55 protein-coding genes, 1 other RNA gene and 4 pseudogenes (1 of these 60 cut by a window edge) are annotated in these 57,443 nt (G+C 42.1%); 36 read left to right on the top strand and 24 right to left on the bottom strand.

Annotated elements, in window-relative coordinates:
* Positions 1–248 precede the first annotated feature (248 nt).
* The gene (locus IGI71_RS02710) at positions 249–992 is read right to left on the bottom strand and encodes an EAL domain-containing protein (protein ID WP_218212312.1); all 744 of its coding nucleotides are present in this window, start codon (positions 990–992) and stop codon (positions 249–251) included.
* 134 nt (positions 993–1,126) lie between these two features.
* Here IGI71_RS02710 and IGI71_RS02715 point away from each other — a divergent pair, with 134 nt between their 5' ends.
* The 3 genes from IGI71_RS02715 to IGI71_RS02725 all read left to right on the top strand — a co-directional run bounded on the left by IGI71_RS02715 (position 1,127) and on the right by IGI71_RS02725 (position 3,618).
* A complete protein-coding gene (locus IGI71_RS02715) occupies positions 1,127–2,251 on the top strand; it encodes a GGDEF domain-containing protein (protein ID WP_231473252.1) in 1,125 nt (374 codons plus the stop codon).
* Between the two features lie 448 nt (positions 2,252–2,699).
* Positions 2,700–3,017: a hypothetical protein gene (locus IGI71_RS02720; RefSeq protein WP_231473251.1), complete on the top strand. Its 318-nt coding sequence runs from the start codon at positions 2,700–2,702 to the stop codon at positions 3,015–3,017.
* Positions 3,018–3,075: 58 nt separating this feature from the next.
* Complete coding sequence (locus tag IGI71_RS02725; protein WP_128489111.1) at positions 3,076–3,618, top strand: DUF3267 domain-containing protein; 543 nt, start codon at positions 3,076–3,078, stop codon at positions 3,616–3,618.
* Between the two features lie 193 nt (positions 3,619–3,811).
* Here IGI71_RS02725 and IGI71_RS02730 read toward each other — a convergent pair whose 3' ends face one another.
* On the bottom strand, positions 3,812–4,231 hold the full coding sequence (locus IGI71_RS02730; RefSeq protein WP_005232083.1) for a DUF2000 domain-containing protein: 420 nt from the start codon (positions 4,229–4,231) through the stop codon (positions 3,812–3,814).
* Positions 4,224–5,057, bottom strand: coding sequence for an AraC family transcriptional regulator (locus IGI71_RS02735; protein WP_231473250.1), 834 nt, complete (start codon positions 5,055–5,057; stop codon positions 4,224–4,226). The genes IGI71_RS02730 and IGI71_RS02735 overlap by 8 nt, the downstream gene beginning before the upstream one ends.
* Positions 5,058–5,424: 367 nt before the next feature.
* Here IGI71_RS02735 and IGI71_RS02740 point away from each other — a divergent pair, with 367 nt between their 5' ends.
* Positions 5,425–5,529, top strand: a complete 105-nt coding sequence (locus IGI71_RS02740) for a putative holin-like toxin (RefSeq protein ID WP_411798430.1) — start codon at positions 5,425–5,427, stop codon at positions 5,527–5,529.
* A 159-nt stretch (positions 5,530–5,688) separates the two neighbouring features.
* On the opposite strand, the gene IGI71_RS02745 is transcribed toward IGI71_RS02740, so the two are convergent.
* On the bottom strand, positions 5,689–7,080 hold the full coding sequence (locus IGI71_RS02745) for a PLP-dependent aminotransferase family protein (RefSeq protein ID WP_231473249.1): 1,392 nt from the start codon (positions 7,078–7,080) through the stop codon (positions 5,689–5,691).
* A 90-nt stretch (positions 7,081–7,170) separates the two neighbouring features.
* Between IGI71_RS02745 and IGI71_RS02750 the strand changes: the two genes are divergently transcribed.
* The 7 genes and pseudogenes from IGI71_RS02750 (at position 7,171) to IGI71_RS02780 (ending at position 14,744) form a co-directional block, all read left to right on the top strand.
* Positions 7,171–8,139, top strand: coding sequence for an ornithine cyclodeaminase family protein (locus tag IGI71_RS02750; protein ID WP_231473248.1), 969 nt, complete (start codon positions 7,171–7,173; stop codon positions 8,137–8,139).
* Positions 8,136–8,921, top strand: a complete 786-nt coding sequence (locus tag IGI71_RS02755) for a PhzF family phenazine biosynthesis protein (RefSeq protein ID WP_231473247.1) — start codon at positions 8,136–8,138, stop codon at positions 8,919–8,921. Before IGI71_RS02750 ends, IGI71_RS02755 begins: the two co-directional genes overlap by 4 nt.
* A 278-nt stretch (positions 8,922–9,199) precedes the next feature.
* Positions 9,200–11,239, top strand: a complete 2,040-nt coding sequence (locus IGI71_RS02760) for a BglG family transcription antiterminator (RefSeq protein WP_270287015.1) — start codon at positions 9,200–9,202, stop codon at positions 11,237–11,239.
* Positions 11,236–11,517, top strand: coding sequence for a PTS sugar transporter subunit IIB (locus tag IGI71_RS02765; protein ID WP_005227537.1), 282 nt, complete (start codon positions 11,236–11,238; stop codon positions 11,515–11,517). The genes IGI71_RS02760 and IGI71_RS02765 overlap by 4 nt, the downstream gene beginning before the upstream one ends.
* Positions 11,518–11,533: 16 nt before the next feature.
* Positions 11,534–12,898 (top strand): annotated as a pseudogene (locus tag IGI71_RS02770) (PTS ascorbate transporter subunit IIC).
* A gap of 22 nt (positions 12,899–12,920) precedes the next feature.
* Positions 12,921–13,778 carry a transketolase gene (locus IGI71_RS02775; RefSeq protein WP_368264401.1) on the top strand — a complete coding sequence of 286 codons (858 nt, stop codon included), beginning with the start codon at positions 12,921–12,923 and terminating at the stop codon, positions 13,776–13,778.
* Between the two features lie 3 nt (positions 13,779–13,781).
* Entirely contained in the window at positions 13,782–14,744 is a 963-nt protein-coding gene (locus IGI71_RS02780) for a transketolase family protein (protein ID WP_430616171.1), read from the top strand.
* 117 nt (positions 14,745–14,861) lie between these two features.
* Here the strand turns inward: IGI71_RS02780 and IGI71_RS02785 are convergent, their stop codons facing one another.
* From IGI71_RS02785 to IGI71_RS02810, 6 genes and pseudogenes are all read right to left on the bottom strand, one after another.
* A complete protein-coding gene (locus tag IGI71_RS02785; RefSeq protein WP_231473243.1) occupies positions 14,862–16,328 on the bottom strand; it encodes a PH domain-containing protein in 1,467 nt (488 codons plus the stop codon).
* Positions 16,318–16,809, bottom strand: coding sequence for a PH domain-containing protein (locus tag IGI71_RS02790; protein ID WP_118215562.1), 492 nt, complete (start codon positions 16,807–16,809; stop codon positions 16,318–16,320). The genes IGI71_RS02785 and IGI71_RS02790 overlap by 11 nt, the downstream gene beginning before the upstream one ends.
* Positions 16,810–17,124: 315 nt before the next feature.
* Complete coding sequence (locus tag IGI71_RS02795; RefSeq protein ID WP_074536588.1) at positions 17,125–17,478, bottom strand: DUF3784 domain-containing protein; 354 nt, start codon at positions 17,476–17,478, stop codon at positions 17,125–17,127.
* Between the two features lie 61 nt (positions 17,479–17,539).
* Positions 17,540–18,001: a GNAT family N-acetyltransferase gene (locus IGI71_RS02800; protein ID WP_060792756.1), complete on the bottom strand. Its 462-nt coding sequence runs from the start codon at positions 17,999–18,001 to the stop codon at positions 17,540–17,542.
* A 99-nt stretch (positions 18,002–18,100) separates the two neighbouring features.
* A pseudogene (locus tag IGI71_RS02805) lies at positions 18,101–18,664 on the bottom strand (helicase).
* Entirely contained in the window at positions 18,661–19,569 is a 909-nt protein-coding gene (locus IGI71_RS02810; protein ID WP_118215560.1) for a helix-turn-helix transcriptional regulator, read from the bottom strand. The pseudogene IGI71_RS02805 and the gene IGI71_RS02810 overlap by 4 nt, the downstream one beginning before the upstream one ends.
* 93 nt (positions 19,570–19,662) lie before the next feature.
* Here IGI71_RS02810 and IGI71_RS02815 point away from each other — a divergent pair.
* The 4 genes and pseudogenes from IGI71_RS02815 to IGI71_RS02830 all read left to right on the top strand — a co-directional run.
* Positions 19,663–20,109: pseudogene (locus IGI71_RS02815) on the top strand (effector binding domain-containing protein); the annotation flags it as partial.
* Between the two features lie 18 nt (positions 20,110–20,127).
* A complete protein-coding gene (locus IGI71_RS02820) occupies positions 20,128–20,640 on the top strand; it encodes a ClbS/DfsB family four-helix bundle protein (RefSeq protein ID WP_086293992.1) in 513 nt (170 codons plus the stop codon).
* A 421-nt stretch (positions 20,641–21,061) separates the two neighbouring features.
* Complete coding sequence (locus IGI71_RS02825; RefSeq protein WP_430616172.1) at positions 21,062–23,425, top strand: HAD-IC family P-type ATPase; 2,364 nt, start codon at positions 21,062–21,064, stop codon at positions 23,423–23,425.
* A gap of 230 nt (positions 23,426–23,655) precedes the next feature.
* Positions 23,656–24,582: a LacI family DNA-binding transcriptional regulator gene (locus tag IGI71_RS02830; RefSeq protein ID WP_164890369.1), complete on the top strand. Its 927-nt coding sequence runs from the start codon at positions 23,656–23,658 to the stop codon at positions 24,580–24,582.
* Positions 24,583–24,996: 414 nt separating this feature from the next.
* Here the strand turns inward: IGI71_RS02830 and IGI71_RS02835 are convergent, their stop codons facing one another.
* Positions 24,997–25,185 carry a hypothetical protein gene (locus tag IGI71_RS02835; protein WP_005227564.1) on the bottom strand — a complete coding sequence of 63 codons (189 nt, stop codon included), beginning with the start codon at positions 25,183–25,185 and terminating at the stop codon, positions 24,997–24,999.
* Between the two features lie 957 nt (positions 25,186–26,142).
* Between IGI71_RS02835 and IGI71_RS02840 the strand changes: the two genes are divergently transcribed.
* The 4 genes and pseudogenes from IGI71_RS02840 (at position 26,143) to IGI71_RS02855 (ending at position 29,221) form a co-directional block, all read left to right on the top strand.
* Positions 26,143–26,601, top strand: a complete 459-nt coding sequence (locus IGI71_RS02840) for a hypothetical protein (RefSeq protein ID WP_128488306.1) — start codon at positions 26,143–26,145, stop codon at positions 26,599–26,601.
* A gap of 323 nt (positions 26,602–26,924) precedes the next feature.
* Positions 26,925–28,233: pseudogene (locus tag IGI71_RS02845) on the top strand (DUF3440 domain-containing protein).
* 36 nt (positions 28,234–28,269) lie between these two features.
* The gene (locus tag IGI71_RS02850; protein WP_118215556.1) at positions 28,270–28,761 is read left to right on the top strand and encodes a hypothetical protein; all 492 of its coding nucleotides are present in this window, start codon (positions 28,270–28,272) and stop codon (positions 28,759–28,761) included.
* Positions 28,688–29,221 (top strand): IbrB-like domain-containing protein, encoded by a 534-nt coding sequence (locus IGI71_RS02855; protein ID WP_005227576.1) that lies wholly within the window; start codon positions 28,688–28,690, stop codon positions 29,219–29,221. The genes IGI71_RS02850 and IGI71_RS02855 overlap by 74 nt, the downstream gene beginning before the upstream one ends.
* Positions 29,222–29,272: 51 nt before the next feature.
* Here the strand turns inward: IGI71_RS02855 and IGI71_RS02860 are convergent, their stop codons facing one another.
* The 3 genes from IGI71_RS02860 to IGI71_RS02870 all read right to left on the bottom strand — a co-directional run bounded on the left by IGI71_RS02860 (position 29,273) and on the right by IGI71_RS02870 (position 32,755).
* Positions 29,273–29,425 (bottom strand): hypothetical protein, encoded by a 153-nt coding sequence (locus tag IGI71_RS02860; protein WP_010748814.1) that lies wholly within the window; start codon positions 29,423–29,425, stop codon positions 29,273–29,275.
* Between the two features lie 490 nt (positions 29,426–29,915).
* A complete protein-coding gene (locus tag IGI71_RS02865; RefSeq protein WP_118215555.1) occupies positions 29,916–30,791 on the bottom strand; it encodes a LysR family transcriptional regulator in 876 nt (291 codons plus the stop codon).
* Between the two features lie 458 nt (positions 30,792–31,249).
* The gene (locus IGI71_RS02870; protein WP_118215790.1) at positions 31,250–32,755 is read right to left on the bottom strand and encodes a helix-turn-helix domain-containing protein; all 1,506 of its coding nucleotides are present in this window, start codon (positions 32,753–32,755) and stop codon (positions 31,250–31,252) included.
* A 267-nt stretch (positions 32,756–33,022) separates the two neighbouring features.
* Here IGI71_RS02870 and IGI71_RS02875 point away from each other — a divergent pair, with 267 nt between their 5' ends.
* Both IGI71_RS02875 and IGI71_RS02880 read left to right on the top strand, forming a co-directional pair.
* Entirely contained in the window at positions 33,023–33,184 is a 162-nt protein-coding gene (locus IGI71_RS02875; RefSeq protein WP_225582123.1) for a hypothetical protein, read from the top strand.
* On the top strand, positions 33,181–33,291 hold the full coding sequence (locus tag IGI71_RS02880) for an LPXTG cell wall anchor domain-containing protein (RefSeq protein WP_225582124.1): 111 nt from the start codon (positions 33,181–33,183) through the stop codon (positions 33,289–33,291). Before IGI71_RS02875 ends, IGI71_RS02880 begins: the two co-directional genes overlap by 4 nt.
* Positions 33,292–33,458: 167 nt before the next feature.
* Here IGI71_RS02880 and IGI71_RS02885 read toward each other — a convergent pair whose 3' ends face one another.
* Entirely contained in the window at positions 33,459–34,034 is a 576-nt protein-coding gene (locus tag IGI71_RS02885; protein ID WP_213337025.1) for a recombinase family protein, read from the bottom strand.
* Positions 34,035–34,212: 178 nt separating this feature from the next.
* Here IGI71_RS02885 and IGI71_RS02890 point away from each other — a divergent pair, with 178 nt between their 5' ends.
* The gene (locus tag IGI71_RS02890; RefSeq protein ID WP_368264397.1) at positions 34,213–35,703 is read left to right on the top strand and encodes a helix-turn-helix domain-containing protein; all 1,491 of its coding nucleotides are present in this window, start codon (positions 34,213–34,215) and stop codon (positions 35,701–35,703) included.
* Positions 35,704–35,899: 196 nt separating this feature from the next.
* Here IGI71_RS02890 and IGI71_RS02895 read toward each other — a convergent pair whose 3' ends face one another.
* On the bottom strand, positions 35,900–36,103 hold the full coding sequence (locus tag IGI71_RS02895; protein WP_368264396.1) for a hypothetical protein: 204 nt from the start codon (positions 36,101–36,103) through the stop codon (positions 35,900–35,902).
* 880 nt (positions 36,104–36,983) lie between these two features.
* On the opposite strand from IGI71_RS02895, the gene IGI71_RS02900 reads away from it, so the two are divergent.
* Complete coding sequence (locus IGI71_RS02900) at positions 36,984–38,525, top strand: Ig-like domain-containing protein (RefSeq protein ID WP_270287023.1); 1,542 nt, start codon at positions 36,984–36,986, stop codon at positions 38,523–38,525.
* Positions 38,526–38,615: 90 nt separating this feature from the next.
* Here the strand turns inward: IGI71_RS02900 and IGI71_RS02905 are convergent, their stop codons facing one another.
* The 3 genes from IGI71_RS02905 to IGI71_RS02915 form a co-directional block, all read right to left on the bottom strand.
* Positions 38,616–40,115 carry a helix-turn-helix domain-containing protein gene (locus IGI71_RS02905; protein ID WP_213337021.1) on the bottom strand — a complete coding sequence of 500 codons (1,500 nt, stop codon included), beginning with the start codon at positions 40,113–40,115 and terminating at the stop codon, positions 38,616–38,618.
* A gap of 206 nt (positions 40,116–40,321) precedes the next feature.
* On the bottom strand, positions 40,322–42,106 hold the full coding sequence (locus tag IGI71_RS02910) for an ABC transporter ATP-binding protein (protein WP_213337018.1): 1,785 nt from the start codon (positions 42,104–42,106) through the stop codon (positions 40,322–40,324).
* Positions 42,099–43,832, bottom strand: coding sequence for an ABC transporter ATP-binding protein (locus IGI71_RS02915; protein WP_375856865.1), 1,734 nt, complete (start codon positions 43,830–43,832; stop codon positions 42,099–42,101). The genes IGI71_RS02910 and IGI71_RS02915 overlap by 8 nt, the downstream gene beginning before the upstream one ends.
* Before the next feature lie 106 nt (positions 43,833–43,938).
* Between IGI71_RS02915 and IGI71_RS02920 the strand changes: the two genes are divergently transcribed.
* The 6 genes from IGI71_RS02920 to ffs all read left to right on the top strand — a co-directional run bounded on the left by IGI71_RS02920 (position 43,939) and on the right by ffs (position 48,256).
* Complete coding sequence (locus IGI71_RS02920; protein ID WP_231473238.1) at positions 43,939–44,742, top strand: MerR family transcriptional regulator; 804 nt, start codon at positions 43,939–43,941, stop codon at positions 44,740–44,742.
* Between the two features lie 99 nt (positions 44,743–44,841).
* A complete protein-coding gene (locus IGI71_RS02925; RefSeq protein ID WP_270287025.1) occupies positions 44,842–45,591 on the top strand; it encodes a YczE/YyaS/YitT family protein in 750 nt (249 codons plus the stop codon).
* Between the two features lie 139 nt (positions 45,592–45,730).
* Entirely contained in the window at positions 45,731–47,098 is a 1,368-nt protein-coding gene (locus IGI71_RS02930; protein ID WP_270287026.1) for an RsmB/NOP family class I SAM-dependent RNA methyltransferase, read from the top strand.
* Between the two features lie 68 nt (positions 47,099–47,166).
* Positions 47,167–47,502, top strand: coding sequence for a hypothetical protein (locus IGI71_RS02935; RefSeq protein WP_005227636.1), 336 nt, complete (start codon positions 47,167–47,169; stop codon positions 47,500–47,502).
* 131 nt (positions 47,503–47,633) lie between these two features.
* Positions 47,634–48,140 carry a tRNA adenosine(34) deaminase TadA gene (tadA, locus tag IGI71_RS02940; protein WP_015509027.1) on the top strand — a complete coding sequence of 169 codons (507 nt, stop codon included), beginning with the start codon at positions 47,634–47,636 and terminating at the stop codon, positions 48,138–48,140.
* Between the two features lie 29 nt (positions 48,141–48,169).
* Positions 48,170–48,256, top strand: an RNA gene (gene ffs / locus IGI71_RS02945) — signal recognition particle sRNA small type.
* A gap of 212 nt (positions 48,257–48,468) precedes the next feature.
* Here the strand turns inward: ffs and IGI71_RS02950 are convergent.
* Positions 48,469–48,876, bottom strand: a complete 408-nt coding sequence (locus IGI71_RS02950) for a type II toxin-antitoxin system death-on-curing family toxin (RefSeq protein WP_005227640.1) — start codon at positions 48,874–48,876, stop codon at positions 48,469–48,471.
* Entirely contained in the window at positions 48,873–49,115 is a 243-nt protein-coding gene (locus IGI71_RS02955) for an addiction module antitoxin (RefSeq protein WP_005227642.1), read from the bottom strand. Before IGI71_RS02955 ends, IGI71_RS02950 begins: the two co-directional genes overlap by 4 nt.
* Before the next feature lie 326 nt (positions 49,116–49,441).
* Here IGI71_RS02955 and IGI71_RS02960 point away from each other — a divergent pair, with 326 nt between their 5' ends.
* From IGI71_RS02960 to IGI71_RS02985, 6 genes are all read left to right on the top strand, one after another.
* The gene (locus IGI71_RS02960; protein ID WP_081116960.1) at positions 49,442–50,824 is read left to right on the top strand and encodes a bifunctional metallophosphatase/5'-nucleotidase; all 1,383 of its coding nucleotides are present in this window, start codon (positions 49,442–49,444) and stop codon (positions 50,822–50,824) included.
* A 90-nt stretch (positions 50,825–50,914) separates the two neighbouring features.
* A complete protein-coding gene (locus tag IGI71_RS02965) occupies positions 50,915–51,535 on the top strand; it encodes a YutD family protein (RefSeq protein WP_015509029.1) in 621 nt (206 codons plus the stop codon).
* A gap of 1 nt (position 51,536) precedes the next feature.
* Positions 51,537–52,307 carry a TIGR01457 family HAD-type hydrolase gene (locus tag IGI71_RS02970; protein ID WP_231473236.1) on the top strand — a complete coding sequence of 257 codons (771 nt, stop codon included), beginning with the start codon at positions 51,537–51,539 and terminating at the stop codon, positions 52,305–52,307.
* On the top strand, positions 52,304–52,942 hold the full coding sequence (locus IGI71_RS02975) for a TIGR01906 family membrane protein (protein WP_015509030.1): 639 nt from the start codon (positions 52,304–52,306) through the stop codon (positions 52,940–52,942). The genes IGI71_RS02970 and IGI71_RS02975 overlap by 4 nt, the downstream gene beginning before the upstream one ends.
* 87 nt (positions 52,943–53,029) lie before the next feature.
* On the top strand, positions 53,030–53,596 hold the full coding sequence (locus IGI71_RS02980; protein WP_016249835.1) for a helix-turn-helix domain-containing protein: 567 nt from the start codon (positions 53,030–53,032) through the stop codon (positions 53,594–53,596).
* Positions 53,566–54,441 (top strand): IS3 family transposase, encoded by an 876-nt coding sequence (locus IGI71_RS02985; protein WP_317726542.1) that lies wholly within the window; start codon positions 53,566–53,568, stop codon positions 54,439–54,441. The genes IGI71_RS02980 and IGI71_RS02985 overlap by 31 nt, the downstream gene beginning before the upstream one ends.
* 105 nt (positions 54,442–54,546) lie before the next feature.
* Here the strand turns inward: IGI71_RS02985 and IGI71_RS02990 are convergent, their stop codons facing one another.
* The 3 genes from IGI71_RS02990 to IGI71_RS03000 form a co-directional block, all read right to left on the bottom strand.
* Positions 54,547–55,056, bottom strand: a complete 510-nt coding sequence (locus tag IGI71_RS02990; protein WP_005227653.1) for a phosphatidylglycerophosphatase A family protein — start codon at positions 55,054–55,056, stop codon at positions 54,547–54,549.
* Positions 55,057–55,164: 108 nt separating this feature from the next.
* A complete protein-coding gene (gene yqeK / locus IGI71_RS02995; protein WP_375856864.1) occupies positions 55,165–55,806 on the bottom strand; it encodes a bis(5'-nucleosyl)-tetraphosphatase (symmetrical) YqeK in 642 nt (213 codons plus the stop codon).
* A 5-nt stretch (positions 55,807–55,811) separates the two neighbouring features.
* Positions 55,812–56,789: an NAD(P)/FAD-dependent oxidoreductase gene (locus tag IGI71_RS03000; RefSeq protein ID WP_010748839.1), complete on the bottom strand. Its 978-nt coding sequence runs from the start codon at positions 56,787–56,789 to the stop codon at positions 55,812–55,814.
* 140 nt (positions 56,790–56,929) lie between these two features.
* Here IGI71_RS03000 and IGI71_RS03005 point away from each other — a divergent pair, with 140 nt between their 5' ends.
* Positions 56,930–57,443 carry the 5' portion of a peptidylprolyl isomerase gene (locus IGI71_RS03005; protein WP_005227659.1) on the top strand. The gene runs 74 nt beyond the window's last position, so the window shows 514 of its 588 coding nt (coding positions 1–514); it begins with the start codon at positions 56,930–56,932; its stop codon lies off the right edge, out of view.

Genomic DNA, 57,443 nt, shown 5'->3' on the forward strand with positions numbered 1-57,443 from the left:
AGAATGAATAGACAAAAAGCATTCAGGAATTGACTTCTTGAATGCTTTTTGTCTATTCACCTATCAAAAAAAGGTCTTTTCTTTGATTTCTACTTTCTCTCATGTGAAATCACCGTTAAAACGATGCCGAATCAGCAAAAATTCTGCAAATAAAATTATTTGTGTTATATTTGAAGGGCATCTGTTCATTTTTTTAATAATCGTTTATTTTTGATCGCGTATAGTGAGAAAAATAAACGATGCGATGGCTATTTTTTTCGCTTTAATTGATCAGCTGGGGCAGGTTTGTCCAAATAAAACCCTTGTTGAAGAAAAATCTCTTCTTCAAGTAGGTACTCATGGATATCCGAGGTTTCGACCCCTTCGACAATAAATTGGATTTTACGATTGCTGGCGATATTTCGCCAGAAGTCGATCAAAAAGAAAATCTCTTTTTGGGACAGGACTCGCAACGAGATAGGCGAAAATTTGATCACATCGATTTTATCCAGCATCGGTGCAATATTTGTCAGTGAATGAATGCCTGTCCCTACATCATCCAATGCGACAGAAAAGCGCATCTTTTTTATTTGGTTGATTTTGTTCATAAGATAGGACTTGGGATCACAGGCGATAGAAGGTTCTGTATCGTCTTCGGTGATCTCGATCAAAATACGATCATGGTAGGGAGCTAAATCAGCTAACATCAAAAAGGTTTCTGGGTAGCTGAGTTGTTGCGGGTGGATATTGAGACTGATTTTTGTTTCTTCGTTCGGATGAAGCAAGCTGAAAATTTCATTTCGATACCACTGCAGTAAACGAGTATGTAATTTTTTGTATTTGATCACTTGCTGGAAGAAGGAAAGGGGAAACCTATTTCTTTCGGTACTTCTCAATAATAATTCGTAGCCAATCACTTTCTGACTATCTGCTTTCATTTGAAAGATAGGCTGAGCATCAAAATATAATTGGGGAAATATCGATAAGAGTTCTTGTTCTATTTTCTCAGACATTGGTTTCTGCTCCTTTCTGGGGTCGCTTTATTTTTGGTTTCATGAAGTGCAGGAAAAAAGCTTATCTCGTGCGCTGCATCGTTAAAGAATCGAGCCTTTCAAAATCATGGGCGAACGATTTTAAAGAAAAATCTATGAAAGAAAGAAGGAGTAGTGTGTTTGTCCATCTGATTTATGCTGCGATCTATTCTGTGTTAGTCGTGAGCTTGCTCATTTCGTATGATTTGTTTATCAAGAACTTCAAAGAATTGAATTTACGCCTGTCGTTTAAAATTCTTATTGGTATTGTTTTGTTTATTTCGCAAGTCTACTTTATTATATCATTTTCTTTGAACAGTATCGGTTATGTTGCGTATGAATATACGATTCCAATCTTTATTTATTATTTTGGCATTCTCAAAGAAAAAATCTATCTGGTTGGGTTAGTACCCGTCATTTTGCTGACCTTTTTTGCATTGATCAATAAATTTGAATGGGAAGCCATGCTCTTTATTATCGGATTAAATTACATCATTTTAATCGTTACGGGCTTATTAAAGAAAAGATTTTATGGACAACCAAATCACACGGCATTTTACCTATTTTCGATTTTCGTTACGGTTGTCTCGCCGATGCTCAACGCCTTGCTTTTTTATCGCCGCGAAATTAGCGTTTGGGATGTAGTGTCTTTAGGCATTGGATCTGTGGGGATCGTTTCTTTATGGAAGTATTATTTGCAGAATCAAAAAAATTTCCTGGAAAAAATTAACACAAAAATCATTGAACGCAATTATGATGAGTTGACCAAGGTGAAAAATTTCCGCAGTCTGAACGAGGATATTTCAAAGCTGGCGCTACCTGAGAAGGACCAGCTCGTCGTGGTGATGATGGATTTAGATCATTTTAAGCGCATCAATGATCACCATGGACATCAAATCGGCAATCAAGCCCTATCCTTCTTTTCGGAAAAACTGATGACGTTTCTCTACCAGAAAAGTCCTTCCCATTTAGTCGAAGTCTATCGATATGGCGGCGAAGAATTTTTAGTCCTATTTAAAGAGAATACTTCTGATGCTGTGAAAAAAATTATTGAAGAATTCCATTTGTTTTTAAGCAATGAACAGTTGAAATTAGAAACCGCCCAACTGACCCTTTACTTTTCGGCAGGGATTTCAGAAGCAGCCTCTGCGTTAGACATTTCAGAAACCTTTTACCAAGCAGATCAAGCATTGTACGAAGCCAAAAGGAAGGGCAGAAACCGCACGATTATTTTTTCTTGAGACGTTTGCTTTTCTAAAGAAGGTTTCACAGTCTTTTCTCAAGTAGATCAGGTGTTGTAAAAAACCAAAAGGAAAGACAAGGTCGTATGATTTTTTTAGACGAATGCTTTTCAGAAGAAGTTTTAATAGAAAGACAAGGTTCGCAGGCTTCTTTGTCCAGCGTCGTAGCTTTTTCAAAAGGAAGAGAGGAAGCAATCTGGTAAGTATAACGGTTTACCGATTATCTTGAGAGGTTAATTGAAGGGAAAAAACAAGTAGAGTGCTTTTTAAGAAGTGGGAAGAAACCACTTCTTTTTTTGCACCAAGCATTGGGCAGTCGCGCTTGGCAGCATCGACTTGGTTTTCTGGCGTGTTTACAGTCTTTAAAAGCAATGGTATATTTATTTGATAAGTAAATAAAATTATTTTGTACCTGTGTGTAACGATTACTGACTAAGGAGACTTCCCTATGAAACCAATTCGACGAATACTGTACCAAAGTGTTTTGTACGTAGCTATTCCTTTGATCGTGAGTCTACTGATTGGTTACCTAGCCAAATGCTCACTCCTGATTCCTGCATCCATTATTTATGGCGTTCTTTTAGTGTTTATGATCCCTTCCGACAGCTTTTTATCAAGCAGCGTGGACTACCAAACGAGAAGCATGAATCCAAGTTTTCGTCCTCCGCCATTAAAGAGAAGGTTTGAAAGTGCGCCAGAGATGATCAATTTCCTCTTCGTTTTAACGGCACTGGTTTTGTGTTTGCTGCTCTTATTGGTTGGGTAAAGGGAATTCATAGAAATCATGTACTAAGAAGAATGACAAAAAGAAGAGGAGAACAGCGATGAAATTACTCAAACAAATCAATTTGATGGATGATAAAAAAACAATAAAGAGATTGAATCTCGCGGCGATCCCTAGTTTTATTTTTTTCTATGTGTTCTTTACACTCTTTGTCTTAGGTGGTCATGGGTCAAATGCTGAAACTTCGTTTGTTTTCGATCTTTTGATCTTAATGGTTGCGTATTTTATTCTCATCATTATTCATGAATTGATCCATGGTGTCTTCTTCAAGCTTTTTGACCCCAAAGGGAAGGTAAAGTTTGGGTTCAAAAATGGCGTAGCATATGCTACGAGTCCCCATTCCTTTTATTCAAAAGGGAAATTTGCCATCATTTTATTGGCGCCATTCCTTGGCATTTCTGTGGGACTCTTTCTATTTTATTTATTTGGCTGGTTGACGGCATCTCTTTTTATCTTGATTGCTGCCGCACATGCCGCTTCTTGTGTGGGAGACTTTTACTTTCTTTTTCTGATTGTTAAAGCACCAGCGAACAGTTGTGTAGAAGATACTGAAGTGGGGCTGAATATTTATCAAGGAGAGTAGTTTATTTTTCAATTGATCTTGGCAAAATCAAAGAGCAAGAAAATGTATGCTAGAAAATCTCTTACAAAAAAACAAACACCTCAAAAGTGTTTGTTTTTTTATAGGACTGTTTATAAAAAACGTATATAGCAAGAAGACTGTTCGGTCGACAAAAAGAAAACTTGTTTTAAACGATCGTTTTCTTATTAGCGCTTTACCGATACAACGGTAAGCTGCCAGCGACTTTATTGATACTCTTTTTCTTGCCTTTTAAACAAAGGCCGAAATAAGCCAGTGTTTCTGTGGGAATTGTCTCAAGCGTCTGACGGTATTGCTCATAAGAATTGGTGGTCTGAGCAACGTCGGAAAAATCAATGATGGTTACTTCTGGATCTGCTTGTTGACTGATCGATTCACGAATGGTCTGCAACTGTTCCTTGTTCGTTTTTAAGATAGGAATGGGGAAGTTGACAATGCCAAGGTGTTTTCTGCCCGTCGAATCGTAAATATCTTCTCCGATTCCTTCGGGAAACAATTTGCCTAAGGTTGCGCCTAAAATTGCTGCAGTATTTGCAACTAAGCCAATCGGTAATTGTTCATCGATAATCATGACACATTTTTCTTGGTTATTCATACGTTCTCACTCCATCTTCTTGGTAAATTGTTTGGTAAGCTTTCGGGGTGACCCCAATCAAGCTTTTAAAGATACGGGTAAAATGACTTTGGTCACTAAAACCTGACAGAAAAGCGACTTCTGCAATTGCTTCTTGTGCTTCTAGTCTTTTCTTGGCAGCACTGATGCGCACCGTACTTAAATATTGAAACGGCGACAGCCCATACGCTTTGGTAAACTGCCGAATCAAGACGTACTGATTCATTCCAAGAACGTCACTTAATTCACTCAAGGACAATTTTTCGGCATAATGTTGATCGATATAGGCTTTTGCCGTTGCGGCTTTATTTGACACCGGGTCCGTTTGTTCGTGGGTGAAATCCGCATACTGAACAAGCAGGTCGTGAAGCAGACAAGTAAAGCGTTCTTGCTTTTCAAACTCATCACCGTGATCCGACAGCAACAGCTGGTGCACTGCATGAAATTCCTCTTTTTCTTTCACTTGGCGAATGACCGGTTCAGGAAAGTGGGGCGTCAATTGAGTGTTAAAAATTTTTTGTACTTGTACCGCCATGTTCTCCGGGGTTAAGTGGATATTGCGGTAAACCAGCTTTTCCTCCGTGAGTTGCTGGCAGCGGTGGGCAGCCTTTGGCGGAATCAAAATCAAGTCGCCTGCTTCAACGATATAGCAGGTGTTTTGACAGGTGAATTGACGCGTCCCGGCTTCCATCAAGCCAATCACATAATATTCGTGCCAATGGTTAGGAAACTCCTGCTGGATGCCGTTAAATAACAAAGCTTCTACACCAAGGGTGCTATCTTGAATGATTTTTCGTTCATTTCTCATCTGCATTCTCCTTTTTGTTACTATAACAAAAGTGGTTTTTGGTGAATAGAATGATATTGACTTTTGACTATTTTTCTTGATGGAAGGCACTTGATTGGGAATGAGAAAAAGGGCTAGAGAAGTCGGGAAAGAGCGGATCAGCCTTGAAGAAAGAACAGCAGGTTATTTTGACGATTCTATGGAATGAATCAAAACAAATGGACCATGCGCCGTGAAAAAAATAATGATAAATCCTTGGCATTTGAAAGTTTTATTGATGGAAGTATGGTACCATTTGACTGCAGTAAAGTTTGTGACGGTGGCTATCTTTGAAAGGTGGTGGTGCTTATGAATGTAAGTACTAACTCTTCAGAAAGGAGAAGCCTTTTTGTCCACAGCGGAAGCAATCGGGCTAATGATCAGTTTTGGTACATTTACCGCCATGCTGATCTTTGGTATCCGAGCCGCAGTGAAAAATGACAAAAAAAAATAACCGTCAACTTTAACAGGGAAACGGTTATTTTTTAAATAATAAAAAACTGTTGCCTTCTTAAAAGGTGCGAAAGAGGAGTTGGTGACGCAACTCCTTTTTATATGGAGCGTGTAACAAAATTGCAAAATCTGTTCAACGGATTGCTGATTTTTTAGACAGCTACTGATAGGTCTTTAAGGAGTCCTTTACAATACGCAATCCTTTTTCTAACACCTCTAAATGATTTGATGACAGGGACAATCGAATAAATGGGTCCATTTGCTTTTGGGTCGTAAAACGATTGGAATGATAGATGCGCACGCCCTTTGCCAAATAGTCTTGTTCAATATCGAATTGAGCAACATCTGAGCGAATCGGTAAATGACGATAATAGGGATAGACTGCTGGTTTTGATTGACAGTCAAAGACAGCATCAAAAAGTGCATTCGCTTGTTTCGTAAGAGCAAATTTTTGATGAAGAATGGTTTGCGCCACTTCACTGTTCAAAACCTCGGTAACGATCTCTGCCTCCAAAGGTGAGGTTTTTACATTGATCGTGAAAATGGCCTGTTCGATTTTCCCTCGGACCGCTTCTGGAAAAACAAGATAAGCGATCCGCAGTCCCGAACAGATAAATTTGGTCATTCCAGAAAGATAAATGACTTGTTGAGGGAGCAGCGCTTGAAAGGGAGCGATCACTTTATTTTGTTGATACGTCGTTAAAAAAGAATGAATATCATCTTCGATCACCCACAATGATTCTTCTTCGATAATTGTTGCGAGTGCTTTTCGTCTGGACTCGGTGATTTGAAAACCAATCGGATTATTGCAAGAAGGCATCACGAAGAGTCCGTGTATTTTTTTCTTGCGGCATTCTTGTGCAAGTACTTCCGGACGCATTCCTTCCTGATCGTAATCGATAGGAACAATTTCTAAATGGAAGAGGTGTGCCAACTCAATAAAATTTGAGTACGTGTAACGATCAACTGCGATCCGATCTCCTGGAGAAAATAAAGCTGCCAAGGCAATCGCTAAGCCGTTTTGTACACCAGAAACAATCGCAGTCGTGTCTTTGTCTGCTTTGACCCCTTGCGTCCTTAACCAGTTGCTGGCGGTCGTCAATTGATAATCGGATCCTTGAGGTTCTCGATAATTCATGATCCCAACAATATTTGAATGATTGACGACTTTTTGAATCGTGGGCAGTATCAAGGAATTGCATTCTTCAAAGGAACTGACGAGTCCCAGATCAATGATGTGCGTTGCCACATTGCTGGTAGAAATAGAGATCGAGTCGAATGCATTGGCAGAAACATAAGTGCCGCTGCCAATCTGGCTATAGAGAATTCCTTTCTCGACACCATATCTATAGGCTTGACCAATCGTAGTGAAATTAAGATCTAAGAAATCTGCTAACTCTCTTTGAGAGGGTAAGCGGGTATTTTTGGCGAGCTTGCCAGAGAGGATATCTTCTTCTAAGCGCTTGATCAAGGAACGATAAAAGGGACGGGTAAGCTGCGTTTTGTCTGGGCGCCAACTAAGGGCATAATCTTCATAAGAATTGATGGGCATAAGAACACCTCCTAAATTGTATTCCATACAATTATATCATTGATTGTATGAATTGCTGAGAGTAGGATATTGAAAAAAGGAGGAATTTTTATGGAGATTATAACAGAAGAAGAGATTTTACGTGAACTGACATTTCCTGAAGCCATTTCGGCTATGAAAAACTGCTTTCGTGATTTTGAGCAGCAAGCTGTTTCTCAATGGCAAAGAGCGGTATTGCCGTTGCCAGACCAAAAGCAAGGAAATCTCTTTGCTTTAATGCCCGCTTACTTAGGTCCGAACCGAGTGTATGGCGCAAAAATCATGTCCTTTTTCCCAGAGAACGGAACGTTACAGCTGCCGACTCATTTAGGACAAATTCTTTTGCTTGATAGTCAGAATGGGGCGCCACTCACGTTAATGGATGCGAATAGTATTACTTGGATTCGCACGGCAGCAGTATCAGCAGTAGCGACGAATTATTTAGCAAAGAAAGAAGCGACCAAATTGTCACTAATTGGTGCGGGACATCAAGCTTCCTCCCATCTACAAGCGATGCTGACTATTCGTCCGATCCACACTGTATTTGTTTATGATCTAGATAAAAGAAAACTAGCGAACTTTGTTGAATCAGTCAAGAAAACTTATCCGCAGCTGCAGGTTATTGCCTGTAAACATCTGATGGAAGCGACACGTGAGACCGATATTATTTGTACCTTAACACCTAGCAAGCAGGCGTTTTTGGATAAAGATATGGTTTCACCTGGCACTCATATCAATGCGATCGGAACCTTTACCCCAGAAACACGGGAACTCACCAGTGATTTAGTGGCTTCGGCTAGTGTATATGTGGATGATTATCAAGCAACACTGCAAGAAAGCGGCGATCTTCTGATTCCAATCGCAGAACAATCCTTTCATCCTGCTGCTATCAAAGGGTTGTTAGGGGAATTAGTTACTCATAAATGTCACGGACGAGAGACAAAACAAGAATGCACGGTTTTTGATGCGGTGGGACTCGCAGTAGAAGATCTCTATTGCGCAGAGTACGTATACAACAAACGAAAGGGAGTAGGAAAATGAACTTAGCGTATTACGTAGTAGATGCTTTTGCCACAAAGGTTTTTGAAGGAAATCCAGCGGCCGTTTTTATTTTACCAGAGTGGCTGCCAGAAAATCTGATGCAGAAAATCGCGATCGAAAACAATTTATCGGAAACAGCCTTCGCCGTAAAAGAAACAGACTCTTATAGCCTTCGCTGGTTTACACCGGATCGTGAAATTGATCTTTGCGGACATGCAACGTTGGCAACAGCGTTTGTGCTGTTTCATTATTATGAACCTCAACGAACTTCTATCGTTTTCCAAACAAAATATAGCGGACAGCTGCGGGTGACGAAGGAAGGGGAGCTTTTATCACTGGATTTTCCAGCGATTCTCCCAGAAAAAACGGCGATATTGCCTGTATATGAAGAAGCGATCGGTGCCAAAATCAACGAGGCTTACTTGGCAAGAGATCTTTTCTTTGTGTTGGATAATGAAACCCAGATTCAACAGTTAACACCTAATTTTTCTTTCATAAAAACCTTTGAGCAAGGGGTCGGTGTGATCGTGACAGCTCCTGGGGAAACGGTCGATTTTGTTTCTCGAACCTTCTTTCCTAAGTTGACGATTGATGAAGATCCTGTTTGCGGATCGGCTCATTCGAACCTGATCCCCTATTGGAGCAGCCGATTGAACAAGACCCAAATGACCGCAAAGCAACTCTCTGCACGAGGAGGATTTCTTGAGTGTACCTTAGCAGATGAACGGGTGATCATTGGCGGAAAAGGTGTGCTTTATGCGAAAGGAACCTGTTTCTTATAAGCAATCTAGATTTCATTTTCCTAGAGTTTAGTCCACTTTTGCCATCTGTTTCTATTACTTATCACTTTTGAAAGGCGAATCATCAAGCTGATTCGCCTTTTTTGCGTTAAAAAACAAATAATGGTCTTCGCATATCCTCTTTTTATGTAAAAATGGTATGGTAATCCTTGAAATCACCTCTTCGGTCCATCGTTTAAAAAAAACGGAGTTTCAGTTGTACCGAGAAATGATGGCGATTTCATTTTGTGCAAGCTATAGTTTAGGTGGGGGTAGCAAATATGATTCATTTCAAATTGACGTATCTGTTTTCAGAACCAAATGTTGAGGCGTTTCTTGATTTGACGAAGTGGAGGGATGAGGATTTTTTGGCGGAGATTGCCAAAATCAATCAAATCACTGAACAGCGGTTGAATCAACGAATCATGATTCATGAGGGAGAAGTTTTGATTCCTTCACTGATTCAACGAAAATGGCCGGAAATTCTTTTCGATGTCCAGAAGAATACGTTATTTTTTTCGGAAGAAGAGCGGCGGTCCATGATTTATCTTCTGACTTTTTCAGCAGTGAAAGATTTATCCGTCTATCAGTTTCAAGAGCTGTTCTATGTCAGTAAAAATACGATTTTGAAGGATGTAAAGGGGATCAGAGAGGAACTTGCAGCTTTCAAGATTCAACTATTGTACTCTCGAAAATATGGCTTTTATCTAGAGGGAGAGGAATATCAGATTCGCGCTCTTGCCTTTCGAAAGGTCAGCACGTTATCCAATACGAAAAACGGGAACTTGCTCTTATTTGAGGGAATCTATGAGCAGGATAAAACGATCTATGTTCAAATCAGAGATCGTTTGTCCGCAACACTGACTGATTTCAATCTGGTGATCGTTCCGAGTCGCTTCGAAGAAATGCTTTATTTTCTTAATTATCTATCCTTTCGGATGGCAGAAACGGCTGTTTCTTTAGCGGAGACAGAAATACCGCTGCTCCAGTCGCTGCATGTCCATCAAGTCAGTCAGCAGTTTTTAGCAGAATTTCCTGACATCAAAGATCGGAAAACAGAAGAACTTTATGTAACGATCCTGTTGAAAACGATTCTGCAAGGAGATATCGAAGATACTTCATTAGAGTTTTTATTGGAATGTGCCAGTAAGATCATTCATGAAATGGAACGGCTGGCAGCTATCGAGTTTGTGGACTATCGCACCCTTTTGATGAACACATTTTATCATCTTGTCCCAGCGTATTTTCGAATCCGCTACGGTTTTCCACTGGAGAATGTACTGATTGAAGAAATCAAGCTGCAATACAATGAGTTGTTTGAACTGACGAGACGAGCACTGGGTTCTTTAGAAGACCTAGTCGGCACGATCCCTGATGAAGAAATCGGTTATTTTACGATTTTGTTTGGTGGAGAAATCAGTAAACAAAAGGCCAAACGTGATTACTTCCAACTGAATGCATTAGTCGTTTGTCCCAGTGGCATCAGTTCATCCTTGATTTTGGAATCAGAATTAAAGGAACTGTTTCCCCAGATCCATTTTTTGCCGGCTCGTTCGATCGAAGAGTATGAAAATGTTCGGTTTAATGAAGAGATTGATCTTATTTTTTCCAGTGCGCCGATCAAAACCAAACGACCCTGTTATGTGATCAATCCGATTATGACACCCATTGAGAAGGATGAACTGGTTAAAAACGTACAAGCGGCATTTTTCCCTTCAAAAAATGGATTGCATTCCATTGACGATGTGTTAGAAGTGATTTTGCCCTATGTTGATTTAAAAGCAGGAATCAGTAAGCAAAAGCTGAGAAAAATTTTGCAAAGAAAAATCAATCGAGAATTGAATAGAAGGGAAGACCAACGTCCGATGTTATCAGATTTATTAACAGCAGAAACCATCCAATTTACCGAGGTGCCGCTGACTTGGCAAGAAGCCATTCGAGCAGCTGCTGCGCCATTAAAAAAGACCAATAAAATTGAGGAGCAGTATATTACCGCCATGATCAATAAAGTGGTGGATCACGGTCCTTTTATCCATATTGGAAAAGGCATCGCTTTGCCTCATGCACGTCCAGAAGATGGGGTCAATGCCATCGGGATGTCGTTATTAAAAGTCAAAGAACCAGTGCTTTTGAATGATGATCCGCAACACCCCATTCACGTGTTTATATGTTTGGCGGCGGTTGACAATGAACTCCATCTAAAAGCGTTAGCGAGTTTGACTAAAATTTTGTCGAATAATGAAAAACTAACTGCGTTACTTTCCGCAACCAATGCGGATCAAATAATTGAAGTGATTAGAGAAGGAGAAGATGAAAAATGAAATTTGCAGCAGTGTGTGGGTCAGGATTAGGATCAAGTTTTATGGTGGAGATGAATATCAATTCTGTTTTAAATGAATTGGGTGTCTCAGGCGTGGAAGTGTCCCATTATGATTTAGGAAGTGCCGCACCCGATATGGCGGATGTTTTCTTCGTTGGCGGCGATTTAGCCGATAGTGCGCAGCATCTAGGTGAGATCGTAGTTTTAGACAGTATTATCGATCTCGATGAATTGAAGCAAAAGGTTCAAGCCGTTTGTCAGGAAAAAGGATTATTATAAAAAGGAGTAGACAGTCATGAACGAATTTTTAGATATTCTTGTTGATATCGCCAGTACCCCAGCGATCTTAGTTGCGCTGATCGCTGTTTTGGGGAATGTGCTGCAGAAAAAAGACATTGCCACGATCGTCAAAGGGGGGATCAAAACCTTTGTTGGGTTTCTCGTGGTCACTGCCGGGGCTGGGGTGATCTAAAGCTCTCTGGCGCCATTTGGGGAGATGTTCCAAGCAGCCTTTAACATGCAAGGGGTCGTACCAAATAACGAAGCGATCGTTGCGCTAGCGTTGACGACTTACGGCACCTATACCGCACTTATTATGTTAGCAGGAATGGCCTTCAATATTTTGATTGCCCGTATCACTCGCTTTAAATACATTTATTTGACTGGGCATGCCACGTTGTATATGGCTTGCATGATTGCGGTGATTTTGAGCGTTACTGGAATGAATACTTTTAATCTAGTTTTATTTGGCGGCTTAGCGTTAGGGATCTGTAACACGATTTTCCCAGCGATCGCACAACCGTTTACTCGAGAAATTACTAAAAATGATTCCGTCGCATTGGGGCATACGGGGAACTTCGGCTACGCATTGAGCGGGTTGATTGGGAAATACGTCGGCAATAAGGAAAAATCTACCGAAGACATCAATTTTCCGAAAGGTCTGTCTTTCTTGCGGGATTCTACTGTTAGTATCACGATTACGATGGCGGTTGTATACGTGATCGTAGCAATTTTTGCTGGGAGTGAATTTATTACGGAAAATCTTAGCAATGGCACGAACTCGATCATTTATTCGTTGCAGCAAGCAGGTTCGTTTGCCGCTGGTGTCTTTGTGATTTTAGCTGGTGTCCGTCTGATTTTGGCAGAAATCGTACCAGCCTTTAAAGGGATTTCTGAAAAGCTTGTTCCTAATGCGATTCCTGCATTGGATTGTCCAATCGTCTTTCCTTATGCGCCAAATGCTGTTCTGATTGGTTTTCTAACCAGTTTTGTCGGAGGGATCGTTAGTTTGATCATCATGGTCTTCACAGGAACAACCGTTATTATTCCAGGTGTCGTGCCCCATTTCTTCTGCGGCGCTACAGCAGGTGTTTACGGCAATGCAACGGGTGGTGTGCGAGGCGCCGTCATTGGGTCCTTTATTCATGGAATCATTATCAGCTTCATGCCGATCTTGTTGATGCCAGTCATGGGCGATCTTGGGTTCCAAGGATCAACTTTCTCTGATACTGACTATGGGGTTGCAGGGATCTTCCTAGGAAACTTAGCCAATATGGGCGGTCAAATCGCCATCTTCTCAGGGATAATTGCGGTAGTCGCGGTCTTGATCGGATTGACGATTCTCAAGAAAAACAGTCGGGCAAAATCTGTTTCTGAATAAATAGAGGATGGAGGGATAAATAGTGGCAATCAGTGAACAAAAATGCCACGAGCTCGAAGAATTAGCGGCAAAGATTCGTTTAGATACCCTTTGCAGCATCAAGAAAATGGGGCAAGGCCATCTGGGCGGTTCCTTTTCAATTGTTGAACTACTGGCCGTTTTGTACGGCAAACAGCTGCGGATCAATCCACAAGATCCACAGTGGGCGGACCGTGACCGACTCGTCTTGTCAAAAGGACATGCTGGCGCCGCACTGTATAGTGCATTAGCAAATACGGGCTATTTTGATCGGTCGTGGTTATGGACGATCAATGAGGGCGGCACGAGACTGCCTTCCCATCCGGATCGCTGGAAAACGCCGGGGGTTGATGCCACCACAGGTTCACTGGGGCAGGGAACTTCCATGGCTGCTGGGATCGCGACAGGCCTGCGCTTGGCAGGCAAGAACAGTTTTGTTTATTTGATCGTTGGAGATGGTGAACTAAATGAAGGACAGTGCTGGGAAGCCTTCCTATACATTGCTCACTTTAAACTGAATCACTGTATCGTCATTATTGATGACAACAAAAAACAGCTAGATGGGCCAACCAAAGACATTCTTGATCCTTTTGATATCCAGCAGAAGATGACTGCTTTTGGCTTTTATACAGAAAAAGTTCCAGGGGCAGACATGCAAGCCATTGATGAGGCAATCGAGCGCTGCAAAGCAATCGAAGACCAAGCGGTTTGCATTGTCTTGGACAGCGTGAAAGGACAAGGCGTTCCTTTCTTTGAAGAACTAGATGCCAATCACTCCGTGAAGTTTACCACGGATGAGATCAATCAAGCGGCAGAAGCGGCAATCAAAGAATTGACGATAAAAATCGAAGGAGGACGCTAAGGCATGTTTACATTAAGCAAAACCACTGCTGCTGCTAAAGAGCTGCGAACTTGTGTCGTTGACACATTGCTGGAACTCATGGATGAAAATAACCAGCTAGTTGCGTTAGATGCCGACCTTGGTTCTGCCAGCGGCTGGACCACGATTGCCAACAAACATCCCCAACGCTTTATCAACATGTGGATCGCGGAAGCCAATATGGTTGGTGTCGCGGCTGGCTTGAGTTTAACTGGTTATACACCTTTTATCCACACCTTTGGGCCATTTGCAACGCGTCGGGTATTCGATCAGCTGTTTATTTCTGGCGGCTATGGCGGCAATACGATCAATATTTACGGTTCTGATCCAGGGTTTGCAGTCGGGCACAACGGCGGCACCCATACGACATGGGAAGATGTGGCTTTGATGCGAATGATTCCCCAGTCGATCGTCTGCGATGCAGCGGATGAAGTCCAAATGGCTTGGATCATAAACACCTTTAGCCAATTATCAGGCATTCATTACGTACGAGGCAATCGGAAAGCGGTTCCGACGATTTATGAAAAAGGCTCGACCTTTGAACTAGGAAAAGGCAATATTTTAAGACCAGGCGATGAACTGTTGTTGATTGCCAGCGGCCAATTGGTTTCTGAAACACTGCAAGTGGTAGAAGAATTAGCAGAAATAGGAATCAGCTGCGAAGTGATCGATATGTTTACCATCAAACCAATCGATAAAGAATTGATCCTCCGCGAAGTTCAGGGGAAACGGCAAGTCATCACCATCGAAAACCATTCTATTATCGGTGGACTAGGGAGTGCCGTCGCCGAAGTGCTTGCTGAAACTGGCAGTGCTGTCCCCTTAAAACGTATTGGTGTCAATGAACGGTTCAGTCAAGTCGGCACACCCGATTTTTTGCAAAAAGAATATGGCTTAGATGCTGCTTCAATCAAGCAGCAAATAGTCGAAGGGAAGGTTAAGGGATAGAAAAAGGAAGCATCAACGAATCAATGGTTGATGCTTCCTTTTCATTCCTTTCAGATCTTGTAAAAAAAGCGTCAAACAGCGCGTCAGTCCTGCTGTTTGACGCTTTTTTTTTATGAACTAAGACAAAAACCAGCGCCGTAAGTTTTCTGCTTCGGTTAATGGAAAATAGAACAGCTTACTTTCGGTGAGAGTATCTTCGGTTTTGATGGTTAGCTGTGACTTGCCAAGCCCTCTTTTGTGCTGCCAATGCGTGGTGGTGACAGTGAAATCTTGGATTTTATTTTTCTTCAGATAAGCGGTCACCTTCGTAAGACCGCGGATCGTTTGGCACAACAATACGTGGTTATCTAAAAATTGATAGCCTTGTATTTTGCCTCGCCAGATGCTTGATAACACGAAGGAGCCAAAGAACACGAAGAAAATCAGCGCTATCCACCAGAAAAAGAAGGCAGAGATTCCTACAGCAAGCAGTCCGATCAGCAGCGGCCAACGGCAGAAGTACCAAAAGTTGGGTCGTGGATTTTTCACTAGAGCGGTTTGTTGAAACGACCATTCGGGTAAAAAGCGGGTCAATGTTTCGGTCAGCTGCGCCTCTTTCAAAATGGGGAATAGATAGACCGTATCATCGCTTTCTGACGAACTGCCAGCAGCCAGCAGTAATTTGACGGAGCTTAGATGAAAGATTCTTCGATAAAGATTTTGTTCGACACTCAGCCCTTGGATCCTAGCGAGGGGAATCGTTTGGTGACGTTTAGAAAACAAGCCTTGCGTGATCAGCAGCTGTTGTTGGTTCGTTTTCACCGTAAAGCCATAATAACGGAAAAGATTTCTGGCGATCGCAAGGAAGAAAAACAAAATCAGCAGCCCGAGTAAAATTGCAGCACCTAATAAAAGGCCAAGTTGCTGCAATTCCGATGCATAGGCAAAGAGATTGGGAATGTTGTCGATCACGTTGTAGCCGATGACTAGAACCAAGGTGAAAACAGAAAAATCAGTGAGAGAAAACAAGAAAATCTCCTTGAATTTCAAAGTGAATGTTTCCAGCGGCGGCTTGGCTGACTTCTCAGCTGAAAACGCAGCATAATCGTCGGTTGGTTCTTCTCTACTAGTTGTTTGGGCAATAGGCTGTTGTGGTGTCGCGGCCGCCTTTTTTGACGCTTCGATGGAGGCAATGAGAGCCAGCGGTAATGCAGGGAAAAGAATTTCGGCTTCGCCACTCGAACTTGCGGCGCTTTCCAACTTCACTTCAGCTAGTTTAAACGGACGTAAATAAAAGTAATGATTCTCTTGAATGGTTTGGATGCGTTCAAATGGCAAAATCGTTTGTTTTTGGATAAAGAGTCCTTTGTTGACTAGCACACTCGTTTGATCGATTTGAAAGGTAAAGCGGGCGTAAGACAGTACCGCAAAAAGCAGACAGACCAGTAAAAATAGCAGAATACCGCCCAGAATCATCGGAAAAGAAGGGGCGTCGTTGAATAATTTGAATACAAGCAGAAATGCTAGTACCAGAAAATTTTTGCAATTTTTGAACCAATAAAGACCGATACACAGCAACGGCAGTCGTTGTTTTTCATAGATCATCTTTGACCACCTCGACTAAATTCATGATGGTTTCTCGCAATCGTTCGGCTTGCGCCACTGGCAAGCCTTCAATGGTGTGGTTGGTGGCAGCCGTATGAATCTGTAAGGAGACTAAAGCGTATTTTCGTAAAAAGATCCCTTGGTCCGTTTCGATGTGCTGGATTCGGCGGATCGGAATATACGTGGTGCTGCGAAATAGATAGCCACGTTGAATAGCGATATCCTTTTCTTGGATCTCGTAGCGATGGAATTTGTAACGGTAGCTCATCAGCACAAAAGAAAGCAGATGACTGATCAAAGTCAGTGCCAATAGGCTTGACCAAAGGGCGAACACCCAGAAATGAAGCCAGTTTTGCATGGATAAAAACCAAAAAGAAGTAGCGAAAAGTAAACTGAAAATGATCAGTGAAGTAATTGTCCGTAACCGCCAAACACGGATGATGGTCTGAGGCATTTGTTCATTTAATAAGGGATAATTCAAGGGAAACGTCCTTTCTATAAAAAAATGACTAATAAGTATAAATATAATGGTGCAGTGTAAGAAAAACAAGAGGCAAGGGAGAATTCAGAAAGGACAGCTGGCTCGATTGCGAAAAGATCTGTGAGAAATCTTCTTATAAAACAAGGAAGAACTGTCGTCTAGTAACCTAAAAAAAAAACCGTCTTAGATGACGGTCCTAGGGGGATCACATTCAGATGTTTTCGTTTAAAACAACCAATCATTGGTTAAAAAACTTGGATTACAGTGATCGCTTAGAAATACCTTATGAGTAAAACGAGAAATTCTCTCTTTATCTCAGTCTTTATTTATCGAATAGTACGAACGATTTTTTCGGACTTCATTGAAAATGAAGAGAACAAAAAGCAAGGTAAGGAGGGCACATACTATCCTAATTATTGACGAATCACCGATTTCTTCAAGCAGCAGGTAGAGCACAAGACCCAATGACAAAACATAAACACCTGTCCAAAAGGCGCATTTGCTCATTGATTTTGAGATTGCCTGACTATCTGCTTGTGCTTTTTGGTTTTCAGTCAAATCATTGTATCCAGCTATCAAGAATCCCCATTTTTGTTTGCGAAACTGAACACCACACAAAAAGCATCCGAGAGCAAATACAACGACCAAAAGATAAATCAACCAATACAAGTTTTCTCACTCCTTTCTTATCGTTCAAGAACGATCGTTAGGTTTCGTGTTTCAACACCACTCATTCAGCGAAACGTCGAACCATCGTAATATCTGTTTCCAAATAGCCCATTTTTTTGTATAGCTGATACGCAGACTGATTATGGGCAAAAACGTGCAAGCCGATTTCAGTGATGCCTTGCTGGATCGCCCACTTTTCCAAAGCCTGTAACGCTTTGGTGCCATAGCCTTTTCCTCGCTGGTCTTCCTCGATGATAAAGTCATAGATGAAGGCTTTCTGGGCAGCTGTGTTGACCCAAATCACCCCGATCGGTTCACTAAAATCAGCTGCAAATAAAGAAAACAAGTGATTGTTTTCGGTGGCAGTCCCTTGAGGAAGCAGGGAAGCAAAGCTTTCTTTGGCTAGGGCGAGGGCCTCGTCTTTGGCCCATGTGCCTGCTTGGACTTTGTCATTGGCGTATTCGAAAACTGCATTGGTTAAGTAAGCAGCATAGTCGCTGTCTTTCATTGGGATTAAGTTCATCTATTTCTCCTTTTGTCCTTTTCGGCTCTTCTTAACCTACGGAATGATTGTAGGCAATGAGAAACAAGGACATTTGATATGAAACGGTTTGTTTCCCCTTCAGTTGAGGCGCTCTGGCAACGGGTCTCGTCGTTGAAACAAAAACAGGTCATCCGGTGCAAACTGGTGGCGTGCATCGCAAGTATAGCCTCGTAGCCAGTCAACCCCATCGATGCGGCGAACGTAGAATCATTTGGGGAAATCGTCGGTTTTTTCCAAAGGCACAGAAGCGATCGTGATTGCGGCAGCTGGCGCTTTTCCTTGGGATTTCAGTCCGGTACTATTTGCCAGTTGGCGATAGCTAAGACGAAAGTGTAAGGCCATTTCCAAGGTACAACAAGTCAATCCATAAGAAGGCGCAGCTGCAAAAATCTCCGTCAAAGAGCCGCCTTGGGGGAGTCCCAGTTCTTTAAGGGGAACAATCACACAAGCAGCACGCTGTTTATCGGCACTGAGGGAGAGCTGGGGATGGCGCAAGAGCTGGTTGGCATACGCGTTTAAGTGAATCTGATTTTCTTCCAACTGCTGGCAAAGGCGGTTTAGCGAAACCCCGCCATACTGTACGATCACTTTTTTCAAATCAAACACTCCTTTCAATAGGGATCCTTTTCTTAAAAAAATCAATTCGCACCCTCGTTCTCGGACAAATTGGCATAAATCGCAGCAACTTCTTCTTGGTAACGATTCTTTAGTCGAGGGGGACTTAAAATGCGTAGGCTTTTTCCAAAAGAGAACAAATAGGGCACTACCCAGCTTTCCTCGGGCAAATCAACGGTAACCACAGCAGTGCCTTCCTCCGTCAAAGTAATATCCTGATGATCGAACTCATCATATACCCGATAAAGAACGTCGGCTTGAAAGAACAAACGCGCAGGATAGGTGTCAACAGTCAACTCAATGGCAGAATCAGGCGCAGTGACTGGGAAAAAATGCTGGTCAGTGACGTAGACCTGACTCATGCGGCTGATTTTAAATGTCCGAAAGGCATTCTTTTGCTGGTCGAAGGCTTGCAGATACCAAGCTTGCGAGCGAAAAAGCAGTTTATAAGGCTGGCAGATGCGTTTTTGCAGTCCCTGTTTACTGACATAGTCAAAGGTGATCACGTGGTTTGTTAAAATACTCTTTTTTAATAAATCAAACATGTCGTGGCCGTTTTCTCGCCGATGCCAAGTGGAAAAATCCACTTCTAGCCAATCAGCATCGGGCTGCTTAAACAAGGATTGCAGTTTTGCCAGCGATTGCCCACTGATCTGTGGCGTCAGCTGGCGAATCCCTTTCAACGCCAAAAGCAGGTTTTTTCGTTCTTCCTCTGATAATAACACTTTATCCAACACAAAACTGCTTAACAAATAAACGCCGCCATTTCGACCCGTTTCAGTATAGATGGGCACGCCAATACTGCTTAGGGTATTGATATCTCTGGTGATGGTGCGAGTCGAGACTTCAAATTGTTTGGCCAATTCAGAAGTGGTTGCTTTTTCATGATTCAACAGGTGGTAGATAAGGCCGAATAGGCGTGTCGTGCTCACTTGGTTTACTCCTTTTATAAAAAGATGATAAAACACTGACACAAGGTGTCTAGGTTTCTATCGTATCATAAAGACAAAGAAGGAGGAACTCCAATGAAATTTTCGATAATGGCAACGGAAAGAACCAATAATTTTACTGATCCAGCGATTCAAGCAAAAATCACTGGCTTATGGGAGAAAAACAGCGAGGCGGTCAAGAAAGCCGCAGAAAAAGGAACGGTCATCGCTTGCGTTTACCACGAGTATGAGTCAAACTATCAAGGAGACTATGCCGTTTCGCTTTGTTTCGAAGAAACGGAGCAAGCAGACGAAGAAACGGAGCAAGCAGACTTTGATACAGAAAAATATACTTGGAAAAAGTATCCGATCGATCGGCGCGATGCGCATGGCATTTTGACTACTTGGCGTCAAATCTGGTCTGAGGAAGAAAACCAGCAGCTGCAGCGCGGGTATTCCTTTGATTTTGAGCAGTATGCGCCAGACGGCGAAGTAACGATTCTTATCGCCATTGCTGAAAGCGACAAAGAGCAGCTATTTTCCTGGATAGGAGGACAAACAATGAGACAGTATGAAAGCAAAGTAGCGCTGATCCAAGAGATCACAGAACGTTACCAAAAATTTCGCCAAGAATTTGATGAAATTCCTGAAGCCTTGCGAAATCAACGGATAGCAAGTGTCGACAAGACCCCTTCAGAAAACTTGTCTTACCAAATTGGCTGGGTCAGTTTGTTATTGTCATGGGAAGCACAGGAACAGCAAGGGATGAGCGTTCACACACCTGCTGAAGGGTACAAATGGAACAACCTTGGCGGATTGTATCAATCTTTTTATCAGACATACGGCAGTTTGACCTTAGCACAGCAACAAGAGCTCTTAGACCAAAAAGTGACGGCCCTTTGCCAGTGGATCGAGGGCTTATCCGATCAGGAATTGTTTGAAGCAAGGCAGCGGGATTGGGCAACCACCAAAGCACAGTGGCCAGTCTATAAATGGATCCATATCAATACAGTAGCACCCTTTACCAATTTCCGAACGAAAATCCGAAAATGGAAAAAGGAAGCACTGCATTGATCAATAAAAGAAGCAAGCTGGTTGAGCGTTTTTAGCAACTGAGGGAACAGCTAACTTAAAGAATTGTTAAACAGTTGATCTGTGAAGATCAGCTGTTTTTTTATTTTGTGTCATCGCAAGAAACCACCTGGAAAGTCTATGATAGCTTATTGTCTAGTCGGTTTAGGTTACGAAATAAACTGTTATTTTAAGTGCTAAAGTGACGCGAAGGTGACAAAAATGAAACGCCAATTCGTAAAAGGGTATGCTATATTTTAAACAGTACTTGTTTTTTTACAGAAAAAAAGCGGGGAGTCGATGGCGTATCTTACGCAATCGACGCCAATTGGTTTTATAGAAAAAACACAAAACCATTTCCAAGTCTGATGCAAGTTTGCTGAATATTCAGCAAAATAAAAGTAAATGACTAAGAATAGAAAGGGTGAGGATCATCGAAAACAACCAAACCATTGGCTTGACGTCAGGAGAAGTCAAGGCGCGGGTGCAGCGCGGTCAAGTCAATAAGACAAAAAAGGATACGACGAATACTTACCCGAAAATCCTTTTTACCAATATCTTTACCTTTTTCAATTTGATCAACTGTGTCCTATTCTTTCTCGTCTGTTTGACAGGTTCTTATCAAAACGGCTTGTTCGTCTTTGTTGTCTTCAGCAATGTGATCATCAATCTCTTTCAAGAAGTTCGTTCCAAACGAACGCTGGATAAGCTGGCACTGCTAAAAGTTGCCAAAGCCGATGTTTATCGGGATGGTAAGCTGGAGAATTTGCCGATCCACAAACTCGTAATGGATGATGTGTTACGACTGAAAAGCGGGGATCAAGTGCCGACGGATACCAAAGTCATTCAAGGGTCTTTAGAAGTCAATGAATCCTTGCTGACTGGTGAAATGGATACGATCTACAAGCAGCCAGCAGACGAGTTGTTTTCTGGCAGTTTTATCACTGCTGGCGAAGCGTTATGCCAAGTGATCCACGTAGGCGCTGACAACTATATCGCAAAAATCAACAAAGAAGCCAAAACCATCAAACGACAAAAATACTTGATCCAAGGCAGTTTAAACAAAATCATTCGTTGGATCAGCCTGATTTTGGTCCCATTATGTACCCTCTTGTTCGTTAAACAGTTCTATTTTTCTCATGCAACTTTCAACACCGCCATCTTACGGACGGTGGCGGCAGCTGTGGGAATGTTCCCCGAAGGTTTGTTTTTATTGACGAGTGTCACGTTGACCATCAGTGCCGTCTATCTGGCGCGCAAAAAAGTGATGGTGCAGGAATTGAACTGCATTGATGCCTTGGCACGGGTCGATGTTCTTTGCTTAGATAAAACGGGCACGATCACCGAAGGCAAGATGACGGTGGAAAAGACGATTTCCTTTCAATCGGAAACACCGTTGGCAGAAATCACTGGTAACTTAATGGCGCAGCTACCCGATCAGAACCCAACGGCAATGGCGCTGCGAACCTTTTTCCCAGAAAAAACGACGTACCAGATGCAGCAAGTCGTCCCCTTTTCATCAGAGCGCAAATTTAGTTGCGTCACGTTTGAAGGACAAGGCACTTATTTCATCGGAGCTGCGTCGATTTTACTGGGAACCAACCATGAAGCTGTCTTAAAACAGGAAAGACAGCTGGCAGAAGAAGGCTACCGTGTGATCGTTTTGGCTCACAGTACGCAAGGCTATGAGGAGGCAGGACTGCCGACGGATATTGAACCGTTAGGATTTTATTTACTGTCAGACACGATCCGTGAAGATGCCAAAGAGACCTTGGAGTATTTTCGTTCACAGGCAATCCAATGCAAGATCATCTCTGGCGATGATCCAGTGACAGTCAGTCAAATCGCGAAAAAAGTCAATCTACCAGGGGCTGCTGATTTTATCGATGTGTCAAAAATAACTGCGACCGAATTAAAAGAAGCTGTCAGCAACTATCAGATTTTTGGTCGAGTGACACCGCAACAAAAGAAAGAAATGGTGCTCTACTTGAAAGAACAAGGGCATACCGTCGCAATGACTGGCGATGGCGTCAACGATGTTTTGGCGCTAAAAGAAGCCGACTGCTCCATCGCAATGGCTTCTGGTGTTGATGCTGCGCGTCAAGTATCAAATCTGGTTCTTTTGGAAAATCAATTTGATGCTTTGCCATCGGTCATGGACGAAGGCCGCCGAGTGATCAATAACATTACCCGCTCAGGTTCATTGGTGCTAGTGCAAGTCTTATTCTCCATCATGATCACCATGGGGACGTTGTTATCAGGAACGACCTATCCTTTTGAGCCGATCCAATTAACGATCATCAATGCCTGCTTTGTCGGCATTCCGACCTTCTTTTTAAACTTTGAACCAGACTTCAATCGGATCAAAGGGGACTTTATGACGACGATTTTCAAAAATGCTTTTCCAACAGCCTTGACGATTACGGTAGGAACTTTGCTGATCATCAACTTTGGCTATTGGTTCAACAGCAGCAGTAAAGCTCTATCGATCATGAGCATTATTTTTACTGCTTGGAACTATCGCTTGATCCAGAAAAAAGTCTATCCAGCGATCAACAACTATCGAACGATGATTTTTTTCAGCACCCAGATCTTGTACTTTGTCGCTTTGATCGTCGGTCGCGACCTCTTTAACCTAGGCAATACCAGTTATCTCAACCTCATTCTCTTGATTGCCTTGTTGAATTTTTCCGCCTACATGCAACGCTTTGCGGATAAGGGCATCGAGCTGCTGATGCGAAGATATACGAAGAAACGTAAAAGTTTATCAAAAGAAATGATTCAGTAAATAATAGAAAAACTGATTGCTTAAGCAGCGTTTACAGCGTGCTAGGCAGTCAGTTTTTGATTTAAAATAAATTTCTTTTCTTTTCAAGGAGTCTAAGTCTTGCTATGAAACTCGTTTCATACCGTACAATCAACCAAGAGATCTTTTCAGAAAATTGTCGAAAGTGGAACAACTAATTTTCTATGGTAGACTTAGGTCACGAGCAAAACAATCAGATAGGAATGAAAGAAATGGCAACGATTCGCGATATAGCAAAAATTACTGGTTTTTCGATCACGACGGTCTCTCGTGTGATCAATGGCCATCCTTATGTTGATGAGCAAAAGCGAGCAGCGATTTTGGCGGTGATGGAAGAACTGGATTACAAACCGAATAAAATCGCCCAAAAGCTTAGCTCGGGGAAAACCTATAATATTGGAGTCATCGTACCGTTTGTCAATCACGCCTTCTTTGATGGAATTTTAAATGGCATCATGGAAGAAGCCTTTGCCCAAAAATACAAGGTGACGTTGCTTCCGACCAATTTTGATCGGAAGCTGGAGCTAGAATATCTAGAAGAATTCGCTGCAAAGGGATTTGACGGCTTGATCGTCATCACCCGCGCAAATCATATCGAGACATTTTATCCCTACATGGAAAAAGGACCGATTGTTTTTTGTGAAAATTCGACCGGTACTGCCGTTCCTTTCGTTGCGATCGACTTGGTCGGCTCTGTGACAGCCAGTATCAAGTATTTGAAAGAACAAGGCGTAAAGCGTTTGGGACTGACGCTCGGGCGCAGCAAACGCCTCAGCTGCAATTCAGTCAACACGATCGCAAAAGCCAAGGAGCTGTTTCCTACTTTTTCTGAAGCGGATATTTATTGGGATTGCATCAAAGCACAAGATGGGATTCCCGCAGCCGCATTTTTTAAGGAACGAGGAATCGATGGGGTGATCACAAATGGGGACGAGATCGCAGCGATGATCTTAAATCAATACTCCCACGGTACAGCACCCATCGTGATCGGACAAGAAAACCTGCTCATCAGTCATATGCTGCACTTTTCTTCCGTTGAGTTTCATCTGGATCAGTGCGGCAAAGAAGCCTTTCGCTTGTTTCAAGAAAGAAAACAAGAGCAGATCATTCTGCCTTACGAACTTATTATTCGTGAATAATCATCGTTTTAAAAAAACACACCTTTTTGTCGAGAGGTGTGTTTTTGCCTGCTTATTAAAGGGGAATTGTAGAGATAAAATAAAAAAATAAAGAAAAAATTTATTTTGAAAGCTTGCTTTTCACAGAGTAAAGGGCTACCATTGGTCTGTGGCTTTTTCGCCACAAAAATAGGAAACGTATCAGACAAGAGTACTTGGGGAAGATTCTCTTGGGGGAAGCCTGATACGTTTCCTTTTGTTCATTCTAACACTATTTATATATAAAGTAGAGAGATATTGAGTAGATAAATAAAAATACTACTGTAATTGATGAATAGGAAAAAGGCAATCTCACAGACGAGTATCTCTGGAGCGATTTCCTACAACATGCTGGATGGCAAATTGCTCCATCATGTTTTGATTAATTACAAAGCATCAACTAACTAATTGTGTTGCACCCACTAGAAAATTACATAATTTCGCAACACCTGTTTCAGCTGTTTCTTTGATTAGAACAGTCGCAGTATTTTCGTAAACATGAATCACACTAACTTCTTGTAAACCGGTAAAGCCAATAACATTTGCCTGATAGTTTTGACCAGGGAACACTTGGTATTTTTCCATGTTTTTATCTCCTTCATTAATCTTATTTCAAAAGAATAATAATTAAAATTTAAGAAAAAGTAAAGTGAAACGATTTTTCATTCAAAAACTCGTCCTTTCGGCTATTTATTCGAGTGGAAATCAACTTTTTCTGTAATTTTTCATTTGTGTTTTCAATAAATATACGATGGCTAGTTGAATATTATTCAATGGATCATACCAATTTACCGAGCAATCGACTACAAAGTTGAGTGAAAGAAAGCTAGAAATTTCCAGCTATATTGTTTGTTTTGTCCCGTCTTCACGCTTATAATAAAGGTAGGAAGAACGATCGGCGTTACCACTTCCTAATTCAATTGAAAAGGGCGTGCAAGTTATGGAAAACGTATACCGAAATAACTTTGTCAAAAGAACGGTTCAACTGATGTTTGCACCAAAAAAAATCAGAAAACGTCCACCCGAGCAATGGATCAAAATGCCTATCGACCGAGGTATTCGGAGAAAGGACGCGTGATCCAGCATCTCGCAGCTATGCGTGAAATAGTGTTTGAAGAAACGAAACTCAGGAAGTCCCGTCAGGGGACTTCCTTTTTTATGTCATTTTTATCACATTCTTCATTGAGAAAATTATTAGTACAGGCGCTCTTTTGCAGACGCAAGGTCAAGAATACGATGGAATAAGAAATCACAAACTACAAAGAAACGAATGTCAGAACTCAATGGATCATTGGATGAAAGACTACAATCCTTCTTTTCATTGAGGGATTTCCCTGTTTCTTTTGATCGATTTTAAATTGGATATTGCCGGGAAAAATGCGCGCCAACGAACGATCACTTTCTAATGGCATAGGAGACCAACATTTAAGGAACGTAAAAGCAATCAAAAAAGCGCTTTTTTCGTACAAAGATTCTGTTAAAATGAAGATATGGATAAAAAAAGTAATTGCTGCAAATCAATCATTTAAAGAAGGTGAAAGCATGGACTACCAAGAAATCGCGCGTCATTTTCAAACGACATCGTTTGATCCCCAACCGTTTGTGCAAACGGCGATCGATGATCGAAAGGTAAGGGAGAAGCTAGTGGAGAATGTCGTTGATGGTCAAAATCATATCAATGAGTATTTTAATAGTTATTTGATTATTAAAGAAGTAGCCATTAAAAACCCTGAGCTGATTTATGATGAGTGGGAACGGATCTGGGCACTGCATACCCACAAAAATTCCTATCATCGGTGGATCGCCCATGATCTGATCACGCAACTTCTGGTGATCGATCATGAAGACAAGTTTGAAGCAATCAAGCGAGAATATGTACTGCTGCCCAAAGAAGAAAAAATCAGTAATTACAAGAAGATGTCTGAGAATATCCAAAAGGCTATGAAGCTCAAAGACCTCAGCAAAGAAATTTCACTGTTATGGAAAATTAAGTACATGTGATGAATGAACGGATAATCAGGTTGATGGTATTGCTTTCTATTAGCTAAATCATAGAAAAAACAAGCTATCTTTTTGTGATTCAAAAAAGAGCAGATGTATCAGTAGCAAGCAGCGATTATGAAGTTTAAAAAATTGATATCTCTGCTTTTTTTAGCCTGTAGTTGACTCATTATCCGATACTGAGCGCGCGTATTTCAACATGTCGCTGTATGAAATAACAGGGAAATCTCCCTTAAGTCCTTGTAAGAAGCCAAGTGAAACTTTATACTAGAATGTAATACTTATTCAAAAAAAGGACAAATAAAATGAGGACATGAGCTTTTATGAAGAAATATTGTAAGGAAAATGTGCTAGAAGCGGCGATGACGCGTTTGGAATATATTTTTGATACGTTTCCCCATGTGTATTTCTCTTTCAGTGTTGGAAAAGATAGCGGTGCCATGATCCAGTTGGCTGACCAAGTCGCACAGAAAAAAAAGAAAACCTTTGATCTGCTGATTTTAGATATCGAGGCAAATTATGACGCTACGAGAACGTTCATGGAAAAAATCAAAGCGTTACCAAGTATCAATCAAACCTTCCACTTCTGTTTGCCCTTTTACGAGGACAACAATACCAGCGTCTTTCAGCCACAATGGTTGATGTGGGATGAACAAGAACGTGAGAAGTGGGTACAGCCGATGCCCAAAGATGCGATTTCACTTGCTGATTTAGATGAATCATTGATGGAAATCTATCAGAGTGCAAATATGAACCCTGATAAGTTTTTACGAAACTTTGCTCATTGGTACGCAAGCTATCATCAGTTTGAACCTGTTGCTTGTGGTGTGGGGATACGAACCCAGGAAAGTCTGTATCGGTATCGATCGATCACATCGCCAAAGTATAACTTTCGGAAGCAATGCTGGATCAAACGGCAAGTAGCAGATTCAATGGTCGTCAATTTTTACCCAATCTATGATTGGAAGACGGAAGATGTGTGGGGAGCCTATGCCCATTTTGACTGGCCGATCAATGGCTTTTATGAAAAGTTGTACGATCATGGCGTTCCGATCCATCAAATGCGGATCTGTCAGCCTTACGGCATGCAGCAACGAAAAGGCTTGTACCAATATGCTCTGGTGGAACCGGAAACGTGGGAGCGCGTCGTAAATCGTGTGTCAGGAGCCAATTTTGGTCGCTTGTATGCCCAAGACAGGATTGCTTGCGCATTACAATACGAGAAAGCCCAGTCATATGACTTGGCAAGAGTATGCGGTCTTTTTACTGGAATCAATTGGACTTTATTCAAAGAAATTGCAGGATCATTATTACCGCAAAATCACGATTTTGATTGATCATTATCGAGAAAAGCACGGGATCGAAGTGGAAGATATACCCGATGTGACCAAACATAAGGACTGGCTGAAAAACGAAGTACTCTGGCATGACTGGAAAGGGATCGCTCGTGCGTTAGAAAAAAATGATTTTTCTTTGAGTACGCGACAATATAGTTTGACGAAAAAAGATGAGTCTGAATTGTATGAGTTGGCGGTCGATTTTGGGGCGGCTTTGGGGATCGAGCATTTACCCAAGTATCAGTTAAAAAAATTGAATGCCAAATACGAGTATTTAACGAAAAAAATCACCTAACGATGGACGAATGTGTCCTTAGAGAGGAAGGGTTTTGTGAACGAACGATTGGTTTTATTTTTTCCACCGTATAAGAAAAGCCAATTCTATCAATTGATGGGGGCTTTTTTTGCGGAACGGGTGTATCAGCAGCAATTTCCGTACTTAGTCAATGATGAGAACTGCTACTGGTACGTGATTCTTGATGACGAAAAACGGGTGACTGCTTTTTCTTATTATGAAAAAGGCGCCAACAAAGTGGAGCTAGGGGAATTTTATGAAAAAGATCCAGCCGCTCAATTTAAAAAGTTTCTTTTACGGAAAATGCTGGTGGATATCAGCCGCAACTACCCAGAAGCAGAGATTCTCGCTTCTAGTAACCAGCCTAGTGAAATTGCACTTTTGGAGTCAAAAGGGTTTGCGGTTTATCGACAAACAAAAAATTATTCATTTCTAAAAAGGAGTGTAGTCCCTCATGAGCGATATCGATTTTCCAGTGTTAGCGGCGAAGCTGATCCCAGTCAGCAAGATTCACGCGAATACATATAATCCCAACACCGTGGCTGCTCCAGAAATGGATTTACTGGAACTGTCGATTCGAGAAGATGGCTTTACGCAGCCATTGGTTTGTTACCACGATAAGGAGCAAGACAAGTATATTTTGATCGATGGGTTTCATCGGTACATCGTAGCAAAAGACCGCTTGGAATTGCCAAGTGTTCCGGTCACGGTGATCGATAAGCCATTTGAGAATCGCATTGCTTCAACGATTCGCCACAATCGAGCACGTGGTACCCATGGTATCGAGAAGATGGGAAACATCGTGCAGCAGTTGGTAGCTAACGAGTGGTCGGATGAACGAATTGCCAAGGAATTGGGGATGGACCGCGAAGAGGTCTTTCGCTTTAAGCAGCGTTCAGGTTTGAAAAGTGCCTTTTCTAACCATGAATTCAGCAAGTCTTGGATTGAGTTTGAAAAAAGATACTACAAAGGCAAAAAAGAGACCTGAGAGGTTGAAAAAACTATTTAAAAAAGCTATCTATTAGAAGATAGCGATTCGTTAATAATTCTTTTTAAATTTTGAATAGGTGTTTTTTACAACGATAACGATCAAATTGACCACCATCGACAAGCAAAGCGTCCCTAAGAGAATAGCTAGGATCACACCTAATGCGTCTCTTAGAAAGCTGAAGATCGCTTCAATGATAAACATGGTTTTTCCTCCTTTTCTCATCGTCTATTTTTTCTGACAATTGCAAAAACAGCTTCCTTGAGCAATAACTACCCAAAGACTTTGCCCTGCGGGGTACAAGCCTCAGTTTCTTGAGAACTCGTCGCTTCAAAATTGAGTATACTTTGTAAATAATGAAAAAACGTTTCTATTTTTTACAATCGGAGAAAAAATCGGAAATGTTAAGAATAACGACATCTTTTCTGATTTTTCCTCGGTTTTCATGAATAACCGTATCAGGTTGCATAAAAAAAGTAAAATGATAACAAAAAATCGAATCGAGAAAAAAGATACTATTTCGTAACTTTATAACCGTAAGCGAATTCAAAAACCTTGCTGCACCAAGTCTTTAAAACGTAAAGATTTGGTGCAGCTCTTTTGTTTCCCGCTGTGACGAGGGTTACAAAATGACTGACATTATTTTTCCGTAAAAAGCATCATTGCATAAAAATCAATGCGGATTAAAACCGTTTTATAACAAAGATAGTAAGCGCATTTTTAGCTCGACGACAAAATTTTTTGTGATGCTGGGAGAAAGCATCAGTGGATGTTTTGACAATAAGCCGATCGACATGTGGGGATCAGGTAAAGGAAGCGAGACGATTTTTACTCGAGCATGAGTTTGCTCAATGATGGAACGAGGGATCAGACTGCAGTATCCAGTTCGTTCGATCAAGTAAGGAATCGTACTGATATTGCTGACAGACTCCCAATGGATCGAAGGAACCTGATTGTCAAGATAGCTTTCAATTTTTGTGCGAGCTGGACAGTCAGACTTGGAACGATAGAGATGGCTCCCTTCAAGATCGGCTAGCTCATTGATGATTAATGGGTTTGAGATTGAGGTAATGCAGCAAAGCTCTTCTTGAAACAATTCCTCGTAAGCAAAATGTTTCTCGTGAGGAAGTGAGCATAAGGCGAAATCAATTCGGTTTTCATTTAGTGCATTGGCTAATTCTAGTGTTGAGCCCACGACGATCTCGAAGTTTATTTTTGGATAGTGCTGCGAAAAATCGTGAAGCAGTGCAGGCAAAACCAAAATGTCATAGGGGTGAAGGATGCCCATCCGCAACGAATACTCGACCGTATGGGAAGCATTGATCAACTGTTCTTTGACCCGCTCCCAGTGGGCAATCAGTTCGGGTACTTCCTGTTTCAACAATTCGCCTTCCAAGGTCAATACATTGCTTTTTCCTTCCAAAAATAACGCTACTTCTAATTCGTTTTCTAACTTTTTGATATGGTTCGTAACGGTCGACTGGGCATAGTTTAGTTTGGCGGCAGCTCTAGTAAACGTACCTTCCTCGACGATTGTTTTGAAGGATTGCAGCTCCTTGATAAAATCCACGTTTGTTCCCCTCTCTTTTTACCTATTATACAAAAAAGGAGCGGGGAGAAAATTTCTTTTTTTTCTAGTAAATAAAAAAAATAGATACAAAAGTTATTTAAAACATGCAGTCTGTTTTTACCGTCTGTTTCTTTGTTTTTAAAATAACGATTTTCACATGTGGGGCTAAGAGTAGCCGCTAAAATTTCATTCATTAAAAAATCCACGAAGCAGGCAACTTTTCAGGGATTACGAACAGCACATAAAAACAAGACAGTGGCTTTCTCCGCTGCGCTTGAATGGAAAAGCGTTTATTAGGAGAGGAATCTTGCAAAAAAGGTCTGATTTTTTTCTGATGTGAAAAAAATAGACACGCTAAGAGAAAAGAAAAATGGATACTTAGGAAAGGGTCAAAATAGCAAACCGCGCAATGAAAAACTGGCGGCGATTCCTTCAAGAAGGCCGTCAGTTTCCTTAGGTCAACGAATCGGTGTGATTCTTGGCTGAATCAGCTGTTCAATCGTTTTGTGGATGATCGTCCAGTCCGAAAGGGTGGGGACATTGGAAATGCGCAGTTGCTGAAATTTGGTGTTGCTTTTCAGATGCAAGTCAAAATTGCTGACGATCAAATCTATTTCCCGATGGATCAATTCTTGTTCATCAGGAGCCACTTCAAAAAAGTAACTGATTTCTGTATGGTCGTTTTTAAATAATTCCGTTGATGCGGCTAAGAAAGCATCTAATCCAGCACCGCCTTGAAAAGCAAAGGCTACTTTGAGGTGTTTTTTCAGCTGGGGATTAGGCGCTAACTCGCTTAACAAAGTCAATGTGACTGCGATATGTTCCAAGTGAGTAAAGGAAAAGAAGCGGCTTTGATCGTTGAAGGGTTTCAACCACTCATTCCAAGCAAGGTAATCCGTCTTGAATGTTGTTTCAACAAAGGCTTTGATCTGCGGATCAGCAAACTCATAATTGGCAGAAATCATCGTCAGCAGGCGAAGATTCACGAGATACGCGATGATCTTGTGGGCGGCTGCAGGTGGAATAGCGACGCCAGATTTCTCTAAAAAGGCAGCCGCTTCTGCAATAATTTCTGGTCTTTCTGTATGGTGAAAAATGTAATCCGCATCGCTTTCGCCGTTGATGTCCATCGTACTATAGGAAAGACAATGGAGCGCATTGACAAAGATCCAAAGCAGTTCTTGTTGCGGCAAGTGGATGATTCGGTATTTTTTCAAGTAATGTTCGTTTAATATTTCTGAGAAAATAGCGAAGCGTTCTTTCTCCAATAGATTGCGTTCTAAAGACGGCGGCAAGGTCAAAAAGTAAGAATAGCGCCACCTACGCTTGGCGATACTTAGCCACAGAGCAAGTCTGTAATGGCTGTAATGCAAATCTTTCGTGTTGGCTTCCTTGGCTTTTTGGACCAGCAGGCGGGCATCCGCGGGACTATCCTTATCTAAAATCGTGCTATCGCCATAAGCAGAAAAAAAGACGAACAGACAAAATCGGATGTCCGCTTCGGTACCAATAAAGTCAAGATGATTCGTGGCAATAGTTACAGAATAGGTTTGCAACGACTTGTTCATGTAGCTGATCGTCCGTAAAAGATGACTGCGAGAATAACCGAATTCAATCGTTGCTCGGTGAATAGAGTATTTTTTATTATCAATAATACTCGTCATGATTTTAAACTCCAGCGTTTCCATCCCCAGGTATTGGATGGCAGAATTGATGGAAGCGTTCGGCGCATAAGCGATCGAGACGATGTTCGTTTCTGAGAGTGTGATCTTGACCAGTTCCTTTGGCAAACTGTCACTTAAAATACTCAGCTCTTTGGTAACTGTAGGCAAAGATAGCCCTAGTAATGTCGCTAATTCTTGTGGATGATACCCTGTCGGTGCAGCATTTAGCACTTGTAAGATTTTTACTTGTCGAGAAAATGCTTTGTCCCGATGCAAGTTGATAGATAAATTTTCTAACATTGAAGTCACCACCTATCCATTGAAATTACGCTCGTTTTAAGTAAATTATATAATACTCTGCGCCAATCAAGAAGTCTTATCCCTTGAAAATTGGCGGATTTCATGTTAATGGTGCGCCGCATGTTTCATCGAGTGTGAAGTAGTCATTGAAAACAGCTTTTTTAGAAAAAACAACCTTGCCAGTTGCAGACCTAAAACGCTTGGATAGATTGGTACAAAGATAAGTGTGAATAACGTTGGGGAAAAGAAAAAGGAGAAAAAACGAAAATGAAAAAACGCGTAGTTATAAGTAAGAGCGCTTTAGTAGGGATGCTGATTTTAGGGACAACCTTTCCAAGCACATGGCCGATCGCTCAGGCAACAGAAACACAACAAACAGAGCAGCAAACACCATCAATAGACTCCACCGAGATTCAACAGGAAGCATGAATACAGGAGAAACAAGCAGTGTCTTGCTAAGTGTGACAGGGATCCTATTCTTAATCGGCGGGCTGGTGTTCTTGCATCGTAAGAAATCATGGAGAAAACAACAATAGGATCAATAGAAGAGCCAGAAGAATAAAACATACAGGACGAACAAGCTGGATGAATTGCTTTAAGAGAACAAATATCGATCTTTAAGCAATCACAAACATCAGCAATGTTCGCCCTGTTTTTTATATAGTGAGCAGCCGAGAGTACTAAGTTCAGCCAGCACGTGTATTTATGAAATGACCTCATCCTTCTCCAGACTAAGATAGCGATAAAAAGTCGAGCGCTTTAAGCCTGTTTGGGCACAGATATCCACAACGGCTTTTCCTTCCTTTTGATAAAGGTGCAATGCGTGTTGGATCAGTGCGGGATCGATTCGTGGACGACCGCCAATATTTCCTCTAGCACGTGCGGATTCTAAGCCTTCTTTGGTCCGTTCAACGATGATGTCTCGTTCGAATTGGCCGAAGGCTTGGAAAACAGTCATCATTAATTTTCCTTGAGGGGTTTGTGTATCAAAATTTTCTTTGATACTGATGACTTTTACGCCTTTCTTTTCAAAAAAGTAGACGAGATCAATCAGGTCTTTGGTACTTCTTCCTAGCCGCGAGAAACTTTCAATAATGATTTTATCGTTTTCTTTCACTCGTTTTTTTAGTTTATTTAATTCAGGACGATTTGCGCGTACACCACTGATCTTTTCAGTATAAATTTTGTTGCATTCATACCGGTCAAGTAAATCCAATTGACGAGAGAGATCCTGTTGTCTTGTGGATACACGGGCGTATCCATAAACCATATTTGTCATACAAATTCCTCTAGTTGCACAAAAAGAGTCTACATAGAGAATACCTTGTTTGTTCACTTAAGTACATATTCTAACACCAACTTAAATAAATTTGGGAAATAGGAAGGTTTTTTTATAGACGCAAATATTGTACTATAGAAAAGAAACCAGTCGGTGAAGGAGAAACACGGAGGGCAAAATGAGAGAATTGCAGTTAAATTTTATGCTAAACAAAACGACCGTTCGATGGCTTCAAATGTTAAATACCTTTGAGCGAGAACGGACTTGTTCCATCGCAAGTTTAGCCAACAAGCTTGATGTGACCCAACGGACGATCAGCTCTGACATCAAGGAATTGAAAACCTATCTGCAGGAGGCAGCGGAATTTACTCTTGAAGCCAATGGCTATCATTTTAGGGAAACTGATCCGAAAAGATACTTGTCTCAAAAAAAGGAGCTTGTTGCAGAAGAAGGCATGTATCAAATCGTGGAAGCCATTTTCCACGGGGAATTCTGTTCGGTTGAAGAGTGGGCGCAGCGCTTATATGTATCAGAAAGTACGATGCGTCGTTATTTGAATACCGCTTCTGCGACGTTACGAAAGTATCATTTAGAGTGGATCTTGCAACCGGTCAATTTGAGTGGATCAGAAGCCAATATTCGCAAGTTTTTTAAAGATTTTTATTATGAATCAGATGTCACGCCGCATACGCTCTTGCCCCCCAAAGAACTGATTGCGTTAGTCAGTGATGCCTTCTCAAAAATTCCCACAGCGCTGGTGAATACAGGCGTTTCTCCGAGTGATTTTTATTATAGTTTGTATATTGCGATCAAGCGCTATCAACTGGGAAAGACCGTTCAGATTCCTCGATCGTTGGCAGCAATCGTCGAAACGCATGACGCGTTTGCGATAATGAAGAATTTAGCGCCTAAAATTGAAGCGCTATACCGAGTAAGACTGCCGCAACAAGAAATGATGTGGCTTTATTTAGTGACCGTGATGAAACGAACTTTGACCGAGCCTGAAAAAGAGCAGCAATTCGTTGCAGCGTTTGGGCTGTATCCTGAACTCGAAGAACTGAGTCAGCGCTTCGTGCAAGAATGGGGCATTTCCTTTCAAGAGCCTCAACAGGTCCAGACGATGATCCACGCCTTTTTCCTGTCAAAGAAAATCAATGAGCAGCTGGCGCCCGTTTTAAATCACTTGCTAACAGAAGTAAAAAATGAAGCGCAAAAGCATGGTTCTGCTGCTTATCAAAAAAATCTGGCATTTATGAAGCAGCACCAAGCGATTCTAGGAATCAAACAGGAGTATCTGTCAGATATTTGTGCCGCACTGACCCTTTACAGTGAAGCAATTAGGGAGCTTTATGCACAAAAAGTCAAACGGATTGCGTTGATAATAGAAGGTGATCTCTATGCCTGTCACACGATCCGTGCGCGCTTTTTGCGTTATGTCGGCAATGATCATCGGGTATTCTTTCCAAAAATCAATGAATTGACGAGCGATTATTTGAAGGAAAACGCCATTGATCTTGTGGTCACGAATTATAGTGAATATTTATCAGAGTTCATCTTATCGACTGATTCTCTTTTACTCAAAGCAATCCCCGATCATCAAGATTGGCTAAGAGTGATTGAAAAAATCGATCCTCAGTTAGGGCAAGCGTTAAGCGTTCCCACAACCTGATACACGTGTTGCAACACAGCATGACGAGGACATAGGTGGATAGATCAAAGAGAAAAGCCGCAACCGTTACGATCGACGGGTGCGGCTTTTATTCGTTTGTCTAATAAAAAAGGGAGTTATCTGAAAATATGCCCACTGTTCCTGAATACCAAAAGATTGGGTTGTTTTGGTGAAAGAACAGCCTATGCTCAAATAATTAGTTGGCATTTACTAGTTTATCAAAAATCGCTTCAAAGGTTTTGAACGTATCACTATCTAACTGACAAAGCCATAAAAGGTAGCTTTTTTCTTTAAATGTCCATTCGATTGAAGGGTGAGAGGCAATCAAGGCATGGTATTTCTCTCGTTGTTCACTGGTAGCTAATAACCACCGCTTCTCAAAAATCTTTTTCTCTTCCATTTTTTATCTATCCCCCATAAAGAAACGTTGCCTGAAACTTCACTAACGGGCAACGTAAATCTAATGATACGCAGATCTATATTTAGTATACCAAAGAAAAATGAATTTTTTTAGAAGATGTGTAAAATTACAAGGAATTTCTTTTATTTTGCTTTTTTTCGGACAATTTTTATAGGAAAGAAGCATTCTGTTGAAGGGAACTGTTGATAACAATGCTTCTGACAATGCTAAGAATGAGTAAGCAGAAACAATGTATCCATCGTATTGAGTCAAGTGGTTACAGGTAATAACAAAAATGGACGATCCTTTTTAAATCATAAGGAATCGTCTTTTTTTATAACGCTTTTTTTTGCACAAACTTTCAAAATGCCTTGTTTGAAAAGAAAATGAAAATCAATTTATTCACACAGGTTTGCAAATCTTGATTTATTGCTCGATGAGCAACCGTGTTAAATTTAACCTCGATTAAAACAATAAAATTTCGTCAAAAAAACATCTTTTTTTAAATCTTATCTATGATATTTAGTGAGTTTCTATCGAATAGGTTGTTCCGATAAGGTCTAAGACAGATTTTTTTGAGGAGTAAGAAAGGACGCGTGATAAAAACTGAAATGAATCTTTAACGTACGAAAGAATAGAGCAGCAGGGGTGACTTATGAATAACTAATTTAGTGATGAAGTCACAGGTTTGTTATTGATCAGTTATCGGACAATGTTCTCCATTCTAGCAGCGGTGATGGGCTCAGAAGAAAATACGAAGTCATTCTATGACAAACTACCTGATGAGGAAGGATGAATTCGTACAAGCATCATTAACCGGAGACCATGAAGAAATACAACGATAGAAAGATATATAGGTTGAGTTGGAAGGGAAAATAAAATGAAAAACAATTTTAAATTGAAAGCAATAGGTTTATTACTCGTTTGCCAAATGACTTTATCATCATTACCAGTGGTAGCGATGGCACAAGAGCACGAGGATTTGGAAGAAAATTATAACATAGAAAAACTAGTGGATGGGTTAGAAGAGAAGCAGCCAGAGGCAGCAAAACAAGCTGAAAATGAGCCAGTCGATCCACAAGAACAACATTTAGCACCAGATGATACCCAAAAGTCAGAAGCCAGGGATATGACGGACACAAACGCATTCTCTGAACAAGTACTACAGATGAATACTCAAGGAAGCCCCATCTATTCTTTGAAAGGTCTTAACAAAAGAGAAACACTCAATACAACTGGAAGTAGTGCTTATATTTTTAATGTATGGATAGAGGAAGATGCGAATGGGTTACCTGTATTCAATCATGATATCAGTAAGCATTTCATAAATTATGGTGCGAGGGTTACATTTAGCAATGGACAGTCGGCTCAGACATTTAAAAATGCTGCGACAGGTTCCCATATGATTTGGCAAGTAAATTTAAATGATCAATTGAGACCGAGACGTGGTGATACTTATACGATCAGAGATCTTAATCCATCAGGTAATCCGATCCATGCGGCAGCTACCGGCGTCTTGATGGAAGATCGCTATTATGAAGATGATCGCCAATTCGGGCAAAGTGTCTATGATCTTTTTGTAGGGGATACTTTTGAGCAACTACAAGAAGGTGTAACACAGCAAATAATTGCATCTACAAGAAGTAACTTAGAGGATCAAATGTTTCCTAGTGAAGAGAAGCAAAGATTGTTAGGACTTTTAAGTTCAGCAGAGGATATTTTAGCCAACCAGAAAATTAGCGACACCACTTTAAATGGTCTAACGACTGAATCGACACAAGCAAGCGGTGAGGCTGAACCAAATGCGACGATTTCCATTCGCGTTGGAGAAACAGAACTTGCAAGTGGACGTGTAGGAAGTGATGGCAAGTATAGCGTAACGATTGAAAAACAACAAGCGGGCACCGTGGTTACTGCGCAAGCAAGATTAGGCGATATCGAATCAAATATTGCCGAAACAACCGTTATTAGAGAAGGAATTGATGAAACAACGATTTCTAAGCTAAATACTGACTCCACAAGTGTGACGGGAACCGCAGAGCCAAATGCGGAGATCACGATCAAAGCTGGTGATACCGTGATTGCAAATGGACGTGTTGGCAGTGATGGCATCTATTCGTTAACGATTGAAAAACAACCAGCAGGTACCGTAGTCACTGCGCAAGCAACCTTAAATGGCATTTCATTAAATATCGCAGAAACCATGGTTGAGCGAGCAACGATCGCCGAAACAACCTTGAATGAAGTGACAACCACAGACACGACTGTTAGTGGAACAGCCGAACCCAATGCACAGGTGGAAATCACGATTGGTGATGAAACCAAGAATGCCACTGTCGATAGTGATGGAAAGTTTGCAGTAGAGATTGATCCGCAAGCAGCAGGAACCATGATTACTGCGCAACGATTGAATGGTCGTTAAGTAGTGTGCCAGAGTGAAGAACAAATACTACTCGTCCATAGAAACGAATGGAAAAGACGTGTGCGGCGTTCGAGTGCCGCACACGTCTTTTCAGTTATAGAAGGAGCTTTTTTCGGTGTTTTGCAACGCAAAATTATGGATGATTTTTGGGTTGATGATTTTCAAGAAATTGTTCCAATCATCTGCATCTGGGATCGATTTTATTAGGAGGCATTCAACATCCAGAATATACTCTTCCAAATACTCTGCGTAATTCGTCACGACTAGATCAATCTTGTTTCGTTCCACATAATCCAAAGAAAACTCACTGGAATCAGGGAATTGTAAAACATGATATCGACCAAAATATTTTACAGCAAAAGCATTGATGTGAAGGCAAATATGCGCATCCCCTTCTAAAAGAAAGGCGATCCGGCGTGGGTTGCCCCAGTATTTTTCTTTTAATCCTTCAAAGTACAAAGTGAAGCGGGCACTGATTGCTGGCAGAGCGGTCGCTTCAAAGAGAGGCTCTCTAAGAAGAAACCGTGTATTTTCCTCATACTCTTTAGGGTATTGTGTTTGTGCGTAATTGGAAATTTCTTCCATGCTTTGATTGTAGGTAGGCGAAATCAGCTGCTTTATTTTTTCCGTAATAAAGAAAGAATGGAGAAAAACAAAATCTCGGGACTGATCATGATCGGAAATCTGCTGGAGCTGGCAAAAATTGGCAGTCAGTTCTTTTAGCTCAGGCCAATGGTCAAAGCGGGTAACAAATGATATTTCCCTGAGATAGTTGTTTATCCCGCGGTTACTTGCTAGTAGAGCGAAAAGATAGACCAGCTCCTCTGACGGTAAAGACAAGGAAAAAGCGGTTTGGAGTCGTTGATTGAGGGGCTGGATTTCTTGGAAGAGTTCATCTGCCAAGACGATCTTTTTTAATTGTTCGGAGACAACGACAGTTTCTCCCGCTTGATAACGCTCAAGGATAATATACAACCAATAACTGATATACCAAAATGAAGCCGTATTATTGGTTTTGCCGCGTATATTGCGAAAAAAATCTAAGACGATATTTTGCACAGCAATGGTTGGACGTACCGTATGAGGCGTAGCATCCGACTCATAATAAAAGGCATGGAAAAATTTGCGAATATCCGCTTCTGATCCGATCAGACGGAAATTCTTATGATCAACAGATAACTGAAAGGGCTTTAGGGCTTTTTCAAAAAGTGTCAAATAGCGTAAAAGGGAACTCTCAGAAAGATAAAAATAGTCTGCCCATTCGGAGACTGTCCGATATTCTCCCTTAAACAGATGCTCAAGAATAACGAATAACGGTTCATTTTGAAGGAGCGCTCGTTTTCGTTCCAGATATTCTTTCGGTAGTAATTCATGAAGAGAATAGCCATTCGACGTGGATTCGATCATTAGCGTACTTCCAAAGTAGCTCCGTAGCCCCTCCATATCATAAATGATCGTGCGCCGCGAACTCTGGACAGCTTTTGACAACTCACGATTCGAAAGGGGCTTATGCCGTTCCAAAAGATTCAATAGTTTCAACCAACGATTGGTGGTCGTAGAAGTAATAAACGTCATCTGAAAATTTTTCATTTGCAACACTCCCATACGGTCTGTTTGATGGATCATCGCTCACGTCTGATTATGGAATATGGATACGGGCAAGGCAAGGGAAAGGTTTTTGGTACCTAACAAGTGTTTCTTTTATAGGAACACATGCGCTACTTGGGGATGAAAAGCAAATAACCGAAAGGGCCAACGATTCGTCTTAAACATCGTTGGCCCTTTCGGCTTTTTCATCAAGCTGTTGCAAACTGGCTGTTATATAGTTGGGCGTAAAGGGAATCTTGTGCCAGCAGTTCTGTGTGGGAGCCTTTTTCGACGACGGAGCCGTCTTTCATCACTAAGATCAAGTCAGCGTTTTTGATGGTAGAAAGACGATGGGCGATGATAAAGCTGGTCCGTCCTTGGGTCAAACGATCCATCGCCGTTTGGATCATTTGTTCTGTCCGCGTGTCGACACTGGAGGTGGCTTCATCAAGGATCAGGATCGTTGGGTCTGCTAAAATCGCCCGAGCGATCGTCAATAATTGTTGTTGTCCTTGTGACAGTTCGCTTTCGGAACCAATGACGGTATCGTAACCGTTGGGCAGGGTCCGCACGAAGTGGTCGCATTGGGCGGCTTTGGCGGCAGCCAAGATGTCTTCCCGAGTGGCATCGGGATTGCCATAAGCGATATTTTCAGCGATGGTTCCTTGGAATAGCCACGTATCTTGCAGCACCATACCGAATTTTTTCCGTACTGCTGGTGCCGAAAAGGACATCATGTCTTGATCGTCCAGCAAGATCTTCCCACCATTCAATGGATAAAAGCGCATCAGAAGATTGATCATGGTGGTTTTTCCAGCACCTGTTGGTCCAACGATCGCGACCGTTTGTTTTGGTTTGACGGAAAATTCGACGTTTTCCATCAAGAGTTTTTCCTTGCTGTAGCCAAAGGAGACGTGTTGAAAATCGATTTTTCCTTTGATGGTTTGTGGAACTGGCAGTTGTTGGGTCGCAGTTTCTTCTTCAGGATAATCAAGGATCTCAAAAATTCGTTCGAGAGATGCTAAGGCACTTTGCAAGGTGTTCATAATATAAGAGGCTTGCGTGATTGGTTCAGATACTTGGTTGATGTATTGCAGATAGGCTTGTACGAGACCAATGGATAATTGCCCTTGCAACACCATCAGACCACCAACGACGGCGCTTAAGATAAAGCCGATTTGATTGATAAAGCGCACGAATGGATTGATAGCTGCACTGACGAACTGTGCTTTCCGAAAGGCTTTAAATTGGGCTTCACTCAATTCCGCCATTTCCGCTTCAACGGCAACTTGTTGGTTGTAGGATTTGACCAGCGGATTTGCGGTATAAAACTCTTCCGCACGACTGCTGACTGCACCTAATGTTTCTTGGTTTTTGGTAAAGTAGCTCAAGTTTTTTCGTGAGAGAACGGTAGTCACAAAAGCACTCAAAAGCAAAATCAGGACCACGCCGATCGTCAGTAATGGGCTGAGATAAAGCATGGCGATCAAGCCGAAGGTAATGCTGATGGTTGCGGTGATCAATTGCATCAAACCGACTTGCAAGACTTCAGATACTTTATCTAAATCGAGAATCACTCGGCTTAAAATATCGCCAGTATGATGTTTGTCGTAAAAACTGATAGGCAGGCGATTGAATTTGTCACTGATTTGTTTGCGTAAAGTCAAGGTCAGGGTTTCACTGACACTGGCCATCGTATACTCTTGCAGCAAGGAAAAGAGACTGATCAAAAGCCACGTTCCCGCTAAAAGGACGACTGGACCTAAAATACTTTGCCAAAAATCACTGATCTGCCAGCCTTCTTGTTGAAACAAGGCAATCAGATTATCCAGTCCACGCCCCAAGATCAAAGGGGCGATGGACATTAGTAAGGAAAAGAACAAGGCGGAAGCGATAATCAGTAGAAAGCGGGCTTTTTGTTCCATCAGCAAACGCAGCAAACGTCGGCTTGTATGTTTCATGTTTTTTGGTGTATCCATTGGTTGTTTACTCATCCTTCATTCCTCCCATTCCTTGAGATGAGGCAAACTCTTGATAAGTTTGGCAATTGCGTAATAATTCTTCGTGGGTTCCTTTACCGACCATTTTGCCGTTATCCAAGACAATGATTTGATCGGCATTTTTGACGGTCGATACCCGCTGAGCCACGATAATGACGGCGGCATCTTTCGTGTATTCTTTCAATGCACGCCGCAAATTGGCATCTGTTTGATAATCCAAAGCAGAAAAACTGTCGTCAAAGAAGTAGATTTCTGCTGGCTTTGTCAGCGCTCGGGCAATACTCAGTCGTTGCTTTTGACCGCCAGAGAAATTGCTGCCTTTTTGAGCAACCGGACTTTCATAACCTTCAGGCAAGCCTTCAATAAATGACTTGGCTTGAGCAACTTCAGCGGCTTTTGCCATCGCCTCATGGGTTGCTGGACGATTGCCGAAACGCAAGGTTTCTTGAATCGTGCCGCTAAGCAAGAGCGCTTTTTGCGGGACATAACTAATTTGGTCCCGTAATTCGGCTTGTGAGATCTCTTTGATGTTGCGGCCAAAAAGCGTGATCGAACCAGCAGTCACATCTTTGAAACGCAACAGCGCTTTGGCGATGGTGCTTTTGCCAGAGCCAGTTCCACCAACGATCGCTGTCGTTTTGCCTCGATGGATCTTGAAGCTGATATCTTCTAAGACAGGTTCTTCGGCACCTTCATACGTAAACTGCACGTGATTGAAAGCTGCGATCGTTTCTGACACGGCGGTCTTGTTTAAGGTTTGGTCACCGTCGATCAAATCAATTGGTTCTTCCAAAACTTCTGTGATCCGTTGCAAGGAAGTCAAGCCTTTAGGCACCATCACGATCACCATCGCTGCCATAGTCAAAAACCAAAGACTCAGGATCGTGTATTCGATGATGGCAGTAATACTACCAATAGCAAGGTGGCCCTGCAGACTTTGATAGCCGCCGTAGACAAGGATAGTCGAAATCGAGAGTCCCATTACTAAATTGACGGTCGGATTCAAGACAGCAAAGAGGCGATTGACTTGGATCATGGTTTTCGCATATTCCGTCAAGGTTTGATCTGTCCGTTCTTTTTCGTAAGCAGCTTTGTCGAATGCTCGAATCACCCGAGCGCCAGTAAAGGTTTCTCGTAAGATCCGCATCATTTTATCGACTAGTTTTTGCGTGATTTGTGATAATGGGATCGCTTTGCGAATCACTCCATAAGCGATCATTGAAAAACATAGGATCGCTACGATTGGGACCCAAATCATCCGTAAAGAGACGGTGCCGGTTAGAAAAATTGAAGCAGCGACGATCATTGGGGCTGGCAAAATCATTTGCAGCGCCATCATCAAAATTTGTTGGATGTTGTTGATGTCGCTGGTGGTACGTGCCAGCAAAGTGGGCGTACCATAGCCATCAACAGCGGATACAGAGAGTTCTTGTGTTTTTTTGAAAAGGCGTATCCGCAAAAAATGCCCGAATTTTCCTGAAAGGTGGGCAGATAAATAACTACCGCCTACAGAGACGATCACGGTGCCGATGGCAATGGCAAACATCCACCAGCCATTGTGCCAAATGGCTGTCGTGTCGACTTTCAAGATCCCTTCATCAATGATTTTTGCCAAAAAATACGGCAACAGGAGTGTGCCGAAGGATTGGACCAGCATCAAAAGAAATAAACTGAAAAAGAAGCGTCGTTCTTCTTTATAAAATAACTGTAATTGTTTCATGATTTCCCTCCAAAAATGTCGTTCTATGGTAGAATAAACTGTAACGTTACGTTACAGTCAAGCAAGGAGTGAAATTTTTTTGAAAAAACAATTGACCATCAGTGAGATGTCCGCTTATGCTGGCGTGAGTCGGCGCACATTGATTTATTACGATCAGATCGATTTATTCAAACCGCAATCGATTGGTGAAAACGGCTATCGCTACTACGGCTTTGAACAATGCCTTGAGTTAGACGTGATTTTGCTCTTGCGTTCTTTAGACATGCCCTTGCAAGACATTCGACAATTTTTGAAAAACCGCAACCCTGAATACACGCAAAAGGAACTTGTGGAACGGCGAGGAGAAGTCCGTGCCAAAATCGCTGCGCTACAAGAATTGGAACGAACCTTCGATCGCTACATCCAGCGCTATGAAAAAGTACAGAAAGCCGATTTTGAGACCTTTACGATAGCGCACTACAAAGCAGAGGCGTTTATCGTTTCCGAAGAGATCGCTGGCGATGATCCAGAATCTGCTTATCAAGTGTACGCCCGTTTTTATCCGCTAGTGGATTATAAAGATGCCTTCAGTGGCTACCCCATCGGCTTTTTAAGTGCTGGAACGACATTAGAGGATCAGACCTTTCACGCATCGCCTTATCGGGCACTGATCTTGATTCCCCAAGATCGGCTGCATCTCTATCCTGAAAAGCTGATCATCACGCGTCCTACTGGCACGTATGTGTCTGGGTTTGTCAGTGAGGGAGAGGAACAAATTGCTGCTTTTACCCATCGCATCCAAGCCTTTCTAAAAGAGAATCAGTTAAAGATCGATGGCGATGTTTGGGAATTGTTATGGCAAGATGAAGTCTTTACCGCCCAAAAAGAATTGCAGATATTTGAAGTGATGGTTCCAGTGAAGCCTGAGTAATGGACGAGGCACGCGTATCTGTCGGAACCGAAAATCAAGATAAGCAATCGCAATGGTTGTTGCGGGCATTTCAATGGAAGCAAAATAGAAGCAAAGGAGATGGACGAAGCCAGATTGTATCCCTACAAAGAGCCCTGGGAAGCGTTGAAATTCCCATTTTCCTTTTTTCTCGTTATACTTGAAAGAACAGATGAGAAAAAAGGGGAAATTTTAATGAAAAAAGAAACAGGATTACGCTCGCTTTATGCGTTGATTGGTGTCGCCATTTTAGGATTCGGGGCGGCATTGCTGCGAGTTGGCGGAGTGGGACTAGACCCATACACAGCAGCCAATATCGGTGTTGGTGAGCTGCTAGGGTTATCCCTTGGGGTCTATCAATTGATGATCAATATCGCTGTCCTAGTATTGATTTTTATCTTTGGCCGTCGCCATATCGGTATCGGGACGGTCATCAATATGGTGCTGACAGGATTTTTCATCGACTTTTATACCAACGTTTTTGATTGGTTATCCGTCGGTCCAAATAACTGGTGGCAGCAAGGCTTGTTCTTGTTGATCGGGATTATCTTCTTTACCTTCGGTGCTTCGTTTTATATGTCAGCAAATTTGGGCAGCGCCCCCTATGACGCGATTGCCCCAACCATCGTCGATCAGACGAAAGCCAACTATCGAGTGGTGCGGGTGATTCAAGACGTTGCCTTTGCCTTGATTGGCCTCTTCACAGGCGGACCTATTGGGATCGGAACCTTCATCAGTGCCTTTTTAGTGGGCCCACTGATCAAATTCTGGGACAACCGTGTCTCTCAGCCATTCATCGAAAGCAGTGTCAAAAAAGCGATTTTTAAATAAAAAAGGTCTGCAGCAAAGAGAAGTCGAAGCGATTTAGTCGCCCACTTCACTTTGCTGCAGTTTTTTTGCCATTTGATCAAGGAATTCTTGCATAATTGCTTCTCAGTCGCTAGAATAAAAAAGCCGAGGAGGGGTAAGTATGCAATTACCAACACCATTTATTGAAAAATACCAACGGTTGTTAGGAGAAGAAGCACCAGCTTTTTTTACCGCTTTGACCGATAATCAGCCAGTCAAAGGCTTTCGCTTGAATGTTGCTAAGCCGCACGCACAAGCGATGCTGGCAAAATATGGACCAGCCGCTGTACCCGCCCCCTATGCAGAAGCTGCTTATATTGGCGAAGTCAAAGGCCGTTCGCTGCTCCATCAAGCTGGCTATGTCTACAGCCAAGAACCTAGTGCGATGATCGTAGCAACGATCGCAGCCGCTCAACCAGGGGAGCGGGTCTTAGATTTATGTGCGGCACCAGGGGGCAAAACAACGCAGCTGGCAAGCCAATTACAAGGGAAAGGGCTGCTTGTAGCAAATGAGATTTTCCCCAAGCGTGCCAAAATCCTATCAGAAAATGTGGAGCGTTGGGGCTTTCCGAATGTAGTCGTCACCAATCAGGCACCGCAAGAATTGAGCCGCCATTTTCCTCAGTTTTTTGACAAGATCGTGGTGGACGCCCCATGTTCTGGTGAAGGAATGTTTCGTAAAGATCCCGTCGCATTAGAAGAATGGCAAGCAGATACACCTGATCAGTGTGCGATCAGGCAAAAAGACATTTTGGCACAAGCCGTTGTGATGCTAAAACCGGGGGGCCAGCTGATCTATTCCACCTGTACCTTTGCCCCAGAAGAAAACGAAGCGATGATGGCTTGGTTAATGGAGGAGTATCCCTTCACGATCGAAGCGATCGACTTGGACAATGTATCTCATGGGCGCAGGGAGTGGGGAGCTGCACCCGGGATTGAGAAAACCATCCGCTTATGGCCGCATTTAAACCAAGGAGAAGGTCATTTCGCTGCGAAATTGACCTCGCTAGCAGAAGCAGCGCCAGTGAAAAAGAAGAAAAAAGGCAAAGGAGCGACAGCCAAGAGTCCATTGGATGCAGCGACTCAAAAGTTGTGGCAAGCCTTTCGCAAGGAGTTTCCTTTTTTACAGGCACTGAATGCGACGCCACAGCTGCTAGGAGAAAACCTCTGGCTCGTTCCTGAAGAAATGCCTTCTTTAAAAGGGATCAAGTTTATGCGCCCAGGTTTGCACGTCGGCGTCGTTAAGAAGAATCGGATCGAGCCAAGTTATGCGTTGGCATTGGCGATCCATGCAGAAGAAGGGGCACCGACAGTGCCGATCACTTTGCCGCAATGGCAGCAGTATGTGGCAGGTGAAACCTTGAGCGTGCCAGGAAATGCTGGGTGGGTGATTTTGACAGTCGATGAGATCCCAGTCGGTTTTGGAAAACAAGTCCAAGGAACCGTGAAAAACTTCTTTCCTAAAGGATTAAGATTCAAAGCGATTTAAACGAAATAGTGTTTTTATTTCAGTCCTCGTGCTATGATGGAAGTAGCAAAATAAGGGAGCTGATCGATATGAAAACATCATCAAAAGTAACGATTGGATTAAGCATTGCAGCGATCGCTGGGATCACTACTGCCGTCGTTGTATCAGACAAAGTATTCAATAAAGTACGCTTCGCTTGCAACCGACACAAAGTAAAGAAATTTGTCGATGACAAATTCAACGGCAATGAAAAATTGCTGGATGTCGTAGACGGCTTATCTGACAATGAATTGGATTCGTTGTTAGGTGTGATGAAAAAAGTCAATGAGGGCCGCAACAAAATCTCTGTTTACGGAGACAACATCAAAGATTCGACAGAACATGTCAAAGACAAGTTGACGAGCTTTGTTGATTCCGTCTTTTAAGCCAATCATGCCATTTGAAACTCGCAGGGACATCGGTCTTTGCGAGTTTTTCTCGTCTTTCTAAGCGTTTTTCGTTATACTAACAAGGAAATGCACGAAATGGTGCGAGGTAGAGGAGTGAAAGTGAAGTCGTGGAAAAAACAAGTACCTTGACTGCCGAGGAAAAAGCCTTCTTTATGGAAGAAGCAATCAAAGAAGCCCGAAAAGCAGAAGGGTTGGCAGAAGTACCGATCGGTGCTGTCGTCGTCTTGGATGGTAAAATCATTGGTCGTGGACACAATCTACGAGAAACGCAGCAGCAAGCCGCAGCGCATGCGGAGATGTTTGCGATCGAAGAAGCCTGTCGCACTGTCGGAAGTTGGCGCTTAGAACAAGCGCAGCTGTTTGTGACCTTGGAACCATGCCCGATGTGTAGCGGGGCGATGTTATTGGCACGGGTGGAAGAAGTGTATTTTGGTGCCTACGATCCCAAAGGCGGCACTGCTGGTACATTGATGAATTTATTGGAAGATGAGCGCTTCAACCATTGGTCCTATGTGGAAGGCGGCATTTTAGAAGAAGCATGCGGCCAGCTGCTAACAGATTTTTTCCGAGCATTACGAGAAAAGAAAAAACAAAAAAAGGCTGGCAATCTCTAACGAAATACGTTATACTAAGTTTTGCCGAAAGGCTAGGACAATGGAGGTCTTGTGAAGCGTGTCAGATCCGGAAGGAAGCAGCACTAAGCAGGATTCTCCATGTGTCTGATTGAAAAACTGCTTGTTTTGAAGAAAGCAGTAGTACTAATTGAATCGATGATCATTCAACCCTGAGACAGACTGTCTTAGGTTTTTTTATTGTCTGAAAGTCTTTAGTTGAGTCTTCTCTTTGATAAATTTTCATGATCAATTTTTAGCCAATCTAGTAAAAAGTGAATCACGATTGTTTGATTGTAGGTGAAGAATTGCTGATTAGCTAGTTACTTTTTTACGACTTTCTTGTGTATTTTCGAAGGTAGTCAGAGGTTGATCGTTTTAAAGTATCAAATTTATTTTCGTCATATTTCGCAATGTGCACCAGAAATGCAATCGTTTGATTTTGTTCGAAAAAAGTTTCATAGTGGTTAAGCTTGAAAAAAACATCCGTTGCCATGAAAGCCGTTCGTTTATTGGCATTATGAAAGGGATGTTTTTTGATTAAGTTGATTAGAAGGATTGCAGCTTTTTCCTCCATTGAGGGATATAATTCTTTTGAAAAAACGATTTGTTGCGGTTGTTTTACAGCCATGGCTAATCCAGATGGATCACGCAAGCCGATCTCTTCATTTGGTGTTTGACTTTTGATAAGCACGACATTCATTTTTATGATTTGTTTTTCTGATAAGTAGATTGTCAATGATTTGCGAGCTCCTTATACATCTCTTCATATTGAGAAAAAGATTGATCGATTAAACGATTGATTTCGAGTTCCTGCTCAGAAGGTAATGACTTTTTCGTGATTGCAGCAGCTAATTTGTCTTCATCAACAAATACGTAATCATTTTCTTGAATTCCTATTTTTTCTAATAATTCTTTCGATAATGTTAAAACAACTGAATTTCCGCTCTTTCTAATTTTTCGTTCTTGAATACTCACTTTACATCTCCTCCGTATATCGTATATACAGTATATACGATATACGAGAATTACTCAATAATTGTATGATCGTATGTTAGTGCTATATATTTTGGATCGTATTTGCTTGGAAAAAAATCATTCCAACAATTGAGCAAAACATGGCGGTACTTTTTGACAAATGACTGTCTATTTATTCCATTCTTTTCCAAGCATTCCAATGGTTTCCCAGAGATTTTATGCTATGCTTATTTTGTAGAGACTTCCGTCGCCTTTCTACTGGCAACCCTTGATGCCAAGAGAAATGGATAGTGATTTCAGGCGACGTATTTGAAAAGAGGCGCACAATGGAAAAAATTACGATTATCCATACGAACGATCTGCATTCCCACCTAGAACATTGGCCGAAGATGCGGCGTTATTTGGATCAAAGAAAACGAGAAGCGGATACGACCGAAGAGACAGTGATCGCACTCGACTTAGGCGACTTTGTCGATCGTTGGCATCCTTTGACAGAAGCAACTGACGGCAAGGCGAATGTCGATTTGATGAATCAAGGACATTACGATGCGGTGACGATTGGGAACAATGAAGGGGTCGGCAATCCCAAAGAGGTCTTGCAGCATTTATATGACCAAGCAGAATTTCCTGTCATTTTAGGCAATTTATTTGATAAACAGGATTTACGTCCACCCAAATGGGCACAAGAATACAAAATCATGGAAAGCAATCAAGGCGCCAAAATCGGCCTGATCGCTTTTACAGCACCGTTTCCGCTGACATATGCCCCAAACGGCTGGGACATTCGCGAACCCTTGGAGATTTTGCCTTCATTGGTGCAGCATTTGCGCCCCGAAGTCGATCTGCTGGTCTTGATGAGCCATCTAGGTATCAATGCTGACCGCCAGATTGCGAGGGACTTTCCAGAACTAGATGTTATATTAGGTTCCCACACGCACCATTTGTTTGAAAAGGGCGAAGTCATCAATGGCGTTCAAATTGGGGCAGCTGGCAAGTTTGGTTTTAACATTGGCGAAGTCGAAGTGGTCTTAGATGATCACCACCGCCCGATCAAGCATCGCGCCCGTGTGATTCCGACGGATTCGTTGGTGGCTTTTCCGCAAGATGAGGAAGAGATCGCCGAATATCTGTCGATCGGCCATCGCTTGCTGCGGGCAAATCAGGTGGCAGAAATTCCAGCAGCGTTTACGAGGGATTGGCAAAGTGAACATTCCTTGGTTCGAGAGGCGCTTTTGGCATTATGTGCCAAAGGACAGACAGATGCCGCCATCTTAAATACGGGGCTATTCTTAGATGATTTGCCGCAAGGACGGGTCGATCAAGATCAGCTGCACACGATTTTGCCCCATCCGATGCATTTGATTCGAGTGACGCTGCAAGGCGCGGATGTCATTCGATTGGTCTTAGAGATGGAAAAAAATCGCAACTTTTTGCGCAATTTCCCAATTATGGGAATGGGTTTTCGAGGGAAGATTTTTGGTGAACTGGTTTATGAAGGCATCCGCTTTGATGAAAAAAACCACCAAGTATTGTGGAAACAAGAGCCCGTCGATCCTGCTCAAAGCTACACGTTGACCCTTGTGGATCACTACTTGTTTATTCCGTTTTTCCCGACGATCGAGATTGCTGGAACCGTTGAGTTTCTTTTTCCAGACTTTATTCGCACAGTGGTCGGTGATTACCTGAGTCAGAAATACCCCATCCAGTAGTTCGTCACTCCTCCAGCTGGATTTTGCGAGAAAACCGCGACTATCATTGGGGAATAAAACAAGGTATAATAAACAGCAGGTGGTGAAAAAATGACCGAAAAACAAACGATCACAGATGAGATGACATCTGTACTAGAAGAAATTATTGAAGAACCAGCGAAACAACCGCAAAAAGGCGAGTTGGTGACTTTGTTAAATGATGAAGAATTAATGATTGGCAATCGACAATACAAATTGGTCATGGATTATCGTGAAGGCTTCAATCCAGAAAAGCTTGGCGAGCGTTACAGTGAAGTGTTGGCACGTTATGATTATATCGTAGGCGATTGGGGTTATGAGCAGCTGCGTTTGAAAGGCTTTTTTGAAAAAGATAACCGCAAAGCATTACCCGATCAGCGTATCGACATGCTGGAAGACTATTTGTATGAGTATTGCAACTTCGGTTGTGCCTATTTCGTGATCCAACGAGTTGGCGGCAAAAAAGAAAAAAGTACCTCCCGCCGACGCAAGAAAAAGCCAACCCAAAACAATCAAAATCAAAACACACAACAAAACGCCCATATAGAAGAAAAGCGTGACACCGTACCGCAGAAAAAAAGCAAACCAACGATCAAAAATCGTAAACCAAAAGAAAAGAACGTCAAAAAAACCGAAACAACCACGGTGAAAAAAGGCAAAAAAGAGTTTACGATTCGACAAAGGGAAGAATAAGATGAAATATAAAGGCTATTTGATTGATTTAGACGGCACGATTTATTTAGGAAAAGCGCCGATCCCTGCTGGGAAACGCTTCGTAGAATCCTTACAAGAAAAAGGACTGCCCTATTTATTTGTGACCAATAATACGACCCGCAGTCCTGAAGTCGTGGCGCAGCGATTAGCGGATGAATTTTCGATCCATGTGGCACCAGAAACGATCTATACCGCAAGCTTGGCGACAATCGATTTTATGAAAGACCATGGCAAAGGCCGCAAAGTATTTGTGATCGGCGAAGCGGGGTTGATCGATTTGATCTTAGCTGCTGGGTTTGAGTGGGAGGAAACCAACCCAGATTATGTCGTGGTTGGCTTAGACAACCACGTGACGTATGAAAAATTTGTTCTAGCAACGTTAGCGATCCAAAAAGGGGCAACCTTTATCGGGACCAATCCAGACAAAAATATCCCGACGGAAAGAGGTTTATTACCTGGTGCAGGTTCACTGATCGCAATGGTGGAGACTGCCACCCAAACGCAACCGATTTTTATTGGCAAACCAGAAGCCATCATTATGGAAAAAGCGGTGGCACACATCGGCTTATTAAAAGAAGAGGTCTTGATGGTGGGAGACAATTACGAAACGGATATTCGCTCGGGGATCCAAAACGGGATCGATTCTTTGCTCGTATTATCTGGCTTTACCCCGAAAGCGGCAGTTCCGACATTACCAGTAGCACCAACCTATGTGGTGGATTCTTTAGATGAGTGGGATTTTGAACAATGAAAAAACAAGTGTGGCTTGAACGCTTAGGATTTGTCTGCTTGTTTTTGTTTTTGGTCAGTCTAGCGATCACCCTAACGATCAATTTTCGACCGTTATATTGGTTTGATGTCGATCACTTGAATCTGCTGGATTATACCTCGCTATCAAGAGAAGAGTTGTTGAAGAACTATGGCTTATTGCTAGATTTTCTAAACAATCCCTTTGCAAGTACGCTCGCCTTGCCAGATTTTCCAATGTCTGAAGCTGGCGCTGGGCATTTTTACGATGTGAAACAGTTGTTTCTATTAAATTATGCCGTGATGATCGTCACTTTGCTGCCCAGTATCTGGTTCGTCAATCGGTTACGGCAAAAACAACAGCAATGGCGCTTGATTCGTCCCTTTCAATGGGGAATGATTTTACCGCTGATTTTCGGGTTTTTGATGGCTGTCGGCTTTGACCGCTTTTTCGTTACGTTCCATGAGATTTTCTTCAGTAACGACGATTGGCTGTTTAATCCAGCCACCGATCCGATCATCAACGTGCTGCCAGAAACGTTTTTCATGCATTGCTTTATTCTCTTTTTCGTCTTGATTGAAGTCTTCTTTTTTGCCTTCTATTGGTGGGGCAAACGAGGCTTGAAAAAAACAGCATAATGAAAAAAAGACCAACGATCCCCTTCCTTTGAAGCGACCCCCAAAAGTTAGACCAAAAAAATCTAACTTTTGGGGGTCGTTATTTGTATGGCAAAATATCCTTTTGAATTAAAACTAAAAATCGTTAAAGAATATCTTAGTGGCGTGGGCGGATATCGGTATCTTGCCAACAAATACGGTATTTCAAGCAAGTCTCAAGTAAGTAATTGGGTGAATGCCTATCGTGAATACGGAGAGGAAGGTCTATTGAGAAAGCATCAAAATCAGAAATATTCTGTTCAATTTAAGTTAAATGCGCTAGAGTTATATCAAACAAGTGAGATGTCCTATCGAGAAGTTGCTAGCACTTTAGAAATGAACAACCCTGCGCTTATTGCCAATTGGATGCGTAATTTCAGAGAAGCAGGTATTGAGGGGCTCTCAAAAGAGAAAGGGCGACCACTTACTTTGACTAGAAAAAAAGAAAACAAAAAAGAAAATACAACAACTGAAGAACGCGATCGTATCAAGGCATTAGAAAAGCAAGTCCGATCCCTTCAAATTGAGAATGCCTTTTTAAAAGAGTTGAGGAAGCTGCGAAAACAGGAAGCCCAGCAAAGACGCAAGAATCAATCGCACGAATCATCGCCAGCCTCCGAGGATCATTCAAACTAGTTGAGCTTCTTGAAACATTGAAATTTCCTAAAGCAACCTATATGTATTGGCAGAAACGGTTTGACAGACCAAACCCAGACCAAGAAATTGAAGAAAAAATGCTTGAAATTCGCAAAGAGCATAAAGACTATGGCTGTCTGCGACTAAAAAAAGAATTAGAGAATCAAGGGATTCATGTCAATAAAAAGAAGATTCAACGTCTGATAAAAAAACTAGGTATCGAAGTAAAGTCTTACACTCGAAAATCTCGACGGTACAATTCTTATCGTGGGAAGGTTGGCACTGTCGCCAAAAATCGTATTCATCGTCGGTTTTATACAAATATCTGTCACCAAAAAATTACAACTGATACCACAGAGTTTAAGTATTATGAAGTAGACACCACAGGTGTCGTTCGTCAGAAAAAGCTGTATTTAGATCCTTTCATGGATTTCTACAATAGTGAAATTCTATCTTATCGGATTTCTGAAAAACCAAACGCACTAGCCATAATGGAAGGATTAGAAGAAGCAATCCAGATGACAAATGATTGTCCATTTCGTAGAACCTTCCATTCAGATCAAGGATGGGCCTATCAAATGAATGCTTATAAGAATAAATTGAAGCAGCATAAAATCTTCCAGAGTATGTCTCGTAAAGGGAATTGTTTAGATAACTCACCTATGGAAAACTTCTTTGGTTTATTAAAGCAAGAGATTTTTCATGGAGAAGTCTATCGGAGTTTAGATGAATTGAAAACAAAAATTGACCAATATATCTATTATTACAACCATAAACGCATCAAAAAGAAATTAAATTGGCGAAGTCCGGTTCAGTTTCGAGAAGCTGTAAAAACAGCTGTCTAACAGTTAATCTTATCGTACAAAAAAGGAGTGGATTTCTCCACTCCATAAAAGTCTAACTTTTTGGGGTCACTACACTTTGAGGGAGGCGAATCGTCGGTCTTTTTTTTATTGCGTAATGTAATGAGATTTACTTGGGTGTTGATGGGCTAAGCGACTTGCGGCAGAAGCTGCGATGGCACCTACGATATCATCTAAAAAGGTGTGAACGCGGGGACCGTCATGCTTGTTCAGTTCTTTCAAAATACCCGGTTTGACTTTATCAATGTATCCGTAGTTAGTAAAGCCGATCGAGCCGTACACGTTGACGATGGATAGAGCGAGGATCTCATCGATCCCATAAAGCCCTTCGTCTTCTTTAACGATTTCTTGCAGTGGATGCAGCAGTTGATTTTCTTCTGCCAAAATATCTAACTGGACACCCGTTAAAATCGTATTGTGGACTTCCCGCTTGCTTAAGACAGCGTTGACGCTTTCGATACACATCTCCAAGGTGATGCCTTCAATGTAATCTTTTTGCAAGAACATCACCAGTTCACCGATGTCTTGCAGCGAGACACCGCGGTCGGCCAACAATTCTCTTGCTTTGTCTTCAAGTGTTTTGCTTTCTAATACCATATAGTTCCCCTCCATGTAAAAATAGTTTATTCAAAAGTCAACATGCGACTGATGGATTGCGATCATAAGTAGTGGCCTATTCCAGTTACAGGCCATGACGTTTGGGTTTTAATCCCTTCTGACATCCACTGAAGCACAGGTGTTGGCTAGTTCTGCTTTGGCTGCCACTGCCCAAGGATGGGGGACCACCAAGTCACCAGCAAAAAGCCAGTCCATATAATACCCAGCGGCGGCTTCCAAGGAATCATCGAGGCGGTCTAATAAGCCGGTTAAGAAAGGCGCTTGATCTTTGCGATCCCATTTGATTTTGTCGGCTAAAAAAACAACTAGATCGAGACGACGATAATGGGCCTTTAAGGTGGTATGACAGCTGATGGCGGACAGAATGTCTGGATCAGACACCTGAAAAACCGTTTTTGCCAATAAAGCGGATTGCTGCTGATGCAGCAAAAAAGGTGCTTGCCGCTCCGCATCTAAGATCGGTTCGCCTACCGCTATCTGCAAGGCGATTCGCTGGTCATGAGGGATGACGACGCTGACATCGTGCAGCAGTGCTGCCAAGTAAGCTTTATCCGCATTGACTTGAAACCGTTCTGCCAATCGTTTGGCTTCTTGGGCAACGGCTAGATTGTGGACTGCCGTTTCGGCATGATCGAAGGCTTTCAGATACTGAACCATTTGCTCAGTGAGGGTCTTGCCCTGTAAAGGGAGAGTATAGGCGGCAAGTTGACGTTGACCAGCTTGTTTCATCTCAGCTACTCCTTAAAAAGACTTGTACTATGGGCAGGTTGTGTCCGCGTTTTGGGATCAATGTAGTGGAGCGCATTGTTCACCGCAGTTGGGGCTTCTCCGAAACCAGTAGCGATCAGGTCGACTTTTCCATCGTATAAAACGACATCCCCACAGCCATAGATCCCAGGAACAGACGTGCTCATATCTGAAGAGACGAAGACTCCTTGGCGGCTGCTTTTCATGCCCCAATCCTTGATGTTCAATGTGGAAGAAAAACCATAATTGACGATCAAAGCATCCAATGAAAGGCTAACCGTTTCATCACCTTTGACTTGCTGCAACGAGACACCAGTCAAACGTTGCTCTCCTTGGATTTCTTGGATCACATAAGGAGTCAAAATGTTGACGGCAGAAGCCTGTAATTTGCTGACGCTATGTTCATGGGCACGAAATTCAGGACGGCGATGGATCAAGTAGACTTCACTAGCGATCGGCTCCAGCATCAATGCCCAATCGATGGCAGAATCGCCGCCACCGGCAATCGCTACTTTGCGTCCAGCATACTTCATCAAATCGGTGACAAAATAGTCTAAGCCGTATCCTTCAAACCGCTCGCTTTCTGGCAAAGTCAGTTTGCGCGGCTGGAAGGAGCCGTTTCCTAAAGCCAAAATCACGGCTTTCGAGTAATGGATTCCTTTGTCGGTGGTGACTTCGATATAGTCTTCTTGTTTTTCGACCGACAAGACGGTCTCTTCTAAACAATATTGGTGATTGAAGGTCGTCAACTGTTTTTCCAGGTTTTGGACAAGATCGCCCGCTTTGATTTTCGGATAACCTGGGATATCGTAGATGTATTTTTCTGGGTATAAAGTAGCAAGCTGACCGCCTAATTGCGGCAAGCTGTCGATGATCTTGGTTTTGGCGTTACGCATACCGGCATAGAAAGCAGAAAACATCCCGCTAGGTCCCGCGCCGATAATCGTTATATCAAAAATATCCATGTTATTCCTCTTTTCTAACCACGTTGGGGTGAAGCGTGTTCGTAGTGTACGAATAGCTTCATTATAGCAAAAATTATCCAAACTAGCATTTTTTCAATTTTCTGCTATCATGGATTTATGAGAGAGAAGGAGGAGTTAATGTGTCTGAATTTCCACAGTTAGCATTAGAAAAACAAACTGGCCATAAAGCAGTCATCAAAACCAATCGTGGGGATGTAGTTGTACAATTGTTCCCAGAATTGGCACCAAAAACAGTGAAAAACTTCGTTGAATTAGCGAAAAAAGGGTATTACGATGGGATCATCTTCCACCGTGTCATTCCTGATTTTATGATTCAAGGCGGCGATCCAACTGGTACAGGGATGGGCGGCGAAAGCATCTATGGTGGCAGCTTTGAAGATGAATTTTCAAAAGAATTGTTCAATCTTCGTGGCGCTTTATCCATGGCAAACGCTGGTCCGAATACTAACGGCAGCCAGTTTTTCATCGTAAACAATCAAAATGTTCCTAGCAACATGTTAGGTCAATTAGAAGGTGCTGGTTATCCAGCTGAAATCATCGAAGCGTATCAAGCAGGTGGTACTCCTTGGTTAGATTTCCGTCACACAGTCTTCGGTCATGTGATCGAAGGAATGTCAGTCGTTGATGAAATCG

This window comes from Enterococcus sp. DIV1279b, assembly GCF_050531515.1.
GTDB classification, from domain to species: domain Bacteria; phylum Bacillota; class Bacilli; order Lactobacillales; family Enterococcaceae; genus Enterococcus_D; species Enterococcus_D casseliflavus.

Excerpts from the sequence above, each read along its gene's own strand:
- IGI71_RS02895 (WP_368264396.1), bottom strand. The coding sequence starts at position 36,103 with ATGGAAGAGAAAAAGATTTTTGAGAAGCGGTGGTTATTAGCTACCAGT.
- IGI71_RS02745 (WP_231473249.1), bottom strand. The coding sequence starts at position 7,080 with ATGCCCATCAATTCTTATGAAGATTATGCCCTTAGTTGGCGCCCAGAC.
- IGI71_RS02900 (WP_270287023.1), top strand. The coding sequence starts at position 36,984 with ATGAAAAACAATTTTAAATTGAAAGCAATAGGTTTATTACTCGTTTGC.
- IGI71_RS02905 (WP_213337021.1), bottom strand. The coding sequence starts at position 40,115 with ATGAAAAATTTTCAGATGACGTTTATTACTTCTACGACCACCAATCGT.
- IGI71_RS02960 (WP_081116960.1), top strand. The coding sequence starts at position 49,442 with ATGGAAAAAATTACGATTATCCATACGAACGATCTGCATTCCCACCTA.
- IGI71_RS02840 (WP_128488306.1), top strand. The coding sequence starts at position 26,143 with ATGGACTACCAAGAAATCGCGCGTCATTTTCAAACGACATCGTTTGAT.
- IGI71_RS02755 (WP_231473247.1), top strand. The coding sequence starts at position 8,136 with ATGAACTTAGCGTATTACGTAGTAGATGCTTTTGCCACAAAGGTTTTT.
- IGI71_RS02725 (WP_128489111.1), top strand. The coding sequence starts at position 3,076 with ATGAAATTACTCAAACAAATCAATTTGATGGATGATAAAAAAACAATA.
- IGI71_RS02720 (WP_231473251.1), top strand. The coding sequence starts at position 2,700 with ATGAAACCAATTCGACGAATACTGTACCAAAGTGTTTTGTACGTAGCT.
- IGI71_RS02880 (WP_225582124.1), top strand. The coding sequence starts at position 33,181 with ATGAATACAGGAGAAACAAGCAGTGTCTTGCTAAGTGTGACAGGGATC.
- IGI71_RS02910 (WP_213337018.1), bottom strand. The coding sequence starts at position 42,106 with ATGAGTAAACAACCAATGGATACACCAAAAAACATGAAACATACAAGC.
- IGI71_RS02965 (WP_015509029.1), top strand. The coding sequence starts at position 50,915 with ATGACCGAAAAACAAACGATCACAGATGAGATGACATCTGTACTAGAA.
- IGI71_RS02975 (WP_015509030.1), top strand. The coding sequence starts at position 52,304 with ATGAAAAAACAAGTGTGGCTTGAACGCTTAGGATTTGTCTGCTTGTTT.
- IGI71_RS02920 (WP_231473238.1), top strand. The coding sequence starts at position 43,939 with ATGTCCGCTTATGCTGGCGTGAGTCGGCGCACATTGATTTATTACGAT.
- IGI71_RS03000 (WP_010748839.1), bottom strand. The coding sequence starts at position 56,789 with ATGGATATTTTTGATATAACGATTATCGGCGCGGGACCTAGCGGGATG.
- IGI71_RS02970 (WP_231473236.1), top strand. The coding sequence starts at position 51,537 with ATGAAATATAAAGGCTATTTGATTGATTTAGACGGCACGATTTATTTA.
- IGI71_RS02915 (WP_375856865.1), bottom strand. The coding sequence starts at position 43,832 with ATGAAACAATTACAGTTATTTTATAAAGAAGAACGACGCTTCTTTTTC.
- IGI71_RS02870 (WP_118215790.1), bottom strand. The coding sequence starts at position 32,755 with ATGTTAGAAAATTTATCTATCAACTTGCATCGGGACAAAGCATTTTCT.
- IGI71_RS02925 (WP_270287025.1), top strand. The coding sequence starts at position 44,842 with ATGGACGAAGCCAGATTGTATCCCTACAAAGAGCCCTGGGAAGCGTTG.
- IGI71_RS02750 (WP_231473248.1), top strand. The coding sequence starts at position 7,171 with ATGGAGATTATAACAGAAGAAGAGATTTTACGTGAACTGACATTTCCT.
- IGI71_RS02820 (WP_086293992.1), top strand. The coding sequence starts at position 20,128 with ATGAGACAGTATGAAAGCAAAGTAGCGCTGATCCAAGAGATCACAGAA.
- IGI71_RS02855 (WP_005227576.1), top strand. The coding sequence starts at position 28,688 with ATGAGCGATATCGATTTTCCAGTGTTAGCGGCGAAGCTGATCCCAGTC.
- IGI71_RS02835 (WP_005227564.1), bottom strand. The coding sequence starts at position 25,185 with ATGGAAAAATACCAAGTGTTCCCTGGTCAAAACTATCAGGCAAATGTT.
- IGI71_RS02980 (WP_016249835.1), top strand. The coding sequence starts at position 53,030 with ATGGCAAAATATCCTTTTGAATTAAAACTAAAAATCGTTAAAGAATAT.
- IGI71_RS02935 (WP_005227636.1), top strand. The coding sequence starts at position 47,167 with ATGAAAACATCATCAAAAGTAACGATTGGATTAAGCATTGCAGCGATC.
- IGI71_RS02885 (WP_213337025.1), bottom strand. The coding sequence starts at position 34,034 with ATGACAAATATGGTTTATGGATACGCCCGTGTATCCACAAGACAACAG.
- IGI71_RS02860 (WP_010748814.1), bottom strand. The coding sequence starts at position 29,425 with ATGTTTATCATTGAAGCGATCTTCAGCTTTCTAAGAGACGCATTAGGT.
- IGI71_RS02715 (WP_231473252.1), top strand. The coding sequence starts at position 1,127 with ATGAAAGAAAGAAGGAGTAGTGTGTTTGTCCATCTGATTTATGCTGCG.
- IGI71_RS02800 (WP_060792756.1), bottom strand. The coding sequence starts at position 18,001 with ATGAACTTAATCCCAATGAAAGACAGCGACTATGCTGCTTACTTAACC.
- IGI71_RS02735 (WP_231473250.1), bottom strand. The coding sequence starts at position 5,057 with ATGAGAAATGAACGAAAAATCATTCAAGATAGCACCCTTGGTGTAGAA.
- IGI71_RS02785 (WP_231473243.1), bottom strand. The coding sequence starts at position 16,328 with ATGATCTATGAAAAACAACGACTGCCGTTGCTGTGTATCGGTCTTTAT.
- IGI71_RS02765 (WP_005227537.1), top strand. The coding sequence starts at position 11,236 with ATGAAATTTGCAGCAGTGTGTGGGTCAGGATTAGGATCAAGTTTTATG.
- IGI71_RS02780 (WP_430616171.1), top strand. The coding sequence starts at position 13,782 with ATGTTTACATTAAGCAAAACCACTGCTGCTGCTAAAGAGCTGCGAACT.
- IGI71_RS02890 (WP_368264397.1), top strand. The coding sequence starts at position 34,213 with ATGAGAGAATTGCAGTTAAATTTTATGCTAAACAAAACGACCGTTCGA.
- yqeK (WP_375856864.1), bottom strand. The coding sequence starts at position 55,806 with ATGAAACAAGCTGGTCAACGTCAACTTGCCGCCTATACTCTCCCTTTA.
- IGI71_RS02730 (WP_005232083.1), bottom strand. The coding sequence starts at position 4,231 with ATGAATAACCAAGAAAAATGTGTCATGATTATCGATGAACAATTACCG.
- IGI71_RS02830 (WP_164890369.1), top strand. The coding sequence starts at position 23,656 with ATGGCAACGATTCGCGATATAGCAAAAATTACTGGTTTTTCGATCACG.
- IGI71_RS02875 (WP_225582123.1), top strand. The coding sequence starts at position 33,023 with ATGAAAAAACGCGTAGTTATAAGTAAGAGCGCTTTAGTAGGGATGCTG.
- IGI71_RS02990 (WP_005227653.1), bottom strand. The coding sequence starts at position 55,056 with ATGGTATTAGAAAGCAAAACACTTGAAGACAAAGCAAGAGAATTGTTG.
- IGI71_RS02930 (WP_270287026.1), top strand. The coding sequence starts at position 45,731 with ATGCAATTACCAACACCATTTATTGAAAAATACCAACGGTTGTTAGGA.
- IGI71_RS02760 (WP_270287015.1), top strand. The coding sequence starts at position 9,200 with ATGATTCATTTCAAATTGACGTATCTGTTTTCAGAACCAAATGTTGAG.
- IGI71_RS02710 (WP_218212312.1), bottom strand. The coding sequence starts at position 992 with ATGTCTGAGAAAATAGAACAAGAACTCTTATCGATATTTCCCCAATTA.